This is a genomic window from Rhizobium sp. CG5 (assembly GCF_023701945.1).
Classification (GTDB): Bacteria; Pseudomonadota; Alphaproteobacteria; order Rhizobiales; family Rhizobiaceae; genus Allorhizobium.
Window position 1 is genome coordinate 618,917 of sequence record NZ_JABAEF010000001.1, and the last position, 56,516, is coordinate 675,432.

At 65.0% G+C, this 56,516-nt stretch carries 53 protein-coding genes (2 of these 53 running past the window's edge); 26 read left to right on the forward strand and 27 right to left on the reverse strand.

Annotated elements, in window-relative coordinates; all coding sequences use genetic code 11:
* The 7 genes in view from HGO38_RS03015 to HGO38_RS03045 are tightly spaced (at most 46 nt apart) and all read left to right on the forward strand, a layout consistent with a single transcriptional unit that may run on beyond the window.
* On the forward strand, positions 1-558 hold the 3' portion of the coding sequence (locus tag HGO38_RS03015) for an isochorismatase family protein (protein WP_250954428.1). 105 nt of this gene lie to the left of the window's left edge; the window shows 558 of its 663 coding nt (coding positions 106-663); its start codon lies off the left edge, out of view; its stop codon occupies positions 556-558.
* Between the two features lie 46 nt (positions 559-604).
* Positions 605-1,390, forward strand: a complete 786-nt coding sequence (locus tag HGO38_RS03020) for an FAD synthetase family protein (RefSeq protein WP_250954429.1) — start codon at positions 605-607, stop codon at positions 1,388-1,390.
* Positions 1,387-2,799 carry an amidase gene (locus HGO38_RS03025; RefSeq protein ID WP_250954430.1) on the forward strand — a complete coding sequence of 471 codons (1,413 nt, stop codon included), beginning with the start codon at positions 1,387-1,389 and terminating at the stop codon, positions 2,797-2,799. Before HGO38_RS03020 ends, HGO38_RS03025 begins: the two co-directional genes overlap by 4 nt.
* Positions 2,796-4,121, forward strand: a complete 1,326-nt coding sequence (locus tag HGO38_RS03030; RefSeq protein WP_250954431.1) for an amidase — start codon at positions 2,796-2,798, stop codon at positions 4,119-4,121. The genes HGO38_RS03025 and HGO38_RS03030 overlap by 4 nt, the downstream gene beginning before the upstream one ends.
* On the forward strand, positions 4,118-5,176 hold the full coding sequence (locus HGO38_RS03035) for an AbrB family transcriptional regulator (RefSeq protein ID WP_250954432.1): 1,059 nt from the start codon (positions 4,118-4,120) through the stop codon (positions 5,174-5,176). Before HGO38_RS03030 ends, HGO38_RS03035 begins: the two co-directional genes overlap by 4 nt.
* Before the next feature lie 32 nt (positions 5,177-5,208).
* Positions 5,209-5,646, forward strand: coding sequence for a RidA family protein (locus tag HGO38_RS03040; RefSeq protein ID WP_250954433.1), 438 nt, complete (start codon positions 5,209-5,211; stop codon positions 5,644-5,646).
* A 40-nt stretch (positions 5,647-5,686) separates the two neighbouring features.
* Positions 5,687-7,267 carry a gamma-glutamyltransferase gene (locus HGO38_RS03045; RefSeq protein ID WP_250954434.1) on the forward strand — a complete coding sequence of 527 codons (1,581 nt, stop codon included), beginning with the start codon at positions 5,687-5,689 and terminating at the stop codon, positions 7,265-7,267.
* A 255-nt stretch (positions 7,268-7,522) separates the two neighbouring features.
* Here HGO38_RS03045 and HGO38_RS03050 read toward each other — a convergent pair whose 3' ends face one another.
* The 3 genes from HGO38_RS03050 to HGO38_RS03060 form a co-directional block, all read right to left on the reverse strand.
* Positions 7,523-8,455: a cobalamin B12-binding domain-containing protein gene (locus tag HGO38_RS03050; protein WP_250954435.1), complete on the reverse strand. Its 933-nt coding sequence runs from the start codon at positions 8,453-8,455 to the stop codon at positions 7,523-7,525.
* Positions 8,456-8,676: 221 nt separating this feature from the next.
* Positions 8,677-10,560: a 1-deoxy-D-xylulose-5-phosphate synthase gene (locus tag HGO38_RS03055; protein WP_352230453.1), complete on the reverse strand. Its 1,884-nt coding sequence runs from the start codon at positions 10,558-10,560 to the stop codon at positions 8,677-8,679.
* Positions 10,561-10,806: 246 nt separating this feature from the next.
* Positions 10,807-11,193 carry a c-type cytochrome gene (locus tag HGO38_RS03060; RefSeq protein WP_250954437.1) on the reverse strand — a complete coding sequence of 129 codons (387 nt, stop codon included), beginning with the start codon at positions 11,191-11,193 and terminating at the stop codon, positions 10,807-10,809.
* Positions 11,194-11,356: 163 nt separating this feature from the next.
* Between HGO38_RS03060 and HGO38_RS03065 the strand changes: the two genes are divergently transcribed.
* Entirely contained in the window at positions 11,357-11,818 is a 462-nt protein-coding gene (locus HGO38_RS03065; protein WP_250954438.1) for a TspO/MBR family protein, read from the forward strand.
* A gap of 248 nt (positions 11,819-12,066) precedes the next feature.
* Here the strand turns inward: HGO38_RS03065 and HGO38_RS03070 are convergent, their stop codons facing one another.
* The 5 genes from HGO38_RS03070 to HGO38_RS03090 form a co-directional block, all read right to left on the reverse strand.
* Positions 12,067-13,317 carry a geranylgeranyl diphosphate reductase gene (locus HGO38_RS03070; RefSeq protein WP_250954439.1) on the reverse strand — a complete coding sequence of 417 codons (1,251 nt, stop codon included), beginning with the start codon at positions 13,315-13,317 and terminating at the stop codon, positions 12,067-12,069.
* 4 nt (positions 13,318-13,321) lie between these two features.
* Entirely contained in the window at positions 13,322-14,692 is a 1,371-nt protein-coding gene (locus tag HGO38_RS03075; protein WP_250954440.1) for a BCD family MFS transporter, read from the reverse strand.
* Positions 14,693-14,704: 12 nt separating this feature from the next.
* The gene (gene chlG / locus HGO38_RS03080) at positions 14,705-15,625 is read right to left on the reverse strand and encodes a chlorophyll synthase ChlG (RefSeq protein ID WP_250954441.1); all 921 of its coding nucleotides are present in this window, start codon (positions 15,623-15,625) and stop codon (positions 14,705-14,707) included.
* A gap of 144 nt (positions 15,626-15,769) precedes the next feature.
* Positions 15,770-17,212 carry a transcriptional regulator PpsR gene (gene ppsR, locus HGO38_RS03085; protein WP_250954442.1) on the reverse strand — a complete coding sequence of 481 codons (1,443 nt, stop codon included), beginning with the start codon at positions 17,210-17,212 and terminating at the stop codon, positions 15,770-15,772.
* Positions 17,209-17,991 carry a cobalamin-binding protein gene (locus HGO38_RS03090; RefSeq protein ID WP_250954443.1) on the reverse strand — a complete coding sequence of 261 codons (783 nt, stop codon included), beginning with the start codon at positions 17,989-17,991 and terminating at the stop codon, positions 17,209-17,211. Before HGO38_RS03090 ends, ppsR begins: the two co-directional genes overlap by 4 nt.
* Positions 17,992-18,387: 396 nt before the next feature.
* Here HGO38_RS03090 and bchF point away from each other — a divergent pair, with 396 nt between their 5' ends.
* From bchF to HGO38_RS03165, 15 genes are all read left to right on the forward strand, one after another.
* Positions 18,388-18,927, forward strand: a complete 540-nt coding sequence (gene bchF, locus HGO38_RS03095) for a 2-vinyl bacteriochlorophyllide hydratase (protein ID WP_502941483.1) — start codon at positions 18,388-18,390, stop codon at positions 18,925-18,927.
* On the forward strand, positions 18,924-20,243 hold the full coding sequence (locus tag HGO38_RS03100) for a ferredoxin:protochlorophyllide reductase (ATP-dependent) subunit N (RefSeq protein WP_250954445.1): 1,320 nt from the start codon (positions 18,924-18,926) through the stop codon (positions 20,241-20,243). Before bchF ends, HGO38_RS03100 begins: the two co-directional genes overlap by 4 nt.
* Entirely contained in the window at positions 20,240-21,790 is a 1,551-nt protein-coding gene (bchB, locus tag HGO38_RS03105; protein ID WP_250954446.1) for a ferredoxin:protochlorophyllide reductase (ATP-dependent) subunit B, read from the forward strand. The genes HGO38_RS03100 and bchB overlap by 4 nt, the downstream gene beginning before the upstream one ends.
* Positions 21,762-25,532, forward strand: a complete 3,771-nt coding sequence (locus HGO38_RS03110; RefSeq protein WP_250954447.1) for a magnesium chelatase subunit H — start codon at positions 21,762-21,764, stop codon at positions 25,530-25,532. Before bchB ends, HGO38_RS03110 begins: the two co-directional genes overlap by 29 nt.
* Entirely contained in the window at positions 25,529-26,458 is a 930-nt protein-coding gene (gene bchL / locus HGO38_RS03115; RefSeq protein WP_250954448.1) for a ferredoxin:protochlorophyllide reductase (ATP-dependent) iron-sulfur ATP-binding protein, read from the forward strand. Before HGO38_RS03110 ends, bchL begins: the two co-directional genes overlap by 4 nt.
* A 9-nt stretch (positions 26,459-26,467) precedes the next feature.
* Positions 26,468-27,184, forward strand: a complete 717-nt coding sequence (gene bchM / locus HGO38_RS03120; protein WP_250954449.1) for a magnesium protoporphyrin IX methyltransferase — start codon at positions 26,468-26,470, stop codon at positions 27,182-27,184.
* Positions 27,181-28,620 carry a BCD family MFS transporter gene (locus tag HGO38_RS03125; protein ID WP_250954450.1) on the forward strand — a complete coding sequence of 480 codons (1,440 nt, stop codon included), beginning with the start codon at positions 27,181-27,183 and terminating at the stop codon, positions 28,618-28,620. Before bchM ends, HGO38_RS03125 begins: the two co-directional genes overlap by 4 nt.
* Before the next feature lie 33 nt (positions 28,621-28,653).
* On the forward strand, positions 28,654-29,439 hold the full coding sequence (gene puhA / locus HGO38_RS03130) for a photosynthetic reaction center subunit H (RefSeq protein WP_250954451.1): 786 nt from the start codon (positions 28,654-28,656) through the stop codon (positions 29,437-29,439).
* Positions 29,436-30,107 (forward strand): photosynthetic complex putative assembly protein PuhB, encoded by a 672-nt coding sequence (gene puhB, locus HGO38_RS03135; protein WP_250954452.1) that lies wholly within the window; start codon positions 29,436-29,438, stop codon positions 30,105-30,107. Before puhA ends, puhB begins: the two co-directional genes overlap by 4 nt.
* A gap of 10 nt (positions 30,108-30,117) precedes the next feature.
* Positions 30,118-30,612, forward strand: coding sequence for a photosynthetic complex assembly protein PuhC (puhC, locus tag HGO38_RS03140; RefSeq protein ID WP_250954453.1), 495 nt, complete (start codon positions 30,118-30,120; stop codon positions 30,610-30,612).
* On the forward strand, positions 30,609-30,914 hold the full coding sequence (locus HGO38_RS03145; protein ID WP_250954454.1) for an O2-dependent cyclase accessory protein: 306 nt from the start codon (positions 30,609-30,611) through the stop codon (positions 30,912-30,914). Before puhC ends, HGO38_RS03145 begins: the two co-directional genes overlap by 4 nt.
* Positions 30,911-32,020, forward strand: a complete 1,110-nt coding sequence (gene acsF / locus HGO38_RS03150; protein WP_502941484.1) for a magnesium-protoporphyrin IX monomethyl ester (oxidative) cyclase — start codon at positions 30,911-30,913, stop codon at positions 32,018-32,020. Before HGO38_RS03145 ends, acsF begins: the two co-directional genes overlap by 4 nt.
* Before the next feature lie 10 nt (positions 32,021-32,030).
* On the forward strand, positions 32,031-32,918 hold the full coding sequence (gene puhE / locus HGO38_RS03155; protein WP_250954455.1) for a putative photosynthetic complex assembly protein PuhE: 888 nt from the start codon (positions 32,031-32,033) through the stop codon (positions 32,916-32,918).
* Positions 32,918-34,135 (forward strand): 5-aminolevulinate synthase, encoded by a 1,218-nt coding sequence (hemA, locus tag HGO38_RS03160; protein ID WP_250954456.1) that lies wholly within the window; start codon positions 32,918-32,920, stop codon positions 34,133-34,135. Before puhE ends, hemA begins: the two co-directional genes overlap by 1 nt.
* A gap of 70 nt (positions 34,136-34,205) precedes the next feature.
* Positions 34,206-34,739, forward strand: a complete 534-nt coding sequence (locus HGO38_RS03165; RefSeq protein ID WP_250954457.1) for an isopentenyl-diphosphate Delta-isomerase — start codon at positions 34,206-34,208, stop codon at positions 34,737-34,739.
* A gap of 450 nt (positions 34,740-35,189) precedes the next feature.
* Here HGO38_RS03165 and pufC read toward each other — a convergent pair whose 3' ends face one another.
* The 12 genes from pufC to HGO38_RS03225 form a co-directional block, all read right to left on the reverse strand.
* Positions 35,190-36,359 (reverse strand): photosynthetic reaction center cytochrome PufC, encoded by a 1,170-nt coding sequence (pufC, locus tag HGO38_RS03170; protein ID WP_250954458.1) that lies wholly within the window; start codon positions 36,357-36,359, stop codon positions 35,190-35,192.
* A complete protein-coding gene (gene pufM, locus HGO38_RS03175) occupies positions 36,356-37,333 on the reverse strand; it encodes a photosynthetic reaction center subunit M (RefSeq protein ID WP_250954459.1) in 978 nt (325 codons plus the stop codon). Before pufM ends, pufC begins: the two co-directional genes overlap by 4 nt.
* Before the next feature lie 13 nt (positions 37,334-37,346).
* Entirely contained in the window at positions 37,347-38,192 is an 846-nt protein-coding gene (gene pufL, locus HGO38_RS03180; protein WP_250954460.1) for a photosynthetic reaction center subunit L, read from the reverse strand.
* 117 nt (positions 38,193-38,309) lie between these two features.
* Positions 38,310-38,507: a light-harvesting antenna LH1, alpha subunit gene (gene pufA / locus HGO38_RS03185; protein WP_250954461.1), complete on the reverse strand. Its 198-nt coding sequence runs from the start codon at positions 38,505-38,507 to the stop codon at positions 38,310-38,312.
* An 11-nt stretch (positions 38,508-38,518) separates the two neighbouring features.
* Positions 38,519-38,740: a light-harvesting antenna LH1, beta subunit gene (gene pufB / locus HGO38_RS03190; protein WP_250954462.1), complete on the reverse strand. Its 222-nt coding sequence runs from the start codon at positions 38,738-38,740 to the stop codon at positions 38,519-38,521.
* Between the two features lie 115 nt (positions 38,741-38,855).
* A complete protein-coding gene (locus HGO38_RS03195) occupies positions 38,856-39,086 on the reverse strand; it encodes a hypothetical protein (protein ID WP_250954463.1) in 231 nt (76 codons plus the stop codon).
* Positions 39,087-39,130: 44 nt separating this feature from the next.
* A complete protein-coding gene (gene bchZ / locus HGO38_RS03200) occupies positions 39,131-40,582 on the reverse strand; it encodes a chlorophyllide a reductase subunit Z (protein ID WP_250954464.1) in 1,452 nt (483 codons plus the stop codon).
* Positions 40,576-42,180, reverse strand: a complete 1,605-nt coding sequence (gene bchY / locus HGO38_RS03205; protein ID WP_502941486.1) for a chlorophyllide a reductase subunit Y — start codon at positions 42,178-42,180, stop codon at positions 40,576-40,578. Before bchY ends, bchZ begins: the two co-directional genes overlap by 7 nt.
* 6 nt (positions 42,181-42,186) lie before the next feature.
* Positions 42,187-43,194, reverse strand: a complete 1,008-nt coding sequence (locus HGO38_RS03210) for a chlorophyllide a reductase iron protein subunit X (protein WP_250954465.1) — start codon at positions 43,192-43,194, stop codon at positions 42,187-42,189.
* Complete coding sequence (bchC, locus tag HGO38_RS03215) at positions 43,191-44,129, reverse strand: chlorophyll synthesis pathway protein BchC (RefSeq protein ID WP_250954466.1); 939 nt, start codon at positions 44,127-44,129, stop codon at positions 43,191-43,193. The genes HGO38_RS03210 and bchC overlap by 4 nt, the downstream gene beginning before the upstream one ends.
* A 112-nt stretch (positions 44,130-44,241) precedes the next feature.
* Positions 44,242-45,366 (reverse strand): methyltransferase, encoded by a 1,125-nt coding sequence (locus tag HGO38_RS03220; protein WP_250954467.1) that lies wholly within the window; start codon positions 45,364-45,366, stop codon positions 44,242-44,244.
* A gap of 89 nt (positions 45,367-45,455) precedes the next feature.
* Positions 45,456-46,325 carry a polyprenyl synthetase family protein gene (locus HGO38_RS03225; protein ID WP_250954468.1) on the reverse strand — a complete coding sequence of 290 codons (870 nt, stop codon included), beginning with the start codon at positions 46,323-46,325 and terminating at the stop codon, positions 45,456-45,458.
* A gap of 105 nt (positions 46,326-46,430) precedes the next feature.
* Here HGO38_RS03225 and crtD point away from each other — a divergent pair, with 105 nt between their 5' ends.
* Together crtD and HGO38_RS03235 are read left to right on the forward strand one after the other, a co-directional pair.
* Positions 46,431-48,005: a 1-hydroxycarotenoid 3,4-desaturase CrtD gene (gene crtD / locus HGO38_RS03230; protein ID WP_250954469.1), complete on the forward strand. Its 1,575-nt coding sequence runs from the start codon at positions 46,431-46,433 to the stop codon at positions 48,003-48,005.
* Positions 48,002-48,862: a carotenoid 1,2-hydratase family protein gene (locus HGO38_RS03235; RefSeq protein WP_250954470.1), complete on the forward strand. Its 861-nt coding sequence runs from the start codon at positions 48,002-48,004 to the stop codon at positions 48,860-48,862. The genes crtD and HGO38_RS03235 overlap by 4 nt, the downstream gene beginning before the upstream one ends.
* On the opposite strand, the gene HGO38_RS03240 is transcribed toward HGO38_RS03235, so the two are convergent.
* The 6 genes from HGO38_RS03240 to bchI are packed head-to-tail and all read right to left on the reverse strand — an operon-like array spanning position 48,859 to position 55,559.
* Complete coding sequence (locus HGO38_RS03240) at positions 48,859-49,011, reverse strand: hypothetical protein (protein ID WP_250954471.1); 153 nt, start codon at positions 49,009-49,011, stop codon at positions 48,859-48,861. The two genes, HGO38_RS03235 and HGO38_RS03240, sit on opposite strands and share 4 nt — an antisense overlap.
* Complete coding sequence (locus HGO38_RS03245; RefSeq protein ID WP_250954472.1) at positions 49,004-50,194, reverse strand: phytoene/squalene synthase family protein; 1,191 nt, start codon at positions 50,192-50,194, stop codon at positions 49,004-49,006. Before HGO38_RS03245 ends, HGO38_RS03240 begins: the two co-directional genes overlap by 8 nt.
* The gene (locus HGO38_RS03250) at positions 50,191-51,753 is read right to left on the reverse strand and encodes a phytoene desaturase (protein WP_250954473.1); all 1,563 of its coding nucleotides are present in this window, start codon (positions 51,751-51,753) and stop codon (positions 50,191-50,193) included. The genes HGO38_RS03245 and HGO38_RS03250 overlap by 4 nt, the downstream gene beginning before the upstream one ends.
* Positions 51,750-52,658 (reverse strand): alpha/beta fold hydrolase BchO, encoded by a 909-nt coding sequence (bchO, locus tag HGO38_RS03255; protein ID WP_250954517.1) that lies wholly within the window; start codon positions 52,656-52,658, stop codon positions 51,750-51,752. Before bchO ends, HGO38_RS03250 begins: the two co-directional genes overlap by 4 nt.
* The gene (locus tag HGO38_RS03260; RefSeq protein ID WP_250954474.1) at positions 52,658-54,532 is read right to left on the reverse strand and encodes a VWA domain-containing protein; all 1,875 of its coding nucleotides are present in this window, start codon (positions 54,530-54,532) and stop codon (positions 52,658-52,660) included. Before HGO38_RS03260 ends, bchO begins: the two co-directional genes overlap by 1 nt.
* A complete protein-coding gene (gene bchI, locus HGO38_RS03265) occupies positions 54,525-55,559 on the reverse strand; it encodes a magnesium chelatase ATPase subunit I (RefSeq protein WP_250954475.1) in 1,035 nt (344 codons plus the stop codon). Before bchI ends, HGO38_RS03260 begins: the two co-directional genes overlap by 8 nt.
* 91 nt (positions 55,560-55,650) lie before the next feature.
* Between bchI and HGO38_RS03270 the strand changes: the two genes are divergently transcribed.
* Positions 55,651-55,953 (forward strand): GHMP family kinase ATP-binding protein, encoded by a 303-nt coding sequence (locus HGO38_RS03270; protein ID WP_250954476.1) that lies wholly within the window; start codon positions 55,651-55,653, stop codon positions 55,951-55,953.
* Between the two features lie 33 nt (positions 55,954-55,986).
* On the opposite strand, the gene HGO38_RS03275 is transcribed toward HGO38_RS03270, so the two are convergent.
* Positions 55,987-56,516 carry the 3' portion of an RraA family protein gene (locus HGO38_RS03275; RefSeq protein ID WP_250954477.1) on the reverse strand. Its footprint extends 145 nt past the window's final position, so 530 of the gene's 675 nt are visible here — the last part of the coding sequence; its start codon lies beyond the right edge, outside the window; it ends in the stop codon at positions 55,987-55,989.

Consider the following 56,516-nt stretch of genomic DNA (forward strand, 5'->3'; position numbering starts at 1 on the left):
GATCTGCAATGCGCCTACACCCAACCTGACGTCTACAAGACGGCTTACGAGACCGACCCGAGACAGGCGGAATACGTCAATCGCCTTGCTGCGGAAACGCGCCGGCTCGGCCTGCCGGTGATCTGGACCTATGTGGCATTTTCCGAATCCGGCGACGATTGCGGCGTCTTCGGCTCCCGCACCGATACGCCCGACAGCCTGCAGAACATCAAGGAAGGTTCGCCGCGCGCCGCCCTCGATCCTCGTCTCGAGGTGATTAGGGGCGATGTGATCCTGAACAAAAAGATGCCGTCGGCCTTTTTCGAAACCCATGTCGCGTCATTGGCCACCTATCACAAGGTCGACACGGTGATCGTCACGGGCGGCTCGACATCGGGTTGCGTCAGGGCAACCGTGGTCGACAGCCTGTCGCGCGGTTTTCGCACCATCGTGCCGATCGAATGCGTCGCCGACCTGCATGAAAGTCCGCATTTTGCCAATCTCTACGACATGCACAAGAAATACGCCGACTGCATCCCCGTCTCAGAGGTCTTCGACTGGTATGCGACACTGGGCTGACATGGTGGTGGCAGAGCCGGATAATTGCCCTCGGCCCGCGCCATTGGTGAATGACGGCCTTCGGCCGGTGCCGGATGAACTTCGCGGTTCCGTCCTGCTGCTCGGCAATTTCGACGGGCTGCACCTGGGGCATCGGGCGCTGCTGACCGAAGCCGCGGCCCTGGCGCGGAAGGCGGGGCGGCCGCTGGCCATCCTGCAATTCGATCCTCACCCGCGCCGTCATTTTCGCCGCGAGCAGGGGTTTCTGATCTCCGGCCTGTCCGTCCAGAGGCGGTTGCTGGTGGAAGCCGGCATAGACCTGATCTACGCACCGCGCTTCGACGCCCTATTTGCAGCCCAGCCGGCGGACATCTTCGTCACCGAGCACCTGGTCGGCAGGCTGGGCATTTCGGCGGTCGTCACCGGTGCCGACTTCCGGTTCGGCCAGCATCGCGGCGGAGATGTGCTTCTGCTGCAGACGATGGGGCAGGCGGGCGGCTTTGCTACCCATGTGGTTGGAGAGTGCCGGGACCAGCGGGGCGAGGGGCTGCGGATCTCGTCCAGCCGCATCCGCAGCGCGATCGCAGCGGGCCGGCTGGACGAGGCGCAGCGATGGCTCGGGCGCCCCTTCGAGACGGCGATCGACAACCGCTCCGGTATCTGGCGGTTCGACCCGATGCAGATCCTGCCGCCGGACGGAATTTTCATGGTCGAGGCGCGCGGCGCCGCCGGCCAGCGGCTCGGTCGAAGGACGCTTCTCGTGAGAGATGGCCGTCCAGAGGTTCGGTTGCCGGTCGGAACACGGAGCATTCTCTGGCACGCGGCGGCCTGTGCCGTCGGAGACCGGATTTGAAAGGACAGGCAGTGGAATACGATAGTCTTGATGCACTGGCGATGGCGGAACTGGTCAAGCGCGGCGACGTCGCTCCGGACCATTTCGTGAAAGAGGCGCGGCGCCGGATCGCGGCATTGAACCCGGCGCTCAACGCGGTTGTGCACGCGTTTCCAGATGCCGCGCCGGTTGCCATGGATGGGCCGTTTGCCGGTGTGCCCCTGCTTTTGAAGGATACCGGGGTTGCCTTGAAGGGCGCGCCGATCACCTCCGGCACACGCCTGCACAAGGATGTCGTCAGCCCCGCCGACAGCACGCTTGGCGGACGGCTGCGCAAGGCCGGGTTCGCTTTCATCGGCCGGACCAATACGCCGGAGCTGGCCTTAAGTTTTACGACAGAAGGCGCCTTTCATGGCGCCGCACGCAATCCCTGGGATCTCGACCGTACGCCGGGCGGCTCGTCGGGTGGTGCGGCTGCCGTGGTTGCGGCGGGCATCGTGCCGCTGACGCAGTGCTCGGATGGCGCAGGTTCGATCCGCGTTCCGGCAGCCCATTGCGGCGTTTTCGGCATGAAGCCGTCGCGGCTGCGCAATCCGTCCGGCCCGGCGATTGCCGAGGGCATCGGCGGCATGGCGACACTGCACGCGATCAGCCGGTCGGTGCGCGACAGCGCCGCGCTGCTGGATGTCACCCATGGCGCAGATGTCGGTGATCCCTGGGGGTCGCCACCGATCGAGGGCCGCTTTCTGGATGCGGTGTCGCGTCCGCCGCGCCGGCTCAAAATAGGCATGGAAGTGGGCGGTGATGCCGATTGCGTTGCAGCTGTGGAAGCGGCTGCCGCTCTTTGCGAACAGCTCGGACATCATGTGGAAATCGCGCCACCCGCTTACGATCGCGAGGCAGTCAAACATGCCTGGCTCACGGTCGCGGCGGTTTCCGTGGCGCGCGGCGTCCGCGGTTTTGCCAGGGCACGCGGCATCGCCGATCCCTTGGCGCTGATGGAGCCGGTCAATGCGGAATGGGTGCGCAGAGGCGACGAGATTGCGGGTACGGATTATCTCGGCGCCATTGATGCCCTGCACCAGTCGAGCCGGGCGATGGGGCGCTATTTTGCGGACTACGATATCTACCTTTCGCCGACGACGGCCGAGATCGCGCCGAAGCTGGGCTGGCTTTCGGGCGAAGGCCTGAGCGTCGACGCCTTTTTCGACCGCTTCTGGGCGCATGCGCCGCTGACGGCGGTCTTCAACACGTCTGGCTGCCCTGCCATGAGCGTGCCGCTGCACTGGAGCGAAAGCGGTATCCCCGTCGGCGTCCATTTCGGCGCCGCTTACGGCGCCGAAGCCCTGCTTTTCAGCCTGGCGGGCCAGCTCGAGATTGCCCGTCCCTGGGCGACCCGTCGCCCGCAAATTTCCGAGGATACATTGTGAACACGCTTCCTTCGTCTTCCCCATCCCATGCCGATATCGGCGAGATGACCGCCCGCGCGATTGCCCGAAACGTCAGGTCGGGAGCGATGAGCGCCGAGGCGGTGACCGAGGTCTGGCTCGACCGGATCGCCGCGATCGATCCGTCGCTGCGGTCCTTTATCCATCACGCGCCGGAACAGGTACGCGCCCTGGCGGCAGTCGCCCCGAAAGGCCCGCTGGCCGGGGTGCCCTTCGGCATCAAGGATGTCATCGAAACCGCCGACATGCCGACCGGATACGGCTCTTCCGCCTATCCTGGCTGGCAGCCCTGCCGTGATGCACCAGTCGTGCATCTGGCCCGCCAGGCCGGCGCGGTGGTGATGGGCAAGACCGTCTCGACGGAATTTGCGACGGCCGCTCCAGGCGCCACGGTCAATCCCTTCGATGCGGCACGCACGCCCGGCGGCTCGTCCAGCGGCACGGCGGCGGCCCTCGGCGCAGGCCTGATCCTGATGGGGCTTGGAACCCAGACCTCCGGTTCGACGATCCGGCCGGCGGCCTATTGCGGCGTGGCAGCGATGAAGCCATCGCCCAAGCTGATCGAAACGTTCGGTGTCAAAGCGCTGTCGCAGACGCTCGACGTGGTCGGGCCGATGGCACGCGATATGCGTGATCTGGCTCTGCTCGTCTCCGTCTGCATGCGCCGTCCGGAGCTTGCTCCGGACGAACTGGTTCCGGAGGAAAAGCTGCCGTTGAAGCCGATGGGCCTGTTCCTGCCAGTTCACGATCCGGTTGCCGATTTTTCGCCGTTGGAAAGGGCAGCTTCCGTCCTTGCCTCCGTCACGACACAGGCCGTGCCGGGTTGGTTCGAGGGACTTGGGGCAGCACAAGACGAGGTGTTTGCCTGGGAAGCGTCTGCGTCGCTCAGCACGGATCGTGACCTGCATTGGGACAAGCTTCTTCCCGAAACCCATGCCTTCATGAAACGCCAGCAGAAGGGCACTTTCGCGCTCTGGCAGGCCGGCATCGCGGCAAGAGACCATGCCCTGGCCGATCTCGATACGCTGTTCGGCAAGGCGGATTTCCTGCTGACGCCATCGGCTCCGGGCGAAGCCCCTGTCGGCCACGCCCGGACAGGCCCTGCCACCTACAATATCCGCTGGACGTTGCTCGGCTGCCCGACCGTGACGATTCCGGCCGGCTTGGGCCCGGCAGGCATGCCGGTGGGCGTGCAGCTGGTTGCCCGGCCGGGCCAGGATGCGCTGTTGCTGCGGCAGGCGGCCGCCGTCGAGGATGTTCTGCGGGCTGCAGGCATCGAGGCTCGCCCGCAGCAGATGTCATGAAGATCGGTACATATGCCACGCCGGTGCAGTGGCTTTTCCTGCTCGTACCCGGCCTCGTCCTCGGGCAGTTGCTGCAACTGCTGTCGCTGCCCGCAGCGCTGATGCTGGGGCCGATGGTGGTCGGCATCGTGATGGCACGGGCCGGAAGCAATATCCGTGTGCCCGGTGTGCTTCACCGCATGGCGCAGGGCGTTGCCGGCTGCCTGATCGCCGCCCATCTCGATGCTTCGTTGCTGGTGCGGATGGGCGAGATCTGGCCGATCGTCATCGTCTTCGTCGCGCTGACCTTCGTTGCCTCCTGCATCGTCGGCTGGGTTGCCGGCCGCTATGCCGGAATCGACGGCGAGGTGGCGATCTGGGGTTTCCTGCCCGGAATGGCCGGAACCGTGATTGCCATGGCCCATGATCACGGATTGGACAGCCGGCTCGTTGCCCTGATCCAGACCGTGCGCCTGATGGTCGTCATCGCGACGATGGTGGTCGCGGCGCTCTTCCTGGTCGGGGCTTCCGCACCACACTTTTCGGCGGGACAGACGCCCGATCTTCAATCCGTCGCGGTGGTTCTGGGGCTGGCGGTGCTGGGGACACTGACGGCGAAACATCTGAGCTTCATTCCCTCGGCGGCTTCGCTGGTGCCGCTGACGATCGGAGGCGCGCTTCAGCTCGCGCACGTCAACATAGCCGTTCCGGCCTGGCTTGTGGCGGTCGCCTACCTCGCCTTCGGGGCGCATATCGGCCTGCGAATGACGCCGGGTATCCTGCGGGTGGGGGCCAGGGCGATGCCGCAACTGATCGGCGCGGCCATGCTGCTGATGGTCCTTTGCGCTGGATCGGGCGCGGTCCTGTCGGTGGTGGCGGGCGTCGACCTGATGAGCGCGCTGCTAGCGACGGTGCCGGGCAGCGTCGATTCGATCGCGCTGATTGCCGTCAATGCCGGTGCCGACATGACGTTCGTGATGACCCTGCAAACGCTGCGCCTCTTCGCGGTGTCGATATTCGGCCCTCTCGTGGCGCGCAGCATGGTCCACATGCTGCATCGTCGGAAGGCAAACTGACCAACAGCCGACAGAACAAGGAGAACGAACCTATGCAAAAGCAAATCATCAAGGCGGATGTTCCGGAAAATGGTGGCGCCTATAACCTCTGCATCCGCTATGGCGACATGCTCTATCTTTCGGGCCTTGCACCCTTCGATGCGCAGTTCTGTGCAGAGGTTGCCGCCGCCCGCGCCGCCGGCACCAAGGTGCCGCCGATGCCGGACACGCCGTTCCCGAAGCAGGTCGAAATCGTCATGGACAATATCAAGAAGCTGGTCGAGGCGGCCGGCTCGAATATGGATTGCCTTCTGAAGACAAACGTATGGCTGCGTGACCAGACCCAGGCGGAAGAATTCGAGAAGGTCTATGTCCGGTATTTCTCCAGCCACGAAGCGTTGCCCGCCCGTGCCCGCATGCAGGCCGGTCGCACGCCGATGGATTGCGGACTGGAAATCGAGGTGATCGCCTACGTTCCCGATCGAGCCTGATCTCACTTTCGCACGTCCGACTGACTGAAAGGATCCGTCCATGAGCAGCTTTTCCAAGACACAGCGGATAACCAAGGACGTGGTCTGGACCGACGGTGGTGTGGTCGCAGCCCATCATCGTACCGCGGCCGAGGTTGGCGCCAGGGTGCTGGCCGAAGGCGGCGACGCGATGGACGCGGCGATCGCGACGTCCTTTGCGATCGGCGTCGTCGAGCCGTGGATGAGCGGCCCGATGGGCGGTGGAATGATGACGCTGTGGCGCGCCAGGGAAGCGCGGGCCGAGACGATCGAGTTCGGCATGCGGGCGCCGATCGGGCTCGATGTCGCCGACTATCCGCTGGTGGCCGGGGGAGGTGTCTCCGACCTCTTCACCTGGGCCCGCGTCAAGGAGGACCGCAATATTTTCGGGCCGCTGTCGATTGCCGTCCCGGGCCTGGTGGCCGGCATGGAGCTGGCGCATCAGCGTTACGGGACACGCGCCTGGGCGGACCTGCTCGAACCCGCCATAGGCCTTGCCCGCAAGGGCATGCTGATCGATTGGTATGCGTCGCTGATGATCGCCGCCGTGACGCGGCAACTGGCAGTCGACAAGGACGCAGCGAAGATGTTTCTCGTCGATGGTCAATGGCCCAACATTGCCGGCTGGACCGATACCAAGGAGAGCCGCCTCGACCAGTCGGTCATGGCGGCAGCGCTGCAGCGCCTTGCCGAGGCCGGGCCGCGGGATTTCTACGAAGGGCAGCTTGCCGAGGCGCTGGTCTCCGACATGGCCGAAAAGGGCAATTCGCTTTCGGCGGAGGATCTCTCAGCTTACCGTGCCCGCGCCAGCCAGACCCGCACGGTCCGCTATCGGGATGCGGTGATCCACGCCCCGTCCGGCCTCAGCGCCGGTGCGGACCTGGTGAGGACCCTCGAGCAGATGGAGCGCGATCTGACGCCGGGTCCAACACCCGACGCCGGCGGTTATGTCGCCATGGCAAAGGCCCTGCAGGCCGCCTTTCGGCATCGCCTGTGCACTGCCGGCGACGAAGGCGGCAGTGTCGAGGCGCCTGCCTGCACGACCTCGTTCAGCGTCGTCGACAGGCATGGCAACATGGTCAATGTCACCCAGACGCTGCTGTCGAAATTCGGCAGCCGGGTCGTTTCGCCTTCGACCGGCATGCTGATGAACAACGGGATCATGTGGTTCGACCCGGAGCCGGGCAAGCCGAACTCGCTTACGCCCGGCAAGGCCTGCCTGATGAATGTCTGCCCGACGATCGGGCAATATCGCGGGCGGATGTTTGCAATCGGCGCGGCCGGGGGGCGCAAGATCCTGCCGGCCGTGGCGACCCTGACAAGCTACATGGTCGACTACGGCATGACGCTGGAAGAGGCCTTCCATGCGCCGCGTATCGACGTCAGCGGCGTTTCGCAGGTGATTGCCGACGAGGACCTGCCGGCGGATGTCTGCGCCGCGCTTGCGGCAGTCGCGCCGACCCAGACGACCAAAAGGACGGTGCATCCCTATGCCTTCGGCGTGCCGGTCGGTGTCATGCGGGAGAAAGGTCGCAACTGTGGCGTGACGGAGATCATGACGCCATGGGGGGATACCTGCCTGGAAGACGACAGCCGATCCTGATCAGCTGCGGCGCTGATCATCCTCCATACAGATCTAGATCCGGGCTTCGGCGGTGCGCCGCCGTGGCGCTTCGCAGAGCCATGCCACCCCTTGCCCGGCAGCCGTTGCACAGCAGCGACGAAAGGGGCCATATCGAAGGGTACCTTGCAATGAACGCGAACGTCATATGGTGGAGATGCAGGTTCAGCTCCATCAGAGTTGCCCATACGGCGGGTCAGGGCAATCCTGCCCGGTCATGACAGTCGACGTCCTGGATCAGGCGTAACTGGCCAATTGCATGACGTCCAGCGCCGAGCGGGTGACGAAATCGGCACCGATGCGCTGGAAGGCCTTGGGCGATGCGATCACCGCCGGTCCGCCGACGGCGATCTTCATGCTGCGGGTTTGCTCGGTCCTTTTCACCCGACGGATCGCCTCGGAACATTCCGTCGCTTCATCGACCCGTCCCACCGATATTCCCAGCAATTTGTAGGGTTGGCGCGACAGTCGCATGTAGAGGCTGTCATCGATCTCCAGCTCGCTGCCCCCGTCGACAATCCAGCCCATGTCGCGAAAGCAGGAGGCCACGATCGATACACCGATCGTGTGCATGGCCCCGCGGGTGCGCGCCAAGAGGATGCGTCGCTGCTCGTTGGGATCGGCGACCCTCTGCGGGCCGGCATAGGAAACGTGGTTGACGATCATGCTCAGGCGCGTGGAGGCCACTGCAACCTGCATGAAATCGGCCTCGTCCGTACACCAGAAATCACCCAGTCGCGCTGCCACCGGCGCAAACAGATGCACAGCCAGCGTCTGCACGGGAAGCGAAGCATGCTGCAGATCCTCGATGAAACTGCGGTGATGGCGCGGATCCGGATCGAACAGACATTTCAGCAGGTCATCCCGGTAGCCGATCGCCCGTTCGGTGCCGGGCATCTGCCGGGCGACCGGGTGGTCTTCCGGATGAAGCATGTGATCCTGTTCAGGGGTCACGATTTCAGGCTTCGAGATCGGGTTCGGCTTGGGTATCGATATCTCAGAATGGCTCGCCGTGACGATATTCGACACCGAGCGACGGATAACTCTCTCGAGCAGCCCGTGGTCTTTCGAACTGAGATGGGCATCGCCTTCCCTCTTGGGGCCGACGGGTTGCTCTATGCCATAAGGGCTCTGCGACCGGTTAGGGTCCTCTGGTTTCTTTCCGGCCATGTCCCCCTCCCGGTGATTGGCCTAAGGCGTGCGTCTCCCGCGCACATTGAACATACCGCATCATTGCAATTGCGCAAATTCTTTCGTTCCACCTGATGCGGCCGCGTGAAAATTTAACCTAAGGCATGTTGCCCGAAAATGGGCACCAGTTTGCGGACAACGACATGCAGCAAACCACGAGATAAAGCGTGAAGAGCGGATCGGTAAGATCGCGACACGCTTTAGCGGTCCTCCGCCCTCAGTACGGGCGCCATTTCCTGGCGTATGCCGCCCAGTCTCTGCTGCCGCTCAGAGGGTCTCCTCACCCTCGGCAGGGCACCAAGAACCAGGTGTTCGATATGCTTGGCATTCAGGCTGGCGGCCTCATACATTTCATCGGCCGAGCCTTGGGCGATGAAACGGTCAGGCAGCGTCATGCTGCGGATCGCGCAGCGGCCGTCGAGCATGCCCCGTTCGGCGAGATGGTGCAGCACCAGCGCGCCGAAACCACCGGTGGCACCCTCTTCGATCGTCACCAGCAATTGATGGCTGGAAAACAGCTTCTCGATCATTTGCGTGTCCAAGGGCTTGGCAAAGCGCGCATCGGCCACCGTTGTCGAGATGCCGTGTGCGGCAAGCGCCTGTCTGGCCGCAAGACATTGGGTCAGCCGCGTGCCCAAAGACAGCAGCGCCACCGTATCGCCTGTTTCGATCATCCGGCCCTTGCCAAGCGGCAGGACCATGCCGCGGGCGGGCATGGTGACGCCGGAGCCTTCGCCGCGCGGATAGCGAAAGGCGATCGGCCCGCTGTCATGGGCGGCGGCGGTGGCGACCATGTGCACCAGTTCGGCCTCGTCGCTCGCGGCCATCACGGTGAAGCCGGGCAGGTTGGCCAGATAGCCGATGTCGAAGGCGCCGGCATGGGTGGGGCCATCGGCACCGACCAGCCCGGCCCGGTCGATGGCGAAGCGCACCGGCAAGCCCTGCAGCGCCACGTCATGCACGATCTGGTCATAGGCGCGCTGCAGGAAGGTCGAGTAGATCGCGCAGAACGGTTTGAAGCCGCTGGCGGCGAGCCCTGCGGCAAAGGTGACCGCGTGCTGTTCGGCAATGCCGACATCGAAGGCGCGCCCAGGAAAAGCGCGGGAAAAAATATCGACGCCGGTGCCGGCGGCCATGGCCGCGGTGATCGCGACGATGCGCGGATCACGCTCGGCCTCGGCGACCAGCGCCGTGGCAAAGACCTTGGTGAAGCTCGGCGCCGCGGCGCGTGTCTTTTCCTGGATGCCGGTGGCGATATCGAACCGGGCGACGCCGTGATATTTGTCCTCTGCCCGTTCGGCATGCAGATAGCCCGCACCCTTTCGGGTCACGGCATGCAGCAGCACCGGTCCGTCGCACTCGCGCCTGAGCCGCCTCAGCGTCTGCAAAAGACCTTTCAGATCATGCCCGTCGACCGGACCGTGATAGGCAAAGCCCATCTGTTCGAACAGGCTGATCGCCGGGCCGGCACCGGTACCGGCGGCAGCACAGGCCGGGTCGCGAACCGGTCCGGCAAGCCGTGCCAGATGGGAGGACAGCGCCCCTGTCGGCGGCGATATCGACATGGCATTGTCGTTGAGAATGACGAAGATGCGCCGGCCCAGGGCTCCGGCATTGTTGATGGCCTCGAAGGCCATGCCGGCCGACATCGCGCCATCGCCGATGACGCAGACCACATCGCCGACATCGGCGCCCAGATCGCGCGCCACGGCAAAGCCGAGCCCGGCCGAGATCGAGGTGGAGGAATGGGCCGCGCCGAAGGCGTCATAGGCGCTTTCCTTGCGCCGCGTGAAGCCGGACGGACCACCTTTCTTGCGCAGGCTGCGCATCCTGTGGCGCCGCCCGGTCAGAACCTTGTGCGGATAACACTGGTGGCTGACATCCCAGATCAGCTTGTCATGCGGCGTATCGAAAACCGCGTGGATGGCGATGGTGAGTTCAACGACACCGAGACTGGAGCCGAGATGGCCTCCCGTCTGGGACACGATGCTGAGCGTTTCCGCTCGCAATTCGTCGGCCAGTTGCATCAGGTCGTCGTCATGCAGGCTGCGAAGGTCAGACGTATCCCGGATGCCATCAAGCATAGGGGTCGCGACTGACGATGTTATCAAGCCCATTGCGTTTCCTCCCCGCACGAGCACTCATCCGCCGATCTCGGTCTCCGCGGCCCCGCCAGACTGGCTGGCAGGGCCATTTCAGAGACGTCTTGCGACAGGATTTCACTGGACATATCATTGAAGAAGTCGAGCGATATGTAAACTTTTATTTACACTTTTCGCCCGATTTCCTTGGTGCTGCCGATGCGGCGAGCCCTTTTTGGCGGGCGGCTGTCACGGCGTGCTGAACTGCTTGAGATAGGCGATCACGTCGCCAATCTCCTTGTCCGTCTTCAAGCCGGCAAAGGCCATCTTGGTGCCTTTCACCAGCGCCTTGGGATTCGGGAGATAGGTTTTCAGCAGCGCTTCGTCCCAGACCTTGCCCGCGCCGAAGTCGACCATGGCGGCGGAATATTTGAAGCCTTCGACAGTGCCGGGCTGGCGGCCGATAACGCCCTTCAGAGGCGGGCCGACCTTGGCCTTGTCGGTGTCCACGTTGTGGCAGGCCATACACTTGTTGAACACGAGTTTGCCGGCGGCGGCATCGCCTTCCTGAGCCAGGGTGATCGTTGGGGCCAGGATCATGGCCATGCTGCATGCGTATGCGAGAACCTTCGACATGTGTTACCTCCCGTAACGAAACTGCTCTTGAAACATAGGGTAAATTAGCAAGGTGGCAAGCATCGGACGGGCCTCCTGAAACGCCGATGCGGGAAATGCAACGTTGCGCAATGGCAGTGGATGTGTAGTCTCAAGACACAGTCCCCTACCATTGGAGCAGGCCATGGCTGCCATCGCTATCATTGCCATTGTCTTTATCGCCGCCTCCAGCGGCGCGGTGTTCAAGCCGGGTGAATGGTACGAAACCTTGCGCAAGCCATCGTGGACGCCGCCCAAATGGGCCTTTCCGGTGGTCTGGTCGCTGCTTTACGTCGGCATCGCCTATGCCGGCTGGAGCGTCTGGACAGTGGCCGGCTGGTCCCTGCCGCTGGTTTTCTGGAGCCTGCAGATCGTTTTCAACGCGGCCTGGTCGTGGCTGTTCTTCGGTCTTCGCCGCATGGACCTGGCGCTCGGCGACATCGCCGCCCTGTGGATCTCGATCCTTTGCTTCATCGTCTCGGCCTGGCCGGTCTCGCCGATCGCGGCCTTGATTTTCGTGCCTTACCTCGCCTGGGTCAGCACGGCCGGCTTTCTCAACTACACCGTCCTGCGGCTCAATACGAAGCCCGCGGATGGGGCCGCGTAGCAGCATATCGACCCCGTGGGCGACCAGCGAACCGGCAAGCAGAAGCAGGATGAAGAGCCCTTGGTCGCCACGCAACGCCAGCCCGACGGCGACGAGCAGGCAGGTGCCCGAACAGGCATTGGCACAGAGCCCGCGAAAACGGCGCAACGGGTCGCTGGACAACAGCGACAGCGCCAGCGTCTCCGCCCACAGGATGGCAACGGCAATGGCGCTGATCCAGCCCGAGTTCAGCATGTCGAGCAGCAGGTTCATTTCTGCCTCACTGGGAGGCCGAACAATTGACCGAGATCCTTGAAGAAGATCTTCACATGGGCGAAGGGGTCGCGCCGCACCAGTTTCTTGTTGAGATAGGATTCCCAGGTCAGCCGCTGCACATCCGGGTCGGCACACATGGCCACGAATTTCTCGCGCAGCCGGTCGTTGCGATACCAGACGGCCTGCATGATGCCGAGGATGAGGAACACCCGGCCATGGGCGCGCATGAATGTGCGGCGCGCCTGCTTCAGCGCGGACGCCTTGCCGGTTGAGAGACAGGCATCCACGGCATCGGCGCACAACTGGCCGCACAACATGGCATAATGGATGCCTTCGCCCGACGAGGGGGCAACGGTTCCGGCCGCGTCGCCGGCCAGCAGGATGTTGCGGCCATTGTCCCAGCGGCGCATCGGCTTCAGAGGCAGCGGCGCACCTTCGCGTCGCACAGTTCGACAGTTGGCGAGACCGGCGGCACGGCGCAGGTCCGTAGTGGCCTGGCGCAGGTTATGGCCCTTGACCGCCGAGCCGCAGCCAACCGAGGTGTGCGGCCCGTGGGGAAAGACCCATCCGTAGAAATCCGGAGAGATGCGCCCGTCATAGATCACGTCGCAGCGATCGGCCAGGAAGTCCTGGGGGGCACTGTCTTCGGGACTCTCGATGATCTCGTGATAGGCAAAGACATAGGGCGGACGGCTGCTGGCCGGAAACATCAGGCGCCGCACGGTGGAATTGGCACCATCGGCGCCAATCAGCATGCGGGCGCTGATCGCCACGGTCGGTGGGCATGTGGTGCCGTCGGTGGCAACGGACAGCCGCAGCGTCCCGTTGCTGCAGTCATCGATCGCTTCCAACCGGCCGGTCAGCCGATGGGCGCCGGCCTGCTCGGCCCGCTGCCGCAGATAGGGATCGAAACCGGCCCGGTCCACCATGCCGACAAAGCCGATATCGCCGATCTGCATCTCGACCTGCCGCCCCGAAGGGGCGATCATGCGGGCGCCATGGGCGCGGGCGACGACCAGATGGTCCGGAATGGCAAAATCCTTCAGCGTCTTGGACGGGATGGCGCCGCCACAGGGCTTGATGCGGTTGCCCGGATCGACCAGCAGGACGGAGCGGCCGGCCGCCACGAGGCGCTCGGCCGCAATGGCGCCGCACGGCCCCCCACCGACGACAGCGACATCAAACAGCATGGGCCAGCTGGGGTCCGGCCGGTGCGGGTCGCGCTCGAGATGGGTCGCGGTCATCGTGTCACTCCGCCGGTTGCGCCAAGGGGTAAGAGGGGTCAGGCGCCGCAGCCATGGCCGTCTGGCCGCCAATGCCGACGGCAACGACGGTCGAGACGAGAAACAACGACGCTTCCAGCGCGAAGACCAGGGCGAAGGCGCTGCTATCGGCTGACGTCAAAAGGCGGCCGAGATCAAGCGCGATGCTGCCGGTAAGGCCGCCGAGACCAAAGGAGATCGCCTGCGCCGCACCCCAGACCCCCATGCGCATGCCGGCATTGCCGGTCCCCTCTCGGCTTGCCAGCGCCATCATCGTGCCGATGGCGGCCACCGCAAACATGCCGTTCATGAAACCGAGCAGGAAGACATTGGGCGCAAGCGGCCAGGAGGGCGCTAACGTGGCGGCCAGGCTGAGCAGGGCGAGCGAGACCGCGGAGCCGAGGCAGCCGATGATGATGAAAAGTTTCGGCAGGTTCGGCAGCCGGCGACCAAAGGCAAATCCGCCAAGTCCGACCACGGCCATGCCGGCGAATATGCCCGCATGCTGCACGCCGGACAGCTTCGTGGACTGGCCCGGTGTCATGCCGAACAGCAGCCCGGCAAAGGGTTCGAGAATGAGGTCCTGGGTGGAAAAGGCCAGCATCGACAGAAAGATGAACACGGTAAAAAGCCGGGCCTCCCGGTCGCGCCAGACCTGCCGCAGGCTGTCGCGGAAGTTTTCCACGGGCCCTGAGCGATCCCGCAACGGCATGATCGCCGGCTTCTTCTCAAGGCCGGAGACGGCAAGCCAGGCGACGACAAAGGCGACGAGGCCGGTCGCTGCGGTCACCAGCACGAGTTGGCGGTGCGAATAGGGATCGAGCGCAATGCCGGTGATGATCGAGGTGACGATGATGCCGAAAATCATCAACATCCAGGTGACGGTGGCAGCGGTGGCCCGGTGTTCCGGCGCCGCGCGGGTGGCGAGAAGGGCGAGCAGCGAGGTGCCGCTGGCGCCGATGCCCATGCCGATCAGCAGATAGGCGGTAAAGGCCACCACCAGTCCCAGCGCAGGGCGATCGGCAAACAGCAAGGTGCTGGCCGCGGCGAGCGTGCCGGCCAGCGCCAGGACTGCAAGCCCCGCCAGGATCCAGGTGGTGCGCGAGCCGCCGATGTCGGAGCGATGCCCCCAGAGCGGCCTTGTGATCTGGACACCGTAGTGGAGCCCGACCAGCAGGCCGGGAATGACGGCAGCGAGGCCCAGCTCGACGATCATGACGCGGTTCAGCGTGGAATTGGTGAGGACGACGATCGCTCCCAGCGCCGCCTGGACGAGGCCGAGCCGGACGATGTCCAGCCAACCGAGCCCGGAGCGCTGGCCTGCAGGATCAAATGTGCTCGCGGCGCGGGTCGTCATGGCACGGTTCCTTCAGGCGGGGAGGGACGCGAGGGCGAGATGGCGCAAGCCGAAGGCGACCACCATCATGCCGCTGACATAGAGGCCGACGCCCACGGAGGAATACCAGACCGCCCGGCCGACGGGATCGCGCAGGAAGCGGCCCATGCAGGCGAGCTGGATTGCGACAAGCGCAGCAACGGCCAGTGCATGATAGGGCAGGGCCCAAAACAGGAGCAGTGCAGCCACGCAAACCTGTGGTGCGGCCATCACCACGCAGGCGATCATCGCGGCCGCCTTTGGCCCGTGCAGCACCGGCAGGGTCGCGATCCCCATCTCGCGGTCACCGCGGATCGCCTTGAAATCATTGAGTGTCAGGATGCCGTGGGCGCCTACGCCATAAAGCAGGGAGACCGCGAGCACAGGCAGGCTGGGCGCCAGTCCGGTCATCGCCGTTGCCGCGGTGATCCAGGGCAGGGTCTCGTAGCTCAGGCCGACCACGCCATTGCCGATCCAGCCATTCTGCTTGAAGCGCGCCGGTGGCGCGCTATAGGCCCAGGCAAAAACCAGGCCGGCCAGGGCGGCAAGGAAGACGAAGGGCCCGAGCAAGGCGGCGATCAGCGCTGACAGCGCCGACATCACGATGGCGATATAAAGGCCCCAACGACCCGGCATGCGGCCCGACGGTATGACCCGGTGTGGCTCGTTGATCGCATCGACATGGCGGTCGAACCAGTCGTTGACGGCCTGGCTGGTGCCGCACAGCAGCGGGCCGGCCAGCACGATGCCGGCAACCGCTGCCACGGCCGCAGACCCAAAGCCCTGGCCCGACGAGACGGCCCCACACGCATAGGCCCACATCGGCGGAAACCAGGTGATCGGCTTCAGCAGGGCAAGGACCGCCGAAGGGCTCGGCCAGTCGCTGCGATGGTTCTGGGTGCGGGTGATGTCCATGCCCGGATGCTATGCCCGGCGCCCGAAAGTGTCAACAATAATTGACACTCATCGGATTGATTGACACTCGTCGTCTGACAGAACGTGCATCTGCGATCCGCCGGAGCGGAGGTCGCAGGGCAAGACTATGGTTGATGCAGCAGGTCAGTTCGACGGGCGATAGTCTTCCAGGCCGTGCCGGCGCAGCTTGATATACAGGCTCTGGCGCGACAGGCCGAGAATCTCGGCGGCAGACGCCCTGTTGTTGTTGGTCTGGTCCAGCGCGGCCTCGATGCAGATCTTTTCGATCACATCGAGCGATTCGCGCATCAGTTCCTTGAGCGGAACCTTGCCGACGAGATTGGCGAAGCCTTCCGCCTGGTCCGGTACGCCGGGGGAGGGGATGGCGGGGCGTTCGCGTTCGGGGCTCGCCGGCTGGGCGACGACGACAAGCCGCGTCTGCGCCGTCTCGGGATTGCGGCGCGCAGAAATCATTACCGGGCGGTCGCCGGCCAGATTGTCGGTCAGGGTCGAGGAAAAGCCGCGGACCGTCTGTTCTTCGGCTAGCCGCGAATAGAGAACGTGAATGTCGAGCGGCGACTTGGCGAACCAGGTCGCAATGTTCCGCCCGGTCACCTGCGCCAGCGACGGTGCATGGACGAGATCGAGGAACAGCGTGTTGGCGGCGGTAATCTGACCCTGGGCATTGGTCTGCAAGGCCGCTTCGGGAAAGTCCGCGAGATCGACGACGTGTTCGCTCGGCCTGTCGACCTGCTGGCGCCGGGTTTCCTGCAGATCCGCGCTTGGCCAGGCCGATACGATGAGGTTGGTGATGCCGTTCTCCCGGTATGATCGCAGGTTGAGCGACAGGGAATCGCCCTTCACGGTCTTCAGGGTCTCGAGTTGCACCGCGCCGGGGCTGTGACGCGCCTCGCCGACCGCATCACTGAGCAGATCGCGATCCTGCTTTCGAAACAGGTCGCGGAAGGGCTTGCCAACGATGCTGGCGGCCCCCGCGCCGAGCAGGTTCAGCGCGGCGGCATTGGCATCCAGCACCGTCTTTCGCTCGCCGTCCACCATCAGGTGGGCAATCGTCGAGATGCGGAAGGCCGTCCGGTAGCGGGCCTCGGCCTCCTGCAATTCGCGGTAATCAGCCTCCAGTTCCAGCTGCGTCGCGACCAAGCGCTGTTGGCCCAGCATCTGCTGGCGCAAATCGCGGCCCACCACGAGCGTGTAAGGGAAATCCTGCGATGAATAGGCCGAATACAGAACCGGCAGGTCGGGCTTTCCCGCGCAGGCGTGGTTGATCTGATAGCCGCGCGAATGCCGCACCATGTCTTGGCTGGACAGCATCGAATCGACCTTCGGCACGGATTCGATGGTCACGACATCCTGCAGGCGTTTGCCTACAGCCTTGTCGAGGCCGTAAGCGCCGATATCGGGGTCAGACCAGTGGACGCTGGCAATCTTGTTGTTGCGATCGACAAGAATGACGATATCGGCGCCGAGGCCGACAATGGCGCCGATGCCGCTGGCATCCATCGATTTCAACAGGCTGGCCGCGACCTCGATGCCGTGAGCGGCTTTCTTGCCGTTAACGGGATTCATGGAGTGAGCCAATCGATTCCACCGGCATTAACAGCTGCCCTCCGGGCCGATCCTTTTGCCTGCTGGCTGATCGTTTCCAATTCGTAGAATCTTTCGCAGATTCGTGAAGCGGAGTAAACGCTGTCACATATGCAGTCAATCCCCAAACTCACAAGAAAATCAATGGAATCCAAAGCCGCGGCGCCTCCGACGACGATCGGCAGCCGGGGCTCCGGTCGCTGCGACCGGATGGTTGCCACAAGATCGTGGAACTCCCCCTTCAATCGCTGGTTGCTCCAGCCGATACAGATCATATCCGCCTGTTCGACGACGGCGCGCAGCTGGGCCCCCTTCATGTCTTTGCCGTCGAGGATATGGCTCGACCAGCCCAGGGAATCGAACAACAGGCCGAGCAAATGCAGCATCAAGGTGTGCTGCTCGCCGAGCGGGGTCAGCAGGGCCACGAACGGCGCATTGGCATTTGACTGCATGGCCGTGAATTCGAAAGACAACAGCTTGATGACTTGCTGCAGGTGGGCGGTGCCGATGGTGACATCGATGAAACCGCAGTCGTCGCCGCTCCAGTTGCGGCCGAGCTGGCGGGCTATGGCCTCCAGAAACAGGATCTTGACGAAATCCGGCTCGCCGGCCGGCAGTTCATCCCGCAGGAAGTCGAGCAGAGCCGATCTGCCGATGCCGGGGCGCACGACAAGATCGCAAAACCGTTCCAGAGCCGTGCCGTAGCGACTGTCGTGCTCCAGGCCTAAATCAAACCGCGATGCCAGCCTTTCGGCGGTCATAGACGCCACCGTCCCTTGAATGATGCTGCGAAGCGCTTCTCGTTCGCTGGTCAGTAGGTAGCCTGCCCGGCCGCGCGGGGCAAGTAATCCATTGGATTTAGGAGCGGTCAGCAGAATGCTCCCCGAAGAAGGGGGGCACGCTCTGCCATCAATCAAGGTTCTGTCCATTGCGCCCGCGCGGAAACGCCTCCCATCACCGACCTGAGCATTGCGGCGCGAAATGCTGCCGGGGCCATGCCGACCAGCGCATCTGCGAGCCCCTACAGCATGCCTAGACTGAAGGCAGATGTAAATAAATATTTACGTCAATCTATGTTGACACTTTTGAGATCGCGGGATTACTCTTTGCCATCCCGAGCAACCCTGCGGACGCATCCGGGAGAAGGATTGATCATGATGAGCAAGACCGAACAAGCCGCATCCGCCACCGTTCTCTACACGGAAGAAGAACGGCGCAGACGTGATCAAAGCGGCTGGACCCTGGTTCAGGGGATTTTGGCGCCGATCCAGTTTCTGGTCTTCCTGGCAAGCCTCGCCCTGATCCTGCGCTACCTGTGGACCGGGTTTGGCCTGGAGGCAGCCGAACTGTCCGTGGTCGTCAAGACACTGACGCTCTATACGATCATGGTCACCGGCTCGATCTGGGAAAAGCAGGTTTTCGGCTGCTATCTCTTCGCCCGGCCGTTCTTCTGGGAAGACGTCTTCTCCATGCTGGTGCTGGCGCTGCACACGGCCTATCTGGCAGCACTCTATGGGGGAACGCTGACATCTAGCCAGCTGATGCTGCTGGCACTCGCGGCCTATGCGACCTACATCGTCAATGCCGGCCAGTTCGTCTGGAAACTGCGCATGGCGCGGCTGGATGCGGCCATGCGCCAGGGCTCGCTCAGGCCCGACCGCGACCACGGCCTGGGTGCTGCGGGGAGCGCGTCATGAACCAGCCCCTGCCATCGGCCTGCGCTACTACCCTATCGGTCACCCCCTCCGCCACGATCCGCCAGCGCGGACAGCACGAGGTGTTCTGCGGCCTGACATCGATCATCTGGCTGCATCGCAAGGTGCAGGATGCCTTTTTCCTGGTGGTCGGCTCGCGCACCTGCGCCCACCTGATGCAGTCGGCCGCCGGCGTGATGATCTTTTCCGAGCCGCGTTTCGCCACGGCGATCATGGAGGAGCGCGATCTGGCCGGCATGGCCGACATGCATGACGAACTCGACCAGGTCGTCGCCCGCCTGCTGGAGCGCCGCCCCGATATCCGCATGCTGGTTCTGGTCGGCTCCTGTCCCTCGGAGGTCATCAAGTTCGATCTCACGCGCGCCGCTGGACGGCTGAACGCCCATTATGCGCCGCGCCGCCGGGTGATCGCCTATTCCGGCAGCGGCATCGAGACCACCTTCACCCAGGGCGAAGACAATTTCCTGGCCGCCCTGGTCGCAGACCAGACCACGGTGCCGGCCGCTCGCTCCGCTGCGAAACTCGTCGTTGCCGGCTGTCTCGCCGATGTCGTGGAGGACCAGTTTTCCCGCCTCTTTGCCGCCCTTGGCCTCCAAGACATCGTCTTCCTGCCGGGGCGCAAGGCCATTGACGGGCTGACCATCGGACCCGACACCCGCTATGTGCTGGCCCAGCCCTATCTCGGCGCCACGGCGACGGCGCTGGAAGCCCGCGGCGCGCAGCGCATCGATGCCATCTCCCCGCTCGGCGGGGAGGGCACGACCGCCTGGCTCGGCGCCATTGCCCATGCCTTCGGCGTTAATCCCGCCCGCCTCGAGAGCGTCATCGCCCAGCCGCGCAAGCGTGCCGAACAGGCCATGCAGCACTACCGCCCCTGGCTGGACGGCAAGCGGATCTTCCTCTTTCCCGATTCGCAGCTGGAGCCGTCGCTGGCGCGCTATCTGCACCAGGAGCTGGGCGCCGAAATCGTCGAGGTCGGCAGCCCCTACCTGCACCGCGAGCATATCGCGGGTGAACTGGCGCTTCTGCCGCCGGGGGTCGCGATTTCCGAGGGTCAGGACGTCGATGTCCAGATCGATCGCTGCCGCCAGGCGCAACCGGATCTGATCGTCTGCGGTCTTGGCCTCGCCAATCCCTTCGAGGCCGAAGGCCGCATCACCAAATGGTCGATCGAATTCGCCTTCACTCCGATCCAGGGTTTTGAGCAGGCCGGCGACCTCGCCGAACTCTTCGCCCGGCCGCTGGTGCGCCACCGCATGCTGACCGGCCGCAGCCGCCACCAGGAGGCCGCGCCATGAAGCTTTCCATGTGGACCTATGAGGGACCACCCCATGTCGGCGCAATGCGCATCGCCGCCTCCATGACGGGCGTTCACTACGTTCTGCATGCACCGCAGGGCGATACGTATGCCGATCTGCTGTTCACCATGATCGAGCGCCGGCCCTCGCGGCCACCGGTCACCTATACGACCTTTCAGGCCCGCGATCTCTCCGGCTCGACGGCCGATGTCTTCAAGACGGCCTGCCGCGATGCGGTGGCGCGCTTCCAGCCGCAGGCCTTGCTGGTCGGCGCGTCCTGCACGGCCGAGCTTCTGCAGGACGATCCGGGCGGACTTGCCCGCACGCTGGACGTTTCGGTGCCTGTCGTGCCGCTCGACCTACCGTCCTACCAGAAGAAGGAAAACTGGGGCGCTGGCGAAACCTTCTACCGGATGGTGCGCACCTTTGCCGGCCCGACGACCCGCCCAACCGATATCGCTGCCAATAGCTGCAATATCTTAGGCCCCACGTCGCTCGGTTTCCGCTGCCGCGACGACGTCACCGAGATCGTCCGGTTGCTGAGCGAGGAAGGGCTTGACGTTCGCGTCGTGGCGCCTCTGGGCGCAAGCCCGGCCGATCTCGCAAGGCTCACTGAGGCCGCCTTCAATATCGTGCTCTATCCGGAAATTGCCGATGCGGCCGCCCGCTGGCTGAAAAAAACCCATGGCATGCCCTTTGTCTCGACCATCCCGATCGGCATCGGCGCGACTGAGGATTTTATCGCCGAGGTTCGCGCGCTCGCCGGCCTGGCGCCTTCGGACGATGAAGCAACGCAGCGCTCCGGCCGCGACCGGCTGACCTGGTATGCCCGCTCGGTCGACAGCAATTACCTCACCAACAAGCGGGTCTTCATCTTCGGGGACGCCACCCATGCCATCGCTGCGGCGCGCATCGCCTCCCAGGAGCTGGGGCTGCGGGTCTGCGGGCTCGGCACCTATATGCGCGAATTTGCCCGCGAGCTGCGCGAAGCCGCGGCCGGCTACGGGGTCGATGCGCTGGTCAGCGACGATCACCTCGAGGTCGAGGCCGCCATTATCGCCGCCCGGCCGGAACTGGTGCTGGGCACGCAGATGGAGCGCCATATCGCCAAGCGCCTGCGGGTTCCCTGCGCCGTCATCTCGGCGCCGGTGCATGTCCAGGACTTTCCCGCCCGCTATTCGCCGCAGATGGGTTTTGAAGGCGCCAATGTGATCTTCGACAGCTGGGTCCATCCGCTGATGATGGGCCTGGAAGAGCACCTCCTGCAGATGTTCCGCGATGATTTCGAATTCAACGACGGTGCCGCCGCCTCGCATCTGCATCCCCATACCGCCGACGCGGTCGAGGACGCAGCGGCCGTTGTGGCCGCCGCAACGGAAGACGATACCGCCGTCTGGACCTTCGACGCCGAGAAGGAGCTGAAAAAGGTTCCCTTCTTCGTGCGCGGCAAGGCCCGCCGCAACACCGAACTCTTTGCCGCAACCAAGGGCATCCGCCCGATCACCGTGGAGACGCTGTATGACGCGAAAGCCCATTTCGCCCGCTGACAGCCCCCCGGTCCGGGTGGTGCTGGTGACGCTCGACAATCACATCGCCGCTGCGGTGGACGATGCCCGCCGCTCGCTTGCCCGCGACCTGCCGGGGCTGACGCTCTCGGTCCATGCCGCAACCGACTGGGCCGAGAACCCGGCGAGCCTTGCCGCCTGCCGCACCGCCATTCTCAGCGGCGATATCGTCATCGTCTCGATGATTTTTGTCGAGGAACATGTGAAGGCGATCGCCGACGCGCTGGAGACGCGCCACCGCGACTGCGACGCCATGGTGTGCTGCATGTCGGCCGGCACCATCATGAAATATACCAGCATGGGCCGCTTCCGCATGAGCGGGGAGCAGAAGGGACCGCTGGCGCTGTTGAAGAAGCTGCGCGGTTCCAGTTCGCGCGGCGGCCGCGACAGTGGCAAGACCGCCGGCGAGCGCCAGCTGGCCATGCTGCGCCGCCTGCCGCAGCTGCTGCGCTTCATTCCGGGCACCGCCCAGGACGTGCGCAACTATTTCCTGACGCTGCAATACCGCATCGCCGCCTCCGACGAGAACATCGCCAATATGGTGCGGTTGCTGGTCGGCAAATATGCCAGCGGTGACCGCAAAGGTCTGCAGGGCAGGATCACGGTCGGCAACCCCGTCGAGTATCCCGAGGTCGGGCTCTATCATCCGCGCCTCAAGCCCCGCGTCACCACCCAGATCAGGTCCCTGCCGCAGATCGCCGGAGCGCGCGGTACCATCGGCCTGCTGCTGCTGCGCACCTATATCCTGTCCGGCGATACCGGCCATTACGACCGCGTGATCTCGGCGCTCGAAACACGCGGCTATAGTGTCGTGCCGGTGTTTTGCAGCGGGCTCGACATGCGCCCGGCCATCGCCCGCTACATGGATGCGACCGCAGGCGGCGTGACGGTCGACGCGCTCTGCTCGCTCACCGGTTTCTCGCTGGTCGGCGGCCCGGCCTATAGCGATGCCCATGCCGCTGCCCGCACGCTGGGTGAGCTCGACGTGCCCTATCTCTCGGCCTTCGTCACCGAATTCCAGTCCCGCGACGCCTGGCAGGCGTCGTCTCAAGGCCTGACGCCGATCGAGACGACGCTGATGGTGGCGATCCCGGAACTCGACGGCGCCACGGGCTCGATGGTCATCGGCGGTCGCTCGGATTGCGCAGGCCAGGCCAAACCCTGCATCTGCGCGCGCGAACTGGGGCAATGTCCTGCCGGCCGCGCCTGCATGCAGCCCGACGACGAGCGTGTCGATCTGCTGGCCGACCGTCTTGCCGCCCTGGTCGCCCTGCGCCGCAGCCCCCGCCACGAGCGCCGGATCGCCGTCACCCTCTTCAACTATCCGCCCAATAGCGGCAGCATCGGCACGGCGGCCTTCCTGTCGGTGTTCGAAAGCCTCTACGAAACCATGAAGCGGCTGTCGGCCGAGGGCTATGACATTGCCGTGCCGAAGAGCGTCGATGCCCTGCGCGAGATGATCCTGGAGGGCAATGCCCCCCTGCATGGCACCGAGGCCAATGTGCACACGGTCATCGCAACCAACGACCATGTCCGGCGCGAGCGCCATCTGGACGACATCGAGGCCCATTGGGGTCCGGCGCCTGGGCGTGTGCTCAGCAATGGTCGCGGCATCTTCGTGCTGGGACACCAGTTCGGCAAGCTGCTGGTCGGCATCCAGCCGCCTTTCGGCTACGAGGGCGACCCGATGCGCCTGCTGTTTGAGCGCGGCTTTGCCCCCAACCACGCCTTTTCAGCCTATTATACCTATCTGCGCGAAGGTTTCCGCGCCGATGCGGTCCTGCATTTCGGCACCCATGGGGCGCTCGAATTCATGCCCGGCAAGCAGACCGGCCTGTCCGGCACCTGCTGGCCGGATCGCATCCTGCAAGGATTGCCGAACTTCTACTTCTATGCCGCCAACAACCCGGCCGAGGGATCGATCGCCAAGCGCCGCTCGGCAGCGACGCTGATCTCCTACCTGACCCCGGCGATCACCCAGGCGGGTCTTTACAAGGGGCTGAGCGAGCTGAAGGCAAGCCTCGACCGCTACCGCGCCGCCCTGCCGGACGCAATCACTGAGCGCGAGCGCCTGATCGCGCTGATCCGCGTCCAGGCGCAGCAGCTCGACCTTGCGCCCGATGGCGACAATGCGAGCGACGGCCTGTTCGTTCAGGATCTGGTCGGCGCGGTCACCGAACTGGAATACACGCTGATCCCCCATGGTCTGCACATCGCCGGCCGGGGCATGGACCGCGCCGAGCGGCTTGACATGCTGGGCCATGTCGCCGCCGGCATGGAGGGTTCGGCACTGCGCGACAATCCCGCGCTGGTCGCTGCGATCGTCGACCAGGACGACAAGGCGATCGCCACATATCTTGCCGGGGCCGATCAGGCCCAACGTGATGGTGTCGCCCTGTTGTCGGCCATGAACAAGGGCCTGATGGACAATGAGGAACTGGACGGCCTGGTGAAGGCGCTGGATGGACGTTTCATCCTGCCGTCGCCCTCCGGCGACCTGTTGCGCACGCCCGAACTGCTGCCGACCGGCCGCAATATCCATGGTTTCGATCCCTTCGGCATCCCGAGCGCCTTTGCCGTCCAGGATGGCGAACGCCAGGCCGCGCGGGTGCTGGAGCGCTACATGAAGATCGACGGCCGGCTGCCGGAAACCGTCGCCGTCGTGCTGTGGGGCACCGACAACCTGAAGACCGGCGGCGCGCCGCTGGCCCAGGCCATGGCCCTGATGGGCGCGCGCCCGAAGCTCGACTTCTACAACCGCGTCTGCGGCGCGACCCTGATCCCGCTTGCCGAGCTGAAGCGCCCGCGCATCGACGCCGTGATGACGCTGTCGGGCATCTTCCGCGATCTGCTGCCGATCCAGGCCAGCATGCTGGCCGAGGCGAGCTATCTGGCAGCCACCGCCGACGAGCCTATATCGATGAACTTCATCCGCAAGCATGCGCTGGCCTATAGCGAAAGCCATGGCTGCGACATCGAGGCCGCCGCCTACCGGGTGTTCTCCAATGCCGACGGGGCCTATGGCGCCAATGTCAACATGCTGGTTGCCTCGTCTTCGTGGTCGGACGACGAGGAGATCGCCGACACCTATACCAGCCGCAAGAGCTTCGCGATCAACCGCAAGGGCAAGACCAGCCACCAGGCCGAGGTTCTCGATGCCGTGCTCGGCGAGGTCGACATGGCCTACCAGAACCTGGAATCCGTCGAGATCGGCGTGACGACGATCGAGAACTATTTCGACACGCTGGGCGGTCTCACCAAGGCTGTCCTGCGCGCCAAGGGCGAAACCGCGCTGCCGGTCTTCATCTCCGACCAGACGCAGGGCGAGGGCAAGGTGCGCACGCTCGGCGAACAGGTGGCGCTGGAGACCCGCACCCGCACGCTCAATCCCAAATGGTTCGAGGGCATGCTGAAACATGGCTACGAGGGCGTGCGCAATATCGAGACGCAGGTGACCAACACGCTCGGCTGGTCGGCGACCACGGGCGGCGTCGAGCCCTGGGTTTACCAGCAGATGGCCGAGACCTTCATGCTCGACCCGCAGATGCGCGACCGGCTGTCCAATCTCAATCCCGCCTCCACATCGCGGGTCGCGGCCCGTCTCATGGAGGCCCATGAACGCAATTACTGGCAGCCCGATGCCGAAACCCTCGCCGCCCTCAGGCTGGCCGGAGAGGAACTGGAAGACCGTCTCGAAGGCCTGTTCACGGAGGCTGCCCAATGAATATCTTCACCCATGCCAAGTCAGTGGAACGCGAGGCCCGCACCGCCGAGACGCTGCGCCGGCGCGCCGACGGGGAGGGCAGTGTCCAGGTCCATCTCGACCCGACCATGGACATCGACGGCGCCAAGGTGTTTGCGATCTATGGCAAGGGTGGCATCGGCAAGTCCACCACCTCGTCCAACCTGTCGGTCGCTTTCTCGATGATCGGCAAGCGGGTGCTGCAGATCGGCTGCGACCCGAAGCATGATTCCACCTTCACGCTCACCAAAAGCCTGATCCCGACCGTCATCGACGTGCTGGAAACGGTCGATTTCCACACCGAGGAGCTGCGCCCGGAAGATTATATGGTCGAGGGCTATAATGGCGTGCAGTGCATCGAAGCGGGCGGTCCGCCGGCCGGCACCGGTTGCGGCGGCTATGTGGTCGGCCAGACGGTCAAGTTGCTCAAAGAACATCACCTGCTCGACGACACCGATGTGGTGATCTTCGACGTGCTCGGCGATGTCGTCTGCGGCGGCTTTGCCTCGCCGCTGCAGCATGCCGAACGCGCCGTGGTGGTGGCCGCCAACGATTTCGATTCCATCTTCGCCATGAACCGCATCGTCGCCGCGATCAAGGCCAAGGCCAAAAACTACGAGGTGCGGCTGGGCGGGGTGATCGCCAACCGCTCGCGCGAGACCGACCAGATCGACCGCTACAACGCGGCGATCGGGCTTAAGCGTCTCGCCCATGTGCCCGACAGCGACTTTGTGCGCCTGAGCCGCCTGAAGAAGAGCACGCTTTTCGAGATGGGCGACAGCCCGGAGATCCTGGCGATCCAGAAGGAATATCTGCAGCTGGCCGAGCGGTTGTGGGCGGGAACGCCGGCGCTCCATGCCGAACCCATGAAGGACCGGGACATTTTCGAATTTCTCGGTTTCGAGTGAGGGCACCCGATGAGCCAGACCGACTACATCAGACGAACAGGCGAGATCGAACATTATTTCGATCGCACGGCGCTCGATGCCTGGAAGAAGCTCACCGGCGACCAGCCGGTCGGCGGCATCCGCGCCACGGTGCGCAAGGGCCGCGATGCCATGCGCCGCACGCTCGTCGACTGGTTGCCGCAGGATCTGACCGGCTGGCGCATCCTGGATGCCGGCTGCGGCTCCGGCGTGCTGTCGCTGGACCTGATGGAGCGCGGCGCTGACGTGCTGGGCATCGACCTCTCGGCCCAGATGGTGGCCTTTGCCCGCCAGCGGGCCTTCGAGCGCCATCCGCCCGGCAGCCCGCGTCTGGGGTCGGTGCGCTTCGAAAGCGGCGACATGCTCGATCCGCGCCATGGCCGTTTCGATGCGATCGTCGCGATGGACGTGCTGATCCACTACAAGGCCGCGGATGCGACACGCGTCATCGAACAGATGGCTGGCCGCACTGCGCGCAGGCTGGTCTTCACGCTCGCCCCCGGGTCGCGTCTGTTGCGCACCATGCTGGCCGCCGGCCGCGCCTTTCCGCGCGGCAATCGCTCTCCGGCGATCTATCCTGTCGATGCGCAGGCCCTGGTCGCCAATCTGGTGGCCAAGCCGGATATGGCGTCCTGGTCGCTCGGCCGCACCCAGCGGATCGCGGTCGGCTTCTACACCTCCCAGGCCATGGAGGTGACGCGCTCATGAGGATCCAGGCCGCAAACCGCAAGATGATCGGGCTCTGGCAGAAGCTGGGCACGCGGTTCCTGCCGTTTGCCGATGCGGCAAGCGCCGACATGCCATTGTCACGGCTGCTGCGGCTGTCGATGTTCCAGATCGCCGTCGGTTGCGTCCTGGTGCTGCTCAACGGCACGCTGAACCGGGTTCTGATCGTCGAGCTTGGCGTGCGGGTGGATCTCGTCTCGGCCGTCATCGCCATTCCTGTTCTGGCCGCGCCGCTCCGTCTGTTCTTCGGCTATCGCTCCGACACCTACCGCTCCGTGCTGGGATGGCGCCGCGTGCCCTATATCTGGCTGGGTGCCCTGCTGCAGTTCGGCGGGCTGGCGATCATGCCGTTTGCTCTTCTGCTTCTGCAGTCGCAGACGCTTGGTCCCGAATGGGCCGGTGCGGCAGGCGCCTGCCTTGCCTTCATCCTGACTGGCTTCGGCATGCACATGATGCAGACGGCGGGTCTGGCGCTTGCCAGCGACCTGGTGCCGGCCGACAAGCGGCCGCGGGTGGTGGCGCTGCTCTATGTCATGCTGCTGGCCGGCATGATCGGCGCCTCGGCCTTCTACAGCGTCGCGCTGGTCGACTTTTCCGCCAAGCAGCTCATCCAGGTGATCCAGGGCACGGCGCTGTTCACCATCGCCATCACCGTGATCGCGATCTGGAAGCAGGAAGGGCGCAATCCCCGACTGACCTCAGTGTATCGCAATCCCATCGGCTTCCTCGACGCGCTCGAGACCTATCGCAGCGATCCCGGCACCCTGCGCCTGCTGCTGGCCGTCGCCATCGGCTCGGCCGCCTTTTCCATGCAGGATGTGCTGCTGGAACCCTATGGCGGCGAGATTCTCGGCATGTCGGTCGGTCGCACCACGCTGTTGACCGGCCTTTGGGCGGCCGGAACCATGGCCGGTTTTGCCTGGGCGGCTCATAGCCTGCAGCGCGGCGGCGAGATGTACCGGATCGCCGCGCGCGGCATCCTGATCGGCGTTGTCGCCTTCTCCTGCGTGATCCTGGCTGAGCCGCTTGGCCTGCATTCCCTGTTTTATGCCGGCGCTGCCGGCGTCGGCCTCGGCGGCGGATTGTTTGCCGTCGGCACCATGCTCGGCGCCATGGCGATTTCCAGCCGGTCCGACAGCGGCATCGTCGTCGGCGCCTGGGGTGCTGTGCAGGCAACGGCGATCGGCGGCAGCCTGCTTCTGGCCGGGGTCTTGAAGAGCGGGGTCAATTCGCTGGCGCTCAGCGGCAGTCTCGGTGAGGCCATGGTCAGCACGGCCTCCGGCTATCTCGTCGTCTACACGTTCGAAATCGTGCTTCTGTTTATCTGCCTGGCGGTCCTCGGCCCCCTGACGGGGCGACGTTACCAGGGCAGCAACCATAATGACATGCGTTTTGGACTGGCGGAGATGCCCGGCTGACCGCCGGCACCGCCATCAACTGGAGGGACAAACATGACCGGATCTCTCGGCGGCAATCTCGACGTGGCGCAGGTGGTGCTCTACGCTTTCTGGATCTTCTTTGCCGGCCTCGTCTGGTATCTGCGGAAGGAAGACCGGCGCGAGGGCTATCCGCTCGAGGAGGACGTCTCAGGCCGCTACAACAAGCATCCCTTCCTGTTCGTGCCACCGAAGAAGACCTTCGTCCTGCCCCACGGACAGGGCATCAAGCAGGTGCCCGACTTCGTGCGCGATACGCGCCCGCTGGCGGCCCGCCGCATCGCACCGGCGCCCGGTTATCCGATCGAGCCGCTCGGCAATCCGCTTTTGGCGGGGATCGGTCCCGGCTCCTGGGCCGAGCGCGCCGAAAAGCCCGACACGACCGCCCATGGCGATGCCCGCATCGTGCCGATGCGCATTGCCGAGGGGTTTGCGATTGCCGAGGGCCAGATCGACCCGCGCGGACTGGTCGTGGTCGGCTGCGACCGCAAGCCGGCCGGCACGGTCAGCGATGTCTGGGTCGACCGTTCCGAGCATCTGATCCGCTATTACGAGGTGTCCATCGGTGCGGCCGACACAGTGCGCACGGTCCTGGTGCCCAATAATTTCGTGGTGGTGCAGACCGGCCGCGGCGGCATTCGCCAGCTCTATGTCCATGCGATCACCTCGGAGCAATTCGCCGATGTTCCGGCGACCGCGAAGCCCGAGACGGTGACGCTGCGCGAGGAAGACAGGATCATGGCCTATTTCGGCGCCGGCCTGCTCTATGCCCTGCGCGAACGGCAGGAGTCGCTGCTATGAAACAGTTCGTCATCCGAGAACACGAGATCGAGCCCGTGGCCGGCCTGCCCGGCGAATTGCCGGCCGGGGAAGTGATCATCTGGCAGGGCCGGCCCTTGGCGCGGCTGGTGGCGCGCCACAGCCTGAAAAGCCTGTGGATCGGCGGCTATTTCCTGATCCTGGCCATATGGGCTGCGGCATCCGGCCTGTCCGACGGCCAGCCTCTCGGCGGCATCGCCTTTTCCATCGCCGTGCTGACCGGGCTCGGCGCCATCGTGCTGGGCATGATCGAGCTTTTCGCCTGGGGCCTGGAGCGCACCACGCTCTATACGATCACCAGCGAACGGGTGGTGATGCGCTTCGGCGTGGCGCTGTCGATGAGCCTGAACCTGCCCTTCAGCCAGATCAACGCGGTGGCGCTTGGCAATCTGGGCGGCAAGGCGGGCACGATCGCGCTGGCCTTGCGCGAAGGTCACCGCCTGTCGTGGATGTTGCAATGGCCGCATGTGCGCGGCTGGCGTTTTGCGGCGCCCGAGCCGAGCCTGATCTGCCTGGCCGATGCCGAGGCCGTCAGCGACATCCTGGCGCTGGCCTATGCCCGCCATGCGACGATGCATGCCGGCTATGGGCGGCTGATCGCCAGCAACACGTCAACTCAAGCGATCCCCCAGATCGCGGCTGCCGAATAGGAGAGGGACGATGCGCTCCGCACTCAGCCTGGGTTATCTGGACAGCCGCAAGGGCAAGGCAACCAACCGTTTCCCCATGGGCATCATTTTGGCGGCCGTCGCCTTGCTGGTCTTTTCCGCCGGTGCTGTCGTCTTCGGTCAGGCAACCGGCATCGGTCTGGTCAAGCAGCAGGCCGGGCAACCGGTCGCCGTGCGCGACGTCATCCTTTCCCGCGGCTCCGGCGATACCGTCATCGTCACCGATGTCGCGACAGGCGCGGTGATTGCGGCCTATCCGAAAGATGCCGGCGGCTTCGTGCGCGGCTCGTTGCGCGCCTTCGAGCGCATGCGCCAGATCGCCGCCGTGCCCCGCGACGCGGCCTATCGGATCATCAAATGGGATACCGGCCGCGTCAGCCTGTCCGACACGGCGACCGGAGAACGCCTCTATCTCGAGGCGTTCGGCCGGGACAATGCGGCCGCATTCGCCGCCCTGCTCGATCATCAAGGAGGAAACCGCCCATGAATCCCGTCTTCACCCTGATGCGCCGACGCGAAGTCGTCGACTGCACCGTCGAAATCAACAACACCTTCGAGGCGCTCGGCGCGCATCTGCGCTTCGACAACGGCGTCATCGTGCATCCCGGCGACGAGGTCCTGGTGCATGGCGCGCCGGTGTCGATCCCCTATGGCTCGACCCAGAATTTCCGGCGCAAGGCGACCATCACGCGGGCCGGGGCACTGGAACGCGCCTGGACCCGCGCCACCGGCGATCTCGACATGATGGAATTGTGCGAATTCAGCTTCACCGAGAGGGCACTGTCATGAACAATCATGTTTCCCCCAGCCATCTGACCGGCCGCGAACAGACGGTCGAGGAGCGCATGGCCGGCGTCAACGATACGACCCGCAGCGCGCTGGTCTCAACCATGCTGACGCCGCGCTTCTACACCACCGATTTCGAAGAGATGGACAAGATCGACGTCGAACCGGTACGGGCCGAATGGGACGTGCTGATCGCCCAGATGAAGAGCGACCCCAACCGTGGCCATTTCAAGCGCAACGAAGACTGGGACGATATCGACATCAATGCGCTGCCGGACGATCTGCGCGAGGAGTTTACCGATTTCCTGGTCTCCTCGCTGACCTCGGAATTCTCGGGCTGCGTGCTCTACAAGGAGATGAAGCGGCGCGGCACCAACCAGGAGATCTGCGAGCTGTTCGGCTATATGAGCCGCGACGAGTCCCGCCATGCCGGCTTCATCAACGATGCGCTGAAGGATTTCGGCATCGGCGTGAACATGGGCTTTCTGGCCAAGGCCAAGAAATACACCTTCTTCAAGCCGAAGTTCATCTACTACGCCACCTATCTCTCGGAAAAGATCGGCTATGCCCGCTACATCACCATCTTCCGGCATCTGGAAAAGCACCCCGAACAGCGGTTCCACCCGATCTTCAAGTGGTTCCGCCAATGGTGCAATGACGAGTTCTCCCATGGCGAGGCCTTCTCGCTGATCATCCGCTCCGACAAGCGGCTGATGGAAGGGCTCAACAAGTACTGGATCAAGTTCTTCCTGCTGGCGGTCTTCGCCACCATGTATGTGCGCGACCACATGCGGCCCGCCTTCCACAAGGCGCTGGGCGTCGATATCGATGACTACGACATGCGCGTGTTCCGGCTGACGTCCGAGATTTCAAGGCAGTGCTTCCCGCTGGTGCTGGATCTCGACCATCCGGCGCTGCGGGACGGTTTCCGCCGCATGGAGCGCATCAATCGCAAAATGCAGGCGGCCAATGCGCGAGGCGGACTTGCAGGGCGTCTGGCCAAGAGCTGGTGGACGGCGGCGGCAACGGTGAATTTCGTGCGGATGTACATGATCCCGGCAAAGTCCAACGCCATTCCCGCCACGTCCCGTCTGCAGCCGGTCTGGTAAGGAGGGGGCCATGACGCTCACGCACCCGCTCGCCGTCGTCTTCGTCGCCATCGCCGTATGGTGGCTTTCGACCGGCCTGGTGCTGGCCATGGTCAATCGCGCGGCTCAGGGCAGCCGCGGGCTCGTGCTGATGGCCGTCATGACGGTCATCGGCGCCGGCGGCTTTGCGCTGATGCTGTCTGGAGCCGCTGAGCGGACCCCGCTCGGCTCCTATGCCGGTTTCTTCGGGGCGCTTCTCGTCTGGGCCTGGCACGAGGCGGCTTTTCTCACCGGCCTGTTGACCGGGCGGCGGGGCGACTGCCCGCCAGGACTCACGGGTCTCGCCCGGTTCAGGGCCGCCTGGGCGGCGGTTCGTGACCACGAAATTGCCATCCTCGTCACCGCACTGGCGCTGTGGCTGGCCTTGTCGGATGGGCAAAACCTGTTCGGGCTTGCCGCCTTCGGCCTGCTCTGGGGCATGCGCATATCGGCCAAGCTGTTGATTTTCTTAGGCGCGCCCCACGCTGTCAGCGATCTGATGCCCAGGGGTATCGCCCATCTGAAAACCTATTTCCGCACCGATCGGACGACACCTTTGTTTCCGATCCTGCTGGCCTGCGCTGCCGGTGTCTTTGCCATTCTGGTGATCGGCGCGGTCAGGGCGACCGACGATCATTCGGTCGTCGGCCAGACATTGCTCGCCACGTTCATGGCGCTCGCCATAATCGAACATCTCATTCTCGTCCTTCCCGTCTCGGACACGGCGCTGTGGCGCTGGGCGACGACGCGTCAGGATGCAGGCAAACTGGCCCCGCGCCCTCCGTCGGACGGCATCGCGGCTATTCAAGGGGGGCCACCGGCAACGCTTCAAGCGTCATGGGCCGTCGGGCACGACACGATCGGGAAGAGGAAAGACTGATGGACATTCTCCAGCATATGGAAGCCGAAATCGCAGGACTGCACACGGCCGGCAATTACCGGGTTTTTGCAGACCTGGAACGTCATTGTTCGGCCTTCCCCAAGGCCGCATTCCACCATGCGGACGGGCCGGTTCGCGATGTGACTGTCTGGTGTTCCAACGACTATCTCGGCATGGGCCAGAATCCCATCGTTACTGAGCGCATGATCGAGGTCGTGCGCAAATGCGGGGCAGGGGCGGGCGGAACCCGCAACATCTCCGGCACCAACCATTATCACGTGCTCTTGGAGCGGGAACTCGCCGATCTGCATGCCAAGGAGGGCGCGCTGCTCTTCACCTCGGGCTATGTCTCGAACTGGGCGGCGCTCGGCACGCTGCTGGCGAAGATCCCCGGCATCATCTGCTATTCAGATTCCCTCAACCACGCCTCGATGATCGAGGGCATCCGCCATTCGCGCTGTATCAAGCGCCAGTTCCGCCATAACGATTACCGCCACCTGCGCGAGTTGATGGCCGCCGACGATCCGGCCGCACCCAAGCTCGTCGCCTTCGAGAGCGTCTATTCCATGGACGGCGACATCTCCCCGATCCGCGAGATCTGCGACGTGGCCGACGAATTCGGTGCCATGACCTATCTCGACGAGGTGCATGCCGTGGGCATGTATGGCCCGCGCGGCGGCGGTGTCGCCGAGCGCGAGGGCCTGATGCACCGGCTGACGGTGATCGAGGGCACGCTGGGCAAGGCCTTTGGCGTCATGGGCGGCTATATCACCGGGCCGGCCGTCCTGGTTGATTTCGTGCGCTCCTTTTCGTCGGGCTTCATCTTCACGACTGCCATTCCGCCGGCCCTTGCCGCGGGTGCCACGGCATCGATCCGCCACCTGAAGGCAAGCAGCTTCGAGCGCCAACAGCACCAGGCAGCCGTTGCCAGGGTCAGGCGTGCGCTCGATAAGCGCGGCATCCCGCATATGCACAATCCCAGCCATATCGTTCCCGTCATGGTCGGCAATGCCTCGAAGTGCAAATGGATTTCCGATATCCTGCTCCACGATTTCGGCATCTATGTGCAGCCGATCAATTATCCGACGGTGCCTGTCGGCAAGGAAAGGTTGCGCATTACCCCGACGCCGCTGCATACCGAGGCGGACATCCAGCATCTTGCCGATGCGCTGTCTTCTCTCTGGTCGCAATGCGCGCTGGCACGGGCGGTTGCGTAAGCGGGGCGCAGGACCCGATCTGCAGCCCCTCACCGGTCAGCCCTGAAGCAATGCACGCAGGAGAGTGGTCATGAGCGAGGCTATCGAAATTCCGGCTATCGCCGGCGACGGTTCGCTTTATCCCGTCGACAAGATGCAGGCCCATGTCGACGGGCTCCTGCATCTCGCCGTATCGGTCTTCGTGTTCGACGGCGCGTTTCTGCTGATCCAGAAACGCGCCGCGACGAAATATCATTGCGCCGGCCAATGGGCCAATACCTGCTGCACCCATCCGCATTGGGGCGAAAGCGTCGAGCATTGCGCCGGCCGGCGCCTGAACGAGGAACTCGGCTTCACCTTATCCCTGACCCGTCACCAGACCGTGGAATATTCAGCCGATGTCGGGTCGGGCCTGCGCGAGCACGAGCGCGTGACCCTGTTCAGTGGCCAGGTCGATCGCCACACACTCACAATCCGTCCGGTCGAGCGTGAAGTCGAAGCCGTGCGCTGGATATCGCTGCGGCAGTTGCGGCAGGATGTCCTCGATCGTCCCGAAGAATTCACCCCCTGGCTGCGCATCTACCTGCAGCGCTTCCCCGGTCTCAGTTTTGCTCAGGCCGCCTGAGGGTGCGAGACCGGCCGACCACAGGGCACCAGGAGGAAAAAGGGTGATCCCGCAAGCCCCTCCCGGTTGTTGAAAAGCAGCGCGTACTTTCGCGACGTCCTCCTCGCCCTTGTGACGAGAATGTTCTGACGTCCATAAATCATACGGTTTCCGCTTGATCGGCTCCGCTCTAGGTCGCAGCCCCTCATCCCCCTGCCGGCACCTTCTCCCCGCAAGCGTGGAGAAGGAGGAATGCCGCAGCGTTTCCGTTCCCTCGCCCCGCTTGCGGGGAGAGGGTCAGGGTGAGGGGCGGGGCCGGGAATGGAAGTTGATCAAACGGAAACTGTATCAGACGTTTGCAGATGCTCCAGACAAGCCCTGATATGACGAATGACGGATGGGTACGATTTGACCCCCACAGAAAAGCGGCGGATCGCTCCGCCGCATTCTGTGCCTCGCCTTGGCAGACTGTCACTTGCTGGCCGGTGCGACCGGCAGCAGCGGGGCGGCCGCCGCCTGCTGGTTGTGGGCGGGGGGCGCGGCGCTGCTGGTCTGGCCGGCAGGGGTCATGCGCTGCGTCGTTCCGGGCTGGTAGGTGCTGAAGTCTGGAACCTCGGTCGGGCCCTTCTTGCCCAGGGCATCGAGATAGTCCTGCAGCATCGAGACGCCATCGAGCGGCTTCTGGACGCCGGCATGGCAGGTGGCGCAACCCACCTTGAAGACATCGCCTTGCGGCCCCTTGCGATGGTCAGGGAAGATCGGCGTCAGCCCGACCAGGTAATTGGCGTTGATATCGCGGGCCATGCGGATGCCGTGCCATGCGGTCACGCGCTGCGGCGGGCTCTGATCCCAATCGTTGAAGGCGCGCGAGTTGTGGCAGGTCACGCAGTTGACGCCAAGCGATTCCGACATATGCATCATCAGCGACCAGGTCGCTTCCGTTTCCTTCGTGCCGGCCGGGTTTGTGCCGGTCGGAAGGGCGGTCGTCGAATGGACGCGGATCTGCTTGTCCCCGAGCAGATAGTCTTTCAGCACATTCTGGGGCAGCGAGGACTTGCCGCCGAAATTCGCCACCACATTCTGGCCCTGGCGGTTCTGCGTCATATTGCCGGCCGGCTTCGGCTCCAGGTCCTCATACCAGGTGTTGGTCGGGATCGCCTGGCCGCGGTGACAGGTATAGCAGGTGGCGCCAACCGCTCCGACATGGGGTTGCCAATCGACGTTGATCGCCTGGGTCATCTGGATCATCCGGCGGGCGACGACCTTCTGGTAGATTTCGTCGGAGGCCATGTTTTCCGGATTGTGGCAATAGTTGCAGCCGGCTTCGGGCGCGATCCATTCGGTGATCGAGGCCATGAACTGGTTGAACTGGTCGTCGGACAGATCGCCCAGGATCTGGACGTTCTCATAGAGATCGCGAGCCTTGTCGCCGGCCGGATCGGCCTGCCAGGGGGCAGGCGGCACGACATTGGCGGTTTTCAGGGCCTCCTGCTTCTCGACGTCGCGATAGAGCACCATGCCGGTGCCGCGAGCGCCGATCTGTGTGCCCTCGACCGGCGGAGCATCCCAGCCGGCGCCGACGAAGCTGGCGATCGTCAGCAGGGCTCCGGCAGAGGCGGCGAATGGAATCCAGAGTTTCATTGTCCTGCTCCTGATTGCGCCGGATCGACCACGTCCGGCCACAAGGTCGGCAATGGAGACACGAGTCCGTGGTTGACACCCCAGAGATACCAGTTGTCGACGACCGTGCCGGTCAGCAGGATGCCGATGCCGCCTGTCAAGGGGGTGAGAATGGCAAACCACCAGGCCCAGCGATGCACGGATTCCATGGTGGCGTTGAAGCCCATGGTCCAGCGCCAGAACAGGGCAGCCCGTTCAGAGGCGGTGCCGCGGTCGGTGATCTGTTCCAGCTCGCGCTCGCCGCCATATTTGCCCACGGCCAGGATGGTCGCGCCATGCATGGCAAAGAGCAGCACCGAGCCGTAGAGGAAGACGATCGAGAGGCAGTGGAACGGGTTGTAGTAGAGGTTGCCGTAGCGGATCGACAAGGCAGCCGTCCAGTCGAGATGGGGGAAGATGCCGAAGGGCACGGCTTCTGAAAAATTGCCCATCAGCAGCGGCCGGATGAAACCGAGCACCAGCATCAGCCAGATCGCCGATGCAAAGGCCCAGGCAACATGGGTGCCCATTTCCAGCTGCCGGGCGCGGCGATAGATCCGGACCCACCAGAGAAGCACGGAGGTTGTCATGAAAAAACCGGCCATCAGCCACCATCCGCCTTCGGCCAGCGGCGGCAGGACCGTGATCCCGTATTTGGCCGGCGGCGGCTCAAGGCCGAGCCAGAACAGCTGCCGGACGAACTGGATCGGATCCCAGCCCACCGAGGCGAACATGTTCAGCCCGATGATCTCGAAGGCGATGAAGCCGAAGACCAGCGACAGCGTGCCGAGATAGCCGAGATAGATCGGCCCGATCTGGGCATTGCCGATCATGCCGAACAGCCGCACGTAAAATGGTTCGCCGGTGCGTCTGCTGTCGCCGCGCGGCAGCGGCATGCCTGCTTCAACGGGCCCGGTGATCTGGATCGGCGTGATGATGTTTTGATATTGTGCCATGGTCCGGTCCCCCTCAGCTCCAGATCGGCAGCTCGAGCCACCAGTTCCACCACTGGGGCCAGCCTTGGTTCCAAAAGGGTCCGCTGATCACGATGCAGACGGCGCTCCAGAAACCGGCATTGAGGGCCAGGATCAGGCCCAGCCGATGGATGCCGAGCGTGCCGATCGAATAACCGATGATGTCGCGGAAAAATGTGTCTTCATATTCCGGTGTCTTGACCTCGGCCTGCTTGCCGGGCTCGTCGAGCGAGGCGCCGGGATTGGCGGCCGACAGGATCAGGCCGCCATGCAGCGCCAGCGCCAGCGTCGTCGTGAAGAAGAACGACACGGCGATCATATGGGCGGGATTGTAGTGGAAGTGCAGATATTGGTAGCCGACATTCGACACCCAGTCGAGGTGACTGAAGATGCCATAGGGAAAGCCGGCGCCCCAGGCGCCGAGCAGCAGCGGCCGGATGACGACAAGGGTCGTATAGGCAAAGATCGCCACGGAAAAGGCAAAGGGCACGTGATAGCCGATGCCGAGCTTGCGGCAGATTTCGACTTCCCGCAGCGCCCAGGAGATGAAGGCGCCGAGCGCGCACACGGTGATGATCTGCCACAGCCCGCCCTGCTTGAGCGGTGCCAACGCCAGGCCATAGGACAGGTCCGGTGGCGCGATGGAAATCTGCCAGATGTTCCAGGTCGGCCCGATGGAGGCCCCATAGACGATGAGCGCGGTGCCCAGCGTGGCGAAAAAGGCGGTGGTGACGCCGAAGAAGCCGACATAGAAGGGTCCGACCCAGAAGTCGAACAGATCGCCGCCGATCAGTGTTCCGCCGCGCACGCGATATTTGCGTTCAAAACTCAGCAGTGCCATTTGCGTATCCTCGAGATGGTCAGCCGGTTGGCGATGTCCGTTCGTAAAAATATGTTCGTAAGGCATTGGCGGCGGGCGAGACCGGCTGACCGGCCACGCCCGCTGCCGACTTGAGCGTCAGCCGACGAGCCGCTGATCCGCGTCCCATGAGAGGGAGTGTTCGATCGCGCTGGTCTTGAGGGGCTTGCCCTCGAGCCAGTTGAATCGATCCGTGCTCAACAGGATGAAGTGGATCAGAATGGCGAGCGTAAACAGGAACACAGACAGTGCGACCAGCGCCTTGCGCGGATCGAACATGAGCCAGATTCTCCACATGTGCGCTCTCCCTATGCCAACATCGGCAGAAGCGCTTGAGCCGTCTGGTTGATGTGCTCCAGGGAGACATAACCTTCTGGCCCCGGGATCCAGGGACGCCACATCCACACCAGGATATGCGCGACGATCGCAATCGCCGTGAATATCAAGAAGCCTTGGATGAACAATCCGTGGAACTCGCGAGCTTCGCTTTCGGTCAGACCCGAAAGTGAAACGCTTGATGTTTCAGCCATCAAACTCACCTCCTAGTCTCGAACACCGCGGCACCCCCGCGGCGGGGTTCCGGCAAGGCCCGTTGAAGGACCCAACCGGGGTATTGTCGGTGTCGAGAACACCGGCAAACGGGGGTCACGCGTGAAACGCGTAACCGACGGCTGCATAGGCCGACGAACGGGCCTCGGCGAACACGGACTGGTCGGGCCGGCTCGCGTGACTGTCGAACTGGATGGCGATCCGGTGGCCGGTCGCCGCGATCAGGCAGAGCGGATAGGAGATCAGGAAGAGCTGGCGCATCAGGGCGCGCTCCGACTTGCGATCCCGCTCGGCATCTGTCGTCTCGTGGGTGGTCATCTCATGCATGGTGTCACCTCCTCGCCGCCTCCGGGCGGCCATGAATATCGTCTTCAGGCGTAGGCTCCCGTCAGCCTGGCCGCGCCTTCCACATGGCGCGCGGCCACTTCCGCGGCATTGTCGCGCCGGGCCTCCCGCTCGGCGGCGTCGCGCAGGCGCTTGGCGGCCGAGATGCGCACCAGCACCGGTTCGGCACTGACGCGCAGTTCGAGCTGCGCCTGGGCGTCCGCCGCCCAGGGCAATTCGCCGCTGCGGCGCGTGGTGGTGGGTTCGATGGCATCGAGTTCGCCAGCCTTCGGCAGGATATCGAACAGCATGTCGAACAGGGCGTTGCAGACTTCCTGGATCAGCCAGGCGGCGCCCGAATAGCCCATGACCGGCGTTCCGGTATGGCGGCGCACGATGGCGCCGGGATAGGACAGCTGGATGAACTTGCCGCGCTGGCCGCGCTCGCCCATGTACATGCGCTCGTTGAACGAGCCGAACAGGATCATCGGCGGCTTGCCGGCGACCAGGTCCTGCACCGCGTGATTGTCGGTCTTGGCGCCGGGCTTGCGCGGCACGGCGAAGGTGCAGGGCAGGCCCATCTCCTCCTCCAGGAAATTGCGCAGGCCGCGCGTATAGGTCTCGTTGGCGACCACGGCGAAGCTGGCCGTGGCGAAGAAATCCTGGGTGACCGAGCGCCACAGGTCCCAGAGCGGCTTCAGCGTCGTATGCTTTTCCCGTGTGATGAAGGGCTCCGGATCGAGCCCCAGCATCTCGCCAAGCGACCGCAGGAAGGCGGTCGTCGAATGGATGCCGATCGGCGCCTGCAGATAGGGTCGGTCGAGCGCCTCGCACAGAAGGCGGCCGAATTCGCGGTAAAGGCAGATATTGGCATCGGCATCGGCAAGCTTGCGAACGTCCTCGATATGGCTACCGAGCGGGAAGACCATGTTGATCTCGGCACCGATGCCTTCGACGAGGCGGCGGATTTCCGCAAGGTCGGAGGGCATATTGTAGGTGCCGTAGATCGGGCCGATGATGTTGACCCGGGGCCTGGCGCCGTCAGGACGCCGGCGCGGGGCAGGCACCTTGCCGCCCTTCGGGCCGAATTCGGTCCACAGCCATTTCAGCCCCCGGTCGGCACTTTGCCACTGGTCTTCGTCGATGGTGCGGGGCAGGAAGCGGACGATGTTGGAGCCTTCCGGCGTCACGCCGCCGCCGATCATCTCGGCGATCGAGCCGGTGACGACCACCGCCGGCAGGTCGGGATCGAGCGCCAGACGCGCCCGCTTCATCGCTCCCTCGGTGCCGTGCTGGCCCAGCTCGTCTTCCGACAGGCCGCTGACCACGATCGGCAATTCATGGGGCGGCAGCGCGTCGGTGTAATGCAGGACGGAGGTCACCGGCAGGTTCTCGCAGCCGACAGGGCCGTCGATGATCACCTGCAGGCCCTTGATCGCGGTGAAGGCATAGACGCTGCCCCAGTAGCCGCCGGCTCTGTCGTGGTCGAGGATCAGCATCCGACGCTCTCCCCGTTGTCGACGGCATTGCGCGACTGCTTGACCTTGGCGGCGTATTTCTTGCGATAGGCGCTGCGGTCGGCTGGCACGTCCTGCCAGATGCCGGCCGTATCGCCGCTGCCGACACCCTCGAAGAAGGCGTTCATCGCCAGGAACCGGTCCTTGTTGGCGATGGCGGCATTGATGACGGACGGCAGCGAACCGGGACCGGCCGGCCCCATCAGCGGGCGGGCGGAAATCAGGTTGGTGAAATAGAGCGCCGGCGTCGCCGCCTCCTTGGCCTTCTGCACGACCGGCGTGGTGCCGATGGCAAGATCCGGCCGAAACTCCCTGAGGGCGGCAAGGTCCTGCTCGAGCGAGGCCCTAAAGCGCACGATCACGCCATGGGCGGCAAGCCAGTCGGCATCGTCGCTGTTATAGGGCGTGCGCGGACAGGCCGTGCCGACATAGCGCAGGTCTGCGCCCAGTTCGACCAGCAGCCGGCCGACGATCAACTCGGAGCCTTCATAGCCCGACAGGGTGATGCGCCCCTTGATGGGGTTGGCGGCGAGCCCGGCGGATATGGCGCCGCGCATGGCATTGCGGCTGAGGTCGATCAGCGCCTGCGGCACGTTGCAGTTCCGGCCGATGGCCCGGAGCCAGGCATCGGTGCCTTCAAGGCCGATCGGCGCGGAGCCGGTGATGCTGCGGCCGGCGGCGGTGAATTCGCGGAAGGTCGCCGTGTAGAACGGGTGGATCGCCGCAACGGTGGCGCAGTCCAGTGCGGCATAGAGATCGCGCCATTCGCGCACCGGAATGGTCGGTCCGACGGCAAGCCCCATCGGCTCCAGCATGCCGCCGATGACGACCGGATCGACCGGAAACATCTCGCCGACCAGCGTCACGGTCGGCTTGTCCTTGAGCCCGCTGCGCGGCCGCTGCACGGGGCCGGCTTCCGCCTCCTGGCGGGCATAGGACAGCATGGCGCCCGCCAGCACGTCCTTGGCCTCGGCATGGGTGGGCACCCCGAAGCCCGGCACGTCGATGCCGACGATGCGCACGCCGTCGATGTCGCGCGGCAGCATTTTCAGCGGAACGCCCGATGCGGTGGGGACGCACAGATTGGTGACGATCAGCGCGTCGTATTTCTCCGGATCGGCCATCAGATGCACGGCCTCGACGATATCCTCGTAAAGCTTGCCGGTGACCAACGTTTCCGAGCTGAACGGCACATAGCCGACCGAGCGCTTGGCGCCGTAGAAATGTGAGGTGAAGGTCAGCCCATAGACGCAGCAGGCCGAGCCCGACAGGATCGTGCCGACCCGGCGCATGCGCAACCCGACGCGCAGCGAGCCGAAGGCCGGGCACATGGATTGCGGCTGGTCGTGGGGACCCTTCGGATAATCGGCTTCGAAACGGTCCATCAGCTCGCCCTGGCCGGCGGCGCGGGCGGCGGCCTTGGACAGCTCCGCGCCCCCATGGCAGCCGATCGCCGAGGCGCTGTCGACGGCATCCGAAGGCATGGCCGCTTCTGCCGCAGCCGCGCTCAATCCGCCTGCGTCGTCCGGCTCGAAATCCTTGCGCTCGAAATCCTTGTGAAGCTCATCCATGGCGGCCATCCGATCTCAAACGTTGTCGTAGACGACTTCCAGCGACGGCCGTTTCAGCGCGCCCGTGGCGCACATGTCTTCCGGCAGGGCTGGTTGCAGCTTGTAATCGGCGCCGGTCTCGCTGGCATCGAACAGGCCGAGCAGGCCATCCTGGTCGAGCGGCTTTGGCAGGATCGGCGGGGCCTCGGCCAGATTGATCGACAGGGCTTCGAACAGCGATCCCCAATGGCTGTCATGGGTGCCGATGATCTGGTAATTGGCGCTCTTGCGGCGGATGTCGTCGTCCTGCGGGATCGAGGCGAGAACCGGAATGCCGACCGCCTCGGCGAAGGCCTGGGCCTCGCCCGTGCCGTCGTCCTTGTTGATGACGAGGCCGGCCACGCCGACATTGCCACCGAGATTGCGGAAATACTTGACCGCCGAGCAGACATTGTTGGCCACGTAAAGCGATTGCAGATCGTTGGAGCCGACCACGACGACCTTCTGGCACATGTCGCGGGCGATCGGCAGTCCAAAGCCGCCGCAGACCACGTCGCCGAGGAAATCGAGCAGGATGAAATCGAAGTCCCAGTCGTGGAAGCCGAGCTTTTCCAGCGTTTCGAAACCATGGATGATGCCGCGTCCGCCGCAGCCGCGGCCGACTTCGGGGCCGCCCAGTTCCATGGCGAAGACGCCGTCGCGCTTGAAGCAGACATCGGAGATCGAAATCTCCTGGCCGGCTTCCTTGCGGCGCGAGGCCGTCTGGATGATGGTCGGGCAGGCACGGCCGCCAAACAGCAGCGACGTGGTGTCGCTCTTCGGGTCGCAGCCGATCAAGAGCACCTTCTTGCCGAGCTGGGCCAACATGTAGGAGAGATTGGCGAGCGTAAAACTCTTGCCGATGCCGCCCTTGCCATAGATGGCGATGATCTGGGTTTCCTTGGTCACCTTGCCGATCACCGGCGCATCGGGCTCGATGGCGGCTTCCTCGCGCAGATTGTCCTGCAGGCGCTCCAGGCCGTCCTGGGTCAGGTCGAGGCTCATGCGGCTTTCCTCCAGTCGATGATCATTTTCAGGCAGTCGAGGTCTTCGAAGGCGGTGCGATAGGCTGACGGCACGTCTTGAGGCGATGCCCGATGGGTCACGAGACCCTTCAGCGACAGGCGCCCGGCCTCGACCAGGGCGATCACCTCGGCGACGTCCTGCGGGCGAAATTCGGCAGCAATCGTAAGTGTCAGCTCGCGCATGAAGGCCGGCGCGAAGGCATAGCCGAGACGCTCGCCGTAGAAGCCGGCCAGCACCAGCTCGCCCGGACGCTGCAGATGCTCGACAATGCTGTCGATCACGGTGGCATTGCCGCTGGCGTCGATCGCCGTGCCATAGCGGCCGTCGCGATCGTCCTGCGGGTCGATGACCGCATAGCCGCATCCACCATCCCGGCGGGCCGCGGCCACTTCCCAGACAACGGGGGCGGCGAAATCAAGCGCGATGACGATGCGGGCGATCAACCGCCCGAGCACGCCATGGCCGACGACGAGACCCACCGGGCCATGGGCGCGGCGCACTGCATGAAGGGCGGTTGCAGCGAGCGCCAGCAGTACGGCATCCTCGCCAATGGCGGCGCCGACTTCAAAGACCCGAGCCCCCGGCACGATCAGCCTCGATGCCGAAGCGCCGAACAGACCGGCCGCCCCGGCAAAGCAGTTGGCGCCGGGCACGAAGACGGTGGCGCCGACCCGGTGGCCCGAGTGTGGTCCGGCCTCAATGACGCGGGCCACCGATTCGTAGCCTGGGACCAGCGGATAGCCCATACCCGGAAAGCTCGGCATGGTGCCCTGGAACAGCATCTTTTCCGTGCCGGTAGATATGCCGCTGGCAAGGGTTTCGACCACCAGGTCCTTGTCGCCGAGAGGGCAAAGCGCCAGCTGCCTGATGGCAACCTCGCCCGGTCTCTCAAATATGACAGCTGCTGCGTCCATCCGCGGTGCCTCCCAGCACAGGATCTACCGATCCATTGAGTGTCATAATAAATTGACACATTAAAGTGTCAATCAATATTTACACTTTTCGACAGGCAAGCGTATGGGCCGGTCAGCGCAGGGCCGTGACCAGCGTCGCGATCAGCGGGTTGGGGGAGGGGACGCACCGGATCGCCGAGAAGCCGGCAGCAGCCAGAAGGGTCATGATGTCGCGGTCGCTGCGGCAGCGTCCGGCGCCGAGCGCCAGGAAGTAGATGCCGAAATAGGCAGCCCCCAGCCGGGCGCCTTCCGAGGGGCCGCTCATCGCCTCGGCCACCACCAGCCGGGTGCCCGGACGCAGCGAGTGATGCAGATTGGCGAGAATCACCGCGACGCGGGCGTCGTCGTGATCGCACAGAACCCGGATGAGCGTGACGCAATCGGCATCATCGGGGAGCCGGTCGCGGGAAAAATCGCCGCCATGGACGCGGGCGCGGCCGGCGAGCCCCAAGGTTTCGAGGTGGCTGGCGGCGCGCTGCGCCACAGCAGGCAGATCGAACAGCCGCAACTGGAGATCGGGATGGGCGAAGGCGGCGGCCGCGAGAAACGCGCCTTCGCCGCCGCCGACGTCGAGCAGCACCCGCACCCGGCCGAAATCATGGCTGGCCAGAATGCAGTCTGCCATCATCGCCTGGCTGTCGCGCATCAGGATGGAATAGTCCGCAACCTCCTCGGCTGCCAGTCCGTCCGGGCGGGGTTCGCGCACATAGGCCCAGTAGCGCCGCAGTTCGGTGTCTGTCTTCAGCCCGCGCAGCAGCGGTTCGGGCTCCATCAGGTCGCGGTAGAGCATGTCGTGATGGCGGATCATGCCGGATAGGCCGCGATCGGTCGCCAGGATGACGCCGGCATCATTCAGCACCCACAGATCCGGCGCGTGCTCGATCAGCAGCCTCAGATCGGCATTGGCCCTGAGCAGCACCCGCATCCGCTCTGGCGGCATGCCAAGGTGCGTTGCAAGCTGGCCTGTCGAGAGCGGGCCATCCGCCAGAATCTCGTAGAGCCCGAGCCGCACGCCGGCCAGCAGCACCTGCGAGAAGATGAAGCCGCCGGTCAGGCGAAACAGCGCATTCGCCTTGCCATTGGCGACGCGGCGCAGCAATGGAATGCGGGCGATCATGGCCCGAAACGCCGGCGACGCCAGCAGGCGGTTGCGCCACAGCCGGACCCGCAGGGCCAATGGCGGCGCGGTCGACGTCATGAACGGCCCCGCATCGCGATCGCTCGGGAGCCGAATTTTCGTCGAGGCACGCTCCTCCTGTCGGGTCCGGCTGGACATGCCACAGGGCTCTAGGCGGCGCTGGCGGCAAGCTGCTTGGGCATCAGCCGCGTCGCCTCGTTGCGGATCATGGCGCGGAACGCGTCCTGGCCGGCGCAATCGGGCACGCTGTCGGCGGCTTTGTCGACCAGCAGGCGCAGTTGCCCGAGCGCGCCTTCGATGCCGATGGAAAGGACGATGTTGGGCTTGCCGTTGCGGGTGTCCTGGCCGGCCGGCTTGCCCATGCTGCCGGTTTTGCCAATCGCGTCATAGAGATCGTCGGCCACCTGGTAGGCGGAGCCGAGCGCGTCGGCGAGCACAAGCCAGTCCTGCGGATTGCCGCCCGATGCCAGCGCCCCGGTGGAAACCGCGCCGGCAAACAGCGAGGCGGTCTTGGCGCGGTGATACTGGTCGATATTGATTTCCGGTTCGCTTTCCCAGGCCTGGCCGGCGACAAGTCCGTAGGGCGAACCGACGGCCTTGGCGATGGTGGCGATCAGCGGCGCCGTCAGTCGCGGTGCATGCAGGGTTTCGCGCGCCACCGTCTCGAAAGCCGCGACGATCAGGCCGTCGCCCACCAGAAGCGCGACTTCCTCGCCGAACTCGGCATGGACGGAACTCTTGCCGCGGCGGGTGGCGGCATTGTCGAAACAGGGCATGTCGTCATGCACCAGCGAGGCGCAGTGGAGAAGCTCGATCGCCGTGGCGGCTGCGGTCGCCGCCTGCTGGTCCCGGTCGCCGCAGGCGGCGGCGACCGCCAGGCACAGGCGCGGCCTTATCCGGGCGCCCCCTGGAAAGACGGCGTGGCGCATGCCGCGCGCCAACAGGGGCGGGCAACCATTGGCGGTGGAGTACCGCAGGGCCAGCTGCATTCCGTTCTCGATGCGCTCGGACAAATCCATGATGCCATCCTCCTTGCACGGTTATGTCAATTTATGTTGACGAAAAAATGTGTAAATCTAAATTGACACAAGAATATCGAATGTCAATGTCGGGGAGGCCGCGGGATGGAAGAGACAGTGGCGATCGTCGGCGCCGGCATGGGCGGCCTGTCGGCCGCCATCGTGCTGGCCACATCAGGCTTTCGCGTCACGGTGATCGATGCGGCGGATGGCCCGGGCGGCAAGCTGCGCCAGGTGACGGCGGGCGGCCGGACCTTTGATGGCGGCCCGACCGTGCTGACGATGAAGTGGGTGTTCGACGCCCTGCTGTCGCGATGCGGCACCGCGCTTGGCGACGAAATCACGCTTAAGCGCTGCGATGTGATCGCCCGGCACTACTGGCAGGACGGCCAGCGCCTCGATCTTTTCGCCGATATCGCGGAAAGCCGGCGCGCGATCGCCGATTTCGCCGGCGCGGGGGAGGCCTTGGGCTTCCAGCGCTTCGCCGATGACAGTGCCCGGATCTACCGGCTGCTGGAGCGCAGCTTCATCGATGCGGCGCGCCCCAATCCGCTGTCGCTCTCGGCCCGCATCGGTCTGCACCGGCCATCCGCGCTTTTGGCGCTGAAGCCGTTCTCCTCCCTTTGGTCGGCGCTCGAAAGCTATTTCACCGACCCGCGGCTGCGGCAGCTGTTTGCCCGCTACGCCACCTATTGCGGCTCCTCGCCTTATCTCTCGCCGGCGACGCTGATGCTGGTGGCCCATGTCGAGCAGGCCGGCGTCTGGACCGTCGAGGGCGGCATGCATGCGCTGGCGCAGCGCCTGATGCAGATCGCCCAGGATTTCGGCGTCGAATTCCATTTTGGCGAACGGGTTTCAGCCATCGACAGGGATGGCTCAGCCAAGGCGGTGCGCGGCGTGACGACGGACCGGCAGCGCCATGTGCCGGCGCACTTTGTCATCTACAACGGCGACGCCGCAGCCCTGCCGGGGCTGATCGGGCAGGCGCGGCCGGCGCGCGGGGGCGCCTCCCAAAGGTCGCTGTCCGCCCTGGTCGCCTGCGGCCCGGCGCTTCCCGCCGGCGTGCCACTCAGCCATCACACGGTGTTTTTCTCGAATGACTATGCCGGCGAGTTCGACGCCATTTTTGGCCGCGGCCAGCCGCCGGCCGATCCGACCGTCTATGTCTGCGCGCAGGACCGACCGGCCGGGCACGACAACAGCGGCGGCGCCGATACCGGCCAGGCGGAACGCCTCTATTGCCTGATGAACATGCCCGCCAATGGCGACAGCCATGCCTATCCAGAAAGCGAGATCGACCGATGCCTGTCTTCGATGCAACGCCGCCTAGGCAAAAACGGATTGACCCTGCAACTCGACCGGACGGCTCTGTCGATCACAGCACCGGACCAGTTCAACCAGCTCTATCCGGGCACGGGCGGGGCGCTTTACGGCAGGGCATCCCACGGCTGGATGGCCTCCTTCCAGCGGCCGGCGGCGCCGGGGCCGCTGCAGGGGCTCTATTTGGCGGGGGGCAGCGTGCATCCGGGGCCGGGGGTGCCGATGGCAGCGCTGTCGGGCAAGATCGCAGCCGAGCGGCTGATGGCGGACAGGGTTTTGCACGGCCGGTCCCGCCCGGCGGCTATCACTGGTGGTATGCGGACGCGGTCAGCGACTGCGGACAGTTCGCCTTCACAGTGATCGCCTTCGTCGGCTCGGTCTTCTCGCCCTATTATCACTGGTCGGGCCGCGCCAGACCGGACGATCACGTCGCCTTCAATATCGCGCTCTATACGCCGCAGCGTAATTTCTGGGCGATGACCGAACGCGGCCAGGCAAGCCTCAGCCGCGATGCGCAGCGGCTTGCCATCGGCGACAGCGCCATAGAGCTGTGCGGCGAAACCCTGGTGATCCGCTTTGCCGAGACGGCGCTTCCCTGGCCGGGCCATAGCGCCTGGCCCAAGGCGATCTCCGGCACGATCGAGATCGCACCCGACACCAACTGCAGGGAGGTGTTTTCTCTCGACCACGAGGGGCATCACCTCTGGTCGCCGCGCATGCCGCGCGCCCGCGCCACGATTGCCTGTGCGGCGCTGCCCGGCGGCGGCTGGCAGGGGCGGGCCTATCACGACATGAATTTCGGCGATCGGCCGATCGAGCAGGATTTCATCGGCTGGGACTGGGCGCGCGGCAGCGACGGGGCAGAAGGCGATACCGTCATTTTCTACGACGCGAAGCTTCGGTCCGGGGAACGCCGGCGCCTCGCCCTGCGATCCGCCGGCGCGCAGGGCCTTGAGCCCATCGCCATGCCGCAGCGTCGGGCTCTGCCCAAGGCGTTCTGGGGCGTGCGGGGCGGCATCGCCTGCGATGCGCAGGAGCAACCGAAGATGGTGCGCCGGTTGGAGGATTCGCCCTTCTACACCCGCTCGCTGGTCGAGACCGTCCTGAACGGCAGGCCGCTTGCCATGGTGCATGAGACGCTGGACTGCAGGCGGCTGTCCAACCCGCTGGTGCGGCTGATGCTGCCGCTGCGCATGCCGCGACGGGTCACTGGCTAAGGGCTTTTGTCGCTGTCGGAAGCGGTCTTCGACGCATCCTTGTCCTTGCTGGCATATTTTTTGAGGTCGCGCATCTGCCAGACATAGAAGGCGATCGCCAGCCCGAAGACGAAAGCCGCCTCGATCAGCCCGAAATAAGTCTCAAGCAAGACGGGCCGCCTTCTGCCAGCGCTCCAGCCGGTGCGCCAGCCGATCTTCCCGGCTGCGCGCCTGCAGGGCGAGCATGATCGAGGCGGCGCGTTCCACGCCGGATATTCCGGGCAAAGGCTGCGGCGCCTGCAGTTTCTGCTGGGCGAAGGCCTCGGCGGCAGCCTGCACCAGATGCGCCACCGAGACATCCGCTGGTACGGCCTGTAACGACGGGCCCAGCGCCGACGGTAGGCGCACGACGCGCCTTGCCCGCAGCACCAGCGCCAGCTTGCGGGCAAGCGACGTGCTGGCGCGGCGCGACACGCTGTCATAGCCGTTGTCGGCAATACGGTGGCCGATCTCCTGATAGGTCAAGGCCGCCGTGCGGATCGCGTGGCGGCAATCGGCGGGCAGATGTTCGATGCCGGCATGGCCCAGCCGGTAGTGATGGTCGGCCTCGTCGAGAAGGCGTTTCACCACAAGCCCGAGCGCCGGGGAAAAGCGCGGCCTCCGCCGGAAGGCTCCGACATCGATTCCCGCCTCGTGCAGCCAGTCTTGCGGCAGGTAGAGCCGGCCGTTGCGCGCATCCTCCCCGACATCGCGGGCGATATTGGTGAGCTGCATGGCAAGCCCCAGATCGGCGGCCCGCGCCAGTGTCCAGGGGTCACCACAACCCATCACCAGCGACATCATCAGGCCGACGGTGGCCGCCACGCCGGCCGCATAATCCTTGACCTCGCCGATCGTGCGATAATGCCGATCCTCCATGTCCATGGCGAAACCATCCAGCAGCGCCATCGGAATGCCCTTGGGTACGGCATGGTCATGCACGATCCTTGCAAAGGCGCGGTCACAGGCATGGTCGGCCGGGGCGCCCTGGTAGATGAGGTCGAGCCGCTGGCGCAGGCGTTCCAGCGCATCGGGCCCGCGGCCCGTATCGTCGATCATGTCGTCGGAATGGCGGCAGAAGGCATAGAGCGCATGGGCGGCCTGGCGGGTTTTGCGCGGCAGCATCAGCGAGGCGATGTGGAAGGACTTCGAGCCCCGCTGGATCGATGCGGTGCAGGACTCAAGATCCGTGCCGTCGCCGGTAAAGCCGTAGTTCAGCTCTACCGAGCGCCGGACAAAGGGCCGCGCCAGACTGCGTTCATCCGGCCGGGCGGCGGGCAGGCGGGTGGCGACCGGTATCGCTGCGTTCGTCATGGGCTGGTCCTTGCTGCGTTGCGGGCCGTGATCGCGCTGACATCGGGCACCAGGTCGTTGACGATCCGCGCCGACGACAGAACGCCCGGCAGCCCGGCGCCGGGATGGGTGCCGGCCCCGCAGAGGAAGAGATTGTCGAGCTCCTCGCTGCGGTTGTGCGGCCGGAACCAGGCGCTTTGCAGGAGTTTTGGCTCCAGCGCGAAGGCGGCCCCCTGCCAGGATTGCAGGCGGTCGCGGAAATCAAGCGGTGTCGCGATCCGCGAACTGACCACATGGCGCCCAAGCCCCGGCAGAACAGTCTGTTCAAGACGCGCCTGTATGCGCTGGCGATAGGTCTCGGCCATGTCCTGCCAGTCGGTGGTGCCGCCCAGATTGGGCACCGGGCTCAGCACATAGAAAGCATCGCAGCCGTCTGGCGCCACGGTCGGATCGACCGCGCTTGGGCGGTGCAGGTAGAGGCTGAAATCGTCAGCCAGCCGCTGGCGGCGGAAGATATCGTCGAGCAGGCCGCGATAGCGCGGCCCAAACAGCATGGTGTGGTGATAGACGTCGTCGTAGCGCCTGTCGGTGCCAAAATACCAGACGAACAGGCCCATGGAATAGTCGCCGCGGGCAATCTTGGCATCGGTCCAGCGCCGGCGGGGATGGCATTTCAACAGCTTGCCATAGGTGGTTGCGGGATCGCCGTTGGAGACGACGATATCGGCCGCCACCACTTCGCCCGAGGTCAGCCGCACACCGGTCGCCTGGCGCTCCTCCGTCAGGATCGTCTCGACGCTTTCGCCAAGCCGGATCACCCCGCCATTGCGCGTCACCAGGCTCGCGATGCCCTTCACCAGCGCATTGGTGCCGCCCATCGCGTAATGCACGCCGTATCGGCTCTCCAGATGGGCGATCAGGCAATAGAAGGAGGTGGCGGAGAACGGATTGCCGCCGATCAACAGCGGATGGAAGGAGAAGATCGTGCGCAGCTTTTCATTGCGGAAATGGCGCGCCACCACCTGGTAGACCGAACGATAGCCGCCGAGCCGCACCAGGCCTGCCAGCGTGCGCGCGGTGAAGGCCAGACTGTGGAACGGCTGGTCGGCCAGTTGCTCGAAGGCGACCTCGTAGATGCGCCGGCTTTCCTCCATGAAACCGCGATAGCCGGCGACATCGGCAGGCTCGAAACGGGCCACTTCCGCTTCCATGTCAGCCCGGTCGCCGGAATAGTTGAACCAGGAGCCATCGTCGAAGCGGATCTTGTAGAACGGAGTACACGGCCGCAGCTCGACGTCGTCCTGCAGCCGGCCGCCGCAGTCGCGCCAGAGCTCCTCGAACAGCCACGGCGCGGTGATGATGGTCGGGCCGGCATCGAAGACGAAACCGTCCTGGCGGTGGGCATAGGCCCGCCCGCCCGGCGCGTCGAGCGGATCGAAGATCGTCACGCGGTAGCCCTGGGCGGCCAGCAGGGCGCCCGCGGAAAGTCCGCCGACACCGGCGCCGATCACCACCGCATGCGGCCGTGACGGATCGGGCGTTGCAGAGTCTGGCCTGAAAATACGTCCCGCGATATTCATGCGGCATCCGCTCCCTCTTGGCCGGGGATGGATACGGCATCCGCGATGATCCGGCAGACGAAACCCGCATCGCATTCGTGCAGCAAATGGCCGCCCCGGTCTGCGAGTGCCAGCCGCGCGCCCTTGATCAGCCGGGCGACATGTTCGGAATGCCGGACCGGCACCATCGGATCGTCCTTGGCGGCGATCAGCACGACGCTCGCCGAAAGGCTGCGCAGCAAGGCTTCAAAGCGCGTGAGGTCCCAGGCGGCCATCATGCCCAGCGCCCCGCGCACATGGCCGGATGAGGTGAGCAATCGGCGATAGAGCAGGGCGCCCGCCTCGTCGATCGGCGAGCCGGTGGACGTCAGGAGATTGCCGCCCAGCGGCGTTGTTCTGGTGAGCAGCGAGAACATCGAGGCCGAAAACGGGTTAGCAAACAGCAGCTTGGCCATGGGCGAAAACAGCCGGTCGCCCCGGATCGGCAGGAAAGCGCCATTGATGGCGATCACCGTGGGGGCTTTATCCCTGTCCATCGGCGCCGCGACCGAGAGCGCGATGGCGGCACCGGCCGAGTGGCCTATGATGGCAACCGGCTTCAGCGAAAGAACCGCGAGCAGATCGGTGACGGATCGGGTCATGCCCGCAAGCGACAGGTCGGCGCGGCCGCGCGGCCGGGTGAAACCGTGGCAGGGCAGGTCGACCGCAACCAGCCGGTAGCGGGTCGAAAGCTGCGGCAGCACATGGCGCCAGGAATGGCTCGACGCGCCGGTGCCGTGCAGGAAAAGCAGGGCAGGGGCATGCGCCGGCCCCATCGCCTGCACATGCCAGCGCAACCCGCCGGTCTCGACGAAACGGCTGGCGGAGCGATGCGGCCAGTCCCGGCCGTCCCTCTCCCAGTCCAGCCATGTCTCCCCGATCCCCATCACGACACCTTCTCCATGGAGGCGTTGACAAGGCCGGACAGGCGCGTCGAATCCGCCTGCCGCAGCACATGCAAGTCGGCACCCAACAGCCCGGCCAGCGCCGTCACCGCTTCGCGCGGGCGTCTTGCGATATCGATGCAGATGGTCGTCAGGCCATTGGCGCGGTAAAGCCTGGCAATATGTTCGGCCTGGCGGGAGGCCAGCGCCCGGTCGGCTGTGCCGTCGAGCGCGATATTGCCGCTGCCATCGGTCATGACGACGACGACAGGCGTATTGCCGCGGCGACGCACGGCAAGCGCCAGTTCCAGCCCCTTTTCCAGTCCCGATGCCAGCGGCGTCGGTCCGCCGCCCGGCAGCGCGGAAAGCTTGCGCTTGGCGGCAACCAGCGAGCGGGTCGGCGGCATCAGCAGCTCCGCCCCCTTGCCGCGGAAGGCAATCAGCGACACCTCGTCGCGCCGCACATAGCAGCGGGCGAGCAGCTGCTCGATGGCGCCCTTGGTTTCGCCGAGCCGCTCCAGCGCCGTGGAGCCGGAGGCATCGACGACGAATATGGCGGTCGAGGGTTTTTGGTGGCGAAGGCGCTGGTAGCGGAAGTCATCCTTGCGCATGAGCAGCCGGGCCGGCCGCTCACCGTTGCCATCCGTGGCGCCACCGACTGCGTGACCTTGCAGGCGCGCCCGGATCACCTGCCAGGGGGCTGCGGCGCGCAGGGTGGCGACAATATCTGGCCGTCCATCCGGAAAGGGGGCTCTGGCGCTTGTCGCATAGGCTCGGCCGCGCCGTGCATTCTTGGCCACAGTGCCCGCCTTGCCGGCCCGGCAGCCCGACCGGGCGGCCCGTTCGCTGACGGCCAGCGACAGCCCGTCGATCGATCCGCGTTCGACGGCGGCCAGCAATTCGCTGAGACTGTCCAGCGATGGGGACCCCGTTTCGCCATCTTTCTGGGGATCCGACGACGGGTCGCGGGTATCGGCGCCACTGGCCTCGGCGCCGTCGGTTTCAGGCGACGGCGGGGTTGGTTGCTGCTGGTCTTGCGGTTGGCCGCTGACCAGGCGGATGCCCAGGCACAGCCTCAGGGCCGTCAGGCCGTCTTCCGGAAGCACCACGGCCCGGCCGGCCATTGCGGCCAGGATGCGGCTCACCTTGACGAGATGCAGGACGGCACGCAGCGAGGCATGGCCGCCAGACGCGGCGATCGCAAAGAGTTGTTCCATCAGCCGGTCATCGATGCTCACCGTCCGCCAGGCATTGGCCGGCAGCGGCAGCGCCGGCGGCGCTTCGGATACGGTCTGCCAGGCGATGCCGTCGAGAGTAACATGCAGGCCAAGGCGATCCGACAGGGCGGACGGCAGCGTTTCCTCCGGCTCGGCGGCCTCATCCAGCGCAATCACCGAAAACGCGGCCGGCACCGCGCCGTCGCCACGCCCACCTGTAGCTATGCCTGTATCTGGGCGCGGTCGGCCGCGGCAAGTGTGCGTGTCCATCGCCTCGGCGATGATCGCGGCGGCGCCGGGCTCCAGCCGCTCGGCCATTGGGATCACCAGACTGCCGCCGTGGACAGCGGCGAGAATGCCCGGCTCCCAGACGATGCGGCCGCTGCTCGTGGTCCGGGCGATGTCCAGCCGGCCGCAGAGCGAGCCGGCAGTGGCGCCGGGCGCCAGGCGCAGAAAGGGGGCAGGGGCGGGCAGGATGGCGCGCAGATGCTCGAGGAACCGGTCGCGGATGCCGCCGGCGCGCGCCGTCAGCCACAACCCGCCGATATCGGGCCCGCCGATCGCCAGCACCTGCGCGGCAACCAGGGCATCGCGCCAGCGCGCCTCGCCATGGCGAAGCATGGCCTCAAGCAGGCCGTCGTCAGCGCCCACATTATGCATGGCCATATCCCGTTTCGAACGCCGCCAGGGCCCGCTCGATGCGCGGCGTGCTGCCGGCATCGTCCAGCGGATCGCGGCGCAGCCGATGGCACAGCACCATCGGCGCGATCGTCTCGATATCGGCCCAGCTAACGGCCAGCCGGCCCTCAAGGGCTGCGGCGGCGCGGCCGGCGCGCATCAGGGTGAGTTCGCCGCGCATGCCGTCGATGCCGAGCCGCATGCACAGTTGCGACATGCGCGACAGGATCAGGTCGGGGATCTCCACCTGCCGCAGGATCTTGCGCGCCGAAACCACCTGGTTGCGCAACGCCGCCTCGCCTCTGGCCCAGGCGGCGGCAAAGCCGGCCGGATCGCTTTCATAGGCGTCGCGGCGGCGGATCACATCGATGCGCATCTGCAACTCGTTGATGGTGCGCACCTCGACCGACAGGCCGAAGCGATCCAGCAATTGGGGTCTCAGATCCCCTTCTTCCGGATTGCCGCTGCCAACCAGCACGAAGCGGGCGGCATGGCGGATGCTCAGGCCCTCGCGCTCCACCACATTGACGCCCGACGCGGCGGCATCGAGCAGGAGATCGACGAGATGGTCCTCCAGCAGATTGATCTCGTCGATATAGAGAAAGCCGCGATGGGCGGCCGCCAGCAGGCCGGGCTCGAAGGCCTTCTCCCCGGCAACCAGCGCCTTTTCGATGTCCAGCGCGCCGCAGACCCGGTCTTCCGTGGCACCCAGCGGCAGGTCCACCATCGGCGTGCGGATCTTGATGGCCGCAGGCCTTTCAGCACCCTGCGTCTGGCAGCGCAGGCAGGCCTCCTGCGGCTCTGCCGGCAGGCAATTATAGCGACAGCCCTGGCGCGTCTCGATTTTCGGCAGGAGTTCGGCGAGCGCCCGCACGGCGGTCGATTTGCCGGTGCCGCGGTCGCCAAAGATCAGCACGCCACCCAGCAACGGCTCCACCGCCGCCATCAGCAGCGCCTTCTTCATATCCTCCTGGCCGACAATGGCCGCGAATGGAAACGGCAATGCCATGGACCGCCCTCCTCATGAGTGTCAATTTATATTGACACTTTCTGAGTGGCTTTTGAAGAGGGTGGTTGACACTTTCTTGATGGAGCGCGCGTTGGGCTGTGGTTACGGATCGTCGACGGCCGATGTCGTGGCGAGGATCGACGCCATTGCCGCGGCGGCCCACGCGCAGATCAACCGGACGACTCTGCGCAGCCTTGCCGTCGTCGCCGAGACCGCGACAGAGGCGATCGCCTTTGGCGGGCAGACTGTGCGGTTTGCCCATCGCGAGGGAAGGGTGCTCGACTATCTGCCCGGCGATGATCCGCCGCCAAGGCTATCTGCCGAAGCGCCGGTTCGGCGACCTTGTTCGGTTGGCGCAGACCGGCGGCGGCCCTGGCGTGCAGGTCGCGCATAGCGGCAACCGCCCATGGCCGCGCATGCACGCTCTTCAAGCTTCAATTGTACAACCCAGTCGGGCAAGGGTGGCGTCAACCCAGGCTCGGTCATTCTGACCCAGCTTGATGTTCTCCATCTGTTTGGTCTCAGCCGCGTGTTTCTTCGAGGCCGCGACGAAGACCTCCTCGACGAATTCGGCCGGCACGGACAGCAGGCCGTCGGGATCGCCGCAGACGAGGTCGCCGGGGTTGATCACCATGCCGTTGATGGCGATCGGCACGTTGACCTCGCCCGGTCCGTCCTTGTAGGGGCCGCGATGGGTCACGCCGGCCGCAAAGACCGGAAACGAACCGGCCAGAATCTCGGCGCTGTCGCGGATGGCACCAAAGATCACGATGCCGCCGAGCCCGCGTTGCTCCGCGTGCGCGACCATCAATTCGCCGATAATCGCATTGGTCAGGTCGCCGCCAGCATCGACCACCACGATGTCGCCCGGTTCTGCAATGTCGAGTGCCTTGTGGACCATCAGGTTGTCGCCAGGCCGGGCCTTGACGGTGATTGCGGGGCCGACCATCCGCCCGC

What these genes read in the sequence shown, in the direction of transcription:
- puhA (WP_250954451.1), top strand. Translation starts at nt 28,654, where the DNA reads ATGACCGGATCTCTCGGCGGCAATCTCGACGTGGCGCAGGTGGTGCTC.
- pufA (WP_250954461.1), bottom strand. Translation starts at nt 38,507, where the DNA reads ATGTGGAGAATCTGGCTCATGTTCGATCCGCGCAAGGCGCTGGTCGCA.
- bchI (WP_250954475.1), bottom strand. Translation starts at nt 55,559, where the DNA reads ATGGCATTGCCGTTTCCATTCGCGGCCATTGTCGGCCAGGAGGATATG.
- HGO38_RS03035 (WP_250954432.1), top strand. Translation starts at nt 4,118, where the DNA reads ATGAAGATCGGTACATATGCCACGCCGGTGCAGTGGCTTTTCCTGCTC.
- HGO38_RS03100 (WP_250954445.1), top strand. Translation starts at nt 18,924, where the DNA reads ATGAACCAGCCCCTGCCATCGGCCTGCGCTACTACCCTATCGGTCACC.
- HGO38_RS03090 (WP_250954443.1), bottom strand. Translation starts at nt 17,991, where the DNA reads ATGACCGCCGAAAGGCTGGCATCGCGGTTTGATTTAGGCCTGGAGCAC.
- HGO38_RS03210 (WP_250954465.1), bottom strand. Translation starts at nt 43,194, where the DNA reads ATGAGCCTCGACCTGACCCAGGACGGCCTGGAGCGCCTGCAGGACAAT.
- chlG (WP_250954441.1), bottom strand. Translation starts at nt 15,625, where the DNA reads ATGGACATCACCCGCACCCAGAACCATCGCAGCGACTGGCCGAGCCCT.
- HGO38_RS03260 (WP_250954474.1), bottom strand. Translation starts at nt 54,532, where the DNA reads ATGCATAATGTGGGCGCTGACGACGGCCTGCTTGAGGCCATGCTTCGC.
- bchF (WP_502941483.1), top strand. Translation starts at nt 18,388, where the DNA reads ATGAGCAAGACCGAACAAGCCGCATCCGCCACCGTTCTCTACACGGAA.
- HGO38_RS03220 (WP_250954467.1), bottom strand. Translation starts at nt 45,366, where the DNA reads ATGACGTCGACCGCGCCGCCATTGGCCCTGCGGGTCCGGCTGTGGCGC.
- HGO38_RS03040 (WP_250954433.1), top strand. Translation starts at nt 5,209, where the DNA reads ATGCAAAAGCAAATCATCAAGGCGGATGTTCCGGAAAATGGTGGCGCC.
- crtD (WP_250954469.1), top strand. Translation starts at nt 46,431, where the DNA reads ATGGAAGAGACAGTGGCGATCGTCGGCGCCGGCATGGGCGGCCTGTCG.
- bchY (WP_502941486.1), bottom strand. Translation starts at nt 42,180, where the DNA reads ATGGCCGCCATGGATGAGCTTCACAAGGATTTCGAGCGCAAGGATTTC.
- HGO38_RS03070 (WP_250954439.1), bottom strand. Translation starts at nt 13,317, where the DNA reads ATGACCGCGACCCATCTCGAGCGCGACCCGCACCGGCCGGACCCCAGC.
- HGO38_RS03050 (WP_250954435.1), bottom strand. Translation starts at nt 8,455, where the DNA reads ATGGCCGGAAAGAAACCAGAGGACCCTAACCGGTCGCAGAGCCCTTAT.
- HGO38_RS03110 (WP_250954447.1), top strand. Translation starts at nt 21,762, where the DNA reads ATGACGCGAAAGCCCATTTCGCCCGCTGACAGCCCCCCGGTCCGGGTG.
- hemA (WP_250954456.1), top strand. Translation starts at nt 32,918, where the DNA reads ATGGACATTCTCCAGCATATGGAAGCCGAAATCGCAGGACTGCACACG.
- bchO (WP_250954517.1), bottom strand. Translation starts at nt 52,658, where the DNA reads ATGGGGATCGGGGAGACATGGCTGGACTGGGAGAGGGACGGCCGGGAC.
- puhC (WP_250954453.1), top strand. Translation starts at nt 30,118, where the DNA reads ATGCGCTCCGCACTCAGCCTGGGTTATCTGGACAGCCGCAAGGGCAAG.
- ppsR (WP_250954442.1), bottom strand. Translation starts at nt 17,212, where the DNA reads ATGAATCCCGTTAACGGCAAGAAAGCCGCTCACGGCATCGAGGTCGCG.
- bchL (WP_250954448.1), top strand. Translation starts at nt 25,529, where the DNA reads ATGAATATCTTCACCCATGCCAAGTCAGTGGAACGCGAGGCCCGCACC.
- HGO38_RS03125 (WP_250954450.1), top strand. Translation starts at nt 27,181, where the DNA reads ATGAGGATCCAGGCCGCAAACCGCAAGATGATCGGGCTCTGGCAGAAG.
- pufL (WP_250954460.1), bottom strand. Translation starts at nt 38,192, where the DNA reads ATGGCACTGCTGAGTTTTGAACGCAAATATCGCGTGCGCGGCGGAACA.
- HGO38_RS03250 (WP_250954473.1), bottom strand. Translation starts at nt 51,753, where the DNA reads ATGAATATCGCGGGACGTATTTTCAGGCCAGACTCTGCAACGCCCGAT.
- HGO38_RS03165 (WP_250954457.1), top strand. Translation starts at nt 34,206, where the DNA reads ATGAGCGAGGCTATCGAAATTCCGGCTATCGCCGGCGACGGTTCGCTT.
- bchM (WP_250954449.1), top strand. Translation starts at nt 26,468, where the DNA reads ATGAGCCAGACCGACTACATCAGACGAACAGGCGAGATCGAACATTAT.
- HGO38_RS03245 (WP_250954472.1), bottom strand. Translation starts at nt 50,194, where the DNA reads ATGACGAACGCAGCGATACCGGTCGCCACCCGCCTGCCCGCCGCCCGG.
- bchB (WP_250954446.1), top strand. Translation starts at nt 20,240, where the DNA reads ATGAAGCTTTCCATGTGGACCTATGAGGGACCACCCCATGTCGGCGCA.
- acsF (WP_502941484.1), top strand. Translation starts at nt 30,911, where the DNA reads ATGAACAATCATGTTTCCCCCAGCCATCTGACCGGCCGCGAACAGACG.
- pufC (WP_250954458.1), bottom strand. Translation starts at nt 36,359, where the DNA reads ATGAAACTCTGGATTCCATTCGCCGCCTCTGCCGGAGCCCTGCTGACG.
- HGO38_RS03055 (WP_352230453.1), bottom strand. Translation starts at nt 10,560, where the DNA reads ATGCTTGATGGCATCCGGGATACGTCTGACCTTCGCAGCCTGCATGAC.
- pufM (WP_250954459.1), bottom strand. Translation starts at nt 37,333, where the DNA reads ATGGCACAATATCAAAACATCATCACGCCGATCCAGATCACCGGGCCC.
- puhE (WP_250954455.1), top strand. Translation starts at nt 32,031, where the DNA reads ATGACGCTCACGCACCCGCTCGCCGTCGTCTTCGTCGCCATCGCCGTA.
- HGO38_RS03195 (WP_250954463.1), bottom strand. Translation starts at nt 39,086, where the DNA reads ATGCATGAGATGACCACCCACGAGACGACAGATGCCGAGCGGGATCGC.
- HGO38_RS03045 (WP_250954434.1), top strand. Translation starts at nt 5,687, where the DNA reads ATGAGCAGCTTTTCCAAGACACAGCGGATAACCAAGGACGTGGTCTGG.
- HGO38_RS03075 (WP_250954440.1), bottom strand. Translation starts at nt 14,692, where the DNA reads ATGACGACCCGCGCCGCGAGCACATTTGATCCTGCAGGCCAGCGCTCC.
- bchC (WP_250954466.1), bottom strand. Translation starts at nt 44,129, where the DNA reads ATGGACGCAGCAGCTGTCATATTTGAGAGACCGGGCGAGGTTGCCATC.
- HGO38_RS03225 (WP_250954468.1), bottom strand. Translation starts at nt 46,325, where the DNA reads ATGGATTTGTCCGAGCGCATCGAGAACGGAATGCAGCTGGCCCTGCGG.
- HGO38_RS03065 (WP_250954438.1), top strand. Translation starts at nt 11,357, where the DNA reads ATGGCTGCCATCGCTATCATTGCCATTGTCTTTATCGCCGCCTCCAGC.
- bchZ (WP_250954464.1), bottom strand. Translation starts at nt 40,582, where the DNA reads ATGCTGATCCTCGACCACGACAGAGCCGGCGGCTACTGGGGCAGCGTC.
- HGO38_RS03145 (WP_250954454.1), top strand. Translation starts at nt 30,609, where the DNA reads ATGAATCCCGTCTTCACCCTGATGCGCCGACGCGAAGTCGTCGACTGC.
- pufB (WP_250954462.1), bottom strand. Translation starts at nt 38,740, where the DNA reads ATGGCTGAAACATCAAGCGTTTCACTTTCGGGTCTGACCGAAAGCGAA.
- puhB (WP_250954452.1), top strand. Translation starts at nt 29,436, where the DNA reads ATGAAACAGTTCGTCATCCGAGAACACGAGATCGAGCCCGTGGCCGGC.
- HGO38_RS03060 (WP_250954437.1), bottom strand. Translation starts at nt 11,193, where the DNA reads ATGTCGAAGGTTCTCGCATACGCATGCAGCATGGCCATGATCCTGGCC.